The organism is Sorangium sp. So ce131 (assembly GCF_051519095.1).
In the GTDB taxonomy this organism is placed as follows: Bacteria; Myxococcota_A; Polyangia; order Polyangiales; family Polyangiaceae; genus Sorangium.
Window position 1 is genome coordinate 173,014 of record NZ_CP150455.1, and the last position, 55,943, is coordinate 228,956.

Sequence of the window (55,943 nt, forward strand, 5' to 3'; positions counted from 1 at the left end):
AGGTGGCGGGTACGTGCGCGGCGCGCGGGCACGCCGTGCAGGCGTCAGCGTTTCCGATCAGGGTCGGGCAAGATCGAGGCCCCACCGCTGCCGGATCGCCGGCGGAAAGTGGTGGTCGAGGACGTCATAGGAGAGCGCTTGGAACACCTGACGCGGACGGAACAGCGTCTTCAGGGCGGATCGCCAGGCCTTCGCGACGGTGCGGCCGTCTCCCGCGCCTATCGCTTTGCGGATCTTCTCCACGTGAGGGCCCACGACGTCGGACACATGATCTCGGTAGTCGTCCACGAGCTCGGGACGAGCGAGCTTGAGGATCTTGATCGTCCTCTTGCCCCTGCGACTCCCGCGGCGAGCCACCGGGAGCCACTTTCTTCTTTTTCCTGCCCCGAGTGGAACAAACTGGATGTGACAGATCGGGTCTTCCTTGCTGGAAGGATCGATGAGGAGGGCTCGCTCGGGTCCAGGTGGGTTCTGGCGCGCGGGCAGGACAAGGCTCTTCCGGGCGAGGGGGAACCTGTTCTTCTTGTGCCTTCGATTGCAGCGGGGGCAGGCGAACAGGAGGTTTTCCCACGTCCACGCGAGCCACCAGTAGCCGTGCGTCGGTCGGCCCGGACCGCGGTAGGCGCGGGTCTTGGGCCGGAAGTGCTCGACGTCGTTGTAGAGGCGGTCGACACGTCGCTCGCAGTAGCAGCACTTCCGCCCCTGCGCTTTCCAGAGGGCGCCGCGGACGACGTTGTACTCGTGGCCGAAGTCCTTGGCCTTCGGCGGCGCGCGCCGGACGATCGCCGCGAGCCGCTTCACCTCGGCTTTTCGGATGGCCTCCAGCCCGAGGGGCGTCGGGCCTCGGTCCACACGGATCATCGACCGCGCGCCTTCTTCACCGGCCGCACCTCGCGCCTCTTGGTTCGGGGCACCGGCTCCCACTCCGGCTCGACCTCCGCGTCGCGGAGCTTCTTCCGCAGCGCGAGCATCTCTTGCTCCTCCGCGTCCGAGCGATCGGGGTCGTTCGCGATGAGGCCGTAACGCTGCGCCGCCTCGCCGAGGTCGGTCGGGTAGAGGCGATCGATCCCGAAGAACTCCTCGTAGAGCTCGCTGCCGGTCATAAGCGCGGGCGACTCGTCGGCCTTGCGGGCGATCACGTCGCCGCCCCGGTTCCGGCCGAGCCGGATGATCTCGTCCTTTGCGAAGCCGGGGAGGACCAGGGGCGAGTGGGTGGTCACCACGAACTGCATCCGCGGGAAGACCTTCTTCAGCTTCGGCACGAGCTCGGCCTGCCAGCTTGGATGCAGGTGGAGGTCGATCTCGTCGATGAGCACGAGCCCGCTCATCTCCAAGGGGTCCACGATGAGGTCGGACATCGAGGTATCGGCCAGGATCTGGCCAATGAGGTCCGCGATCCAGGAGATGAGCCCTTGATAACCATGGGAGAGCCACGTCGCGGGCAGCTTGACCGTGGAGGATCCGGACCGCAGCTCGAAGCGATGCGCTTCGACAAGGTCGGCGGCGCTCTTCACGCCGCCGCGGCCGCGGAGCTCCACGCCCCGCACGCGCGGGAGGAGGCGGGAGCGGCGAAATAGGGCGTCGGACAGCATCTCGGCGTAACGGCGCGGGTCGATGCCGATGTCCTGGAGGATGTCAGCGAAGCCGGTGCCGAGGATCGGGGCGCGGTCGAACAGGGAGTCGAGCCGGCTGAGCGTCGGGTCGTCGGGGCGCGCCGCGCCGTGCGGCTTGGGCAAGCGCCGGTTGACACCGTACCCGGCCACGAACCACCACGGCGTACCGACGGCGCGGGCCTCCCGGAGGGGGCCCGGATCGGTGCTGCGCTCCAGATCGAGGTTTTGCAGGAGATGTGCCCAAGCATCTCCGTAATCGGAGGAGCCCACGAAGACCTTCCATCCCGGATCGAGGACCAGCCGGCTCCGCAAGAATCTCGGCGGCTGATCCAGCTTGCCGATCCAGCGCGGATACGAGCGCGAGCGCCCTTTGGCCAGGGGACCGAACTCGAAGCTGGCCGCGATGTCGAGGGGTTCGTCCGGGTGCCGCCGGTCCGGCAGCGAGGGGATGTCGGCGAGCTGGTTCGCTCGGTCGGGACCGCTGGCCGCGAGGGCGATGGCCTGGAGGATCGACGTCTTGCAGAGGCCGTTCTCGCCGACGATGACGGTCCACATCCGCGGCTCACCGGAGGCGGTCGTGAACGACAGCCGGTGATCGCGGAGGAGCTTGAGGTTCCGGATGTGGATCTCGCGGATGTACACGGCGGCATCCTAGCGCATCGCGCGCGGGCGTGGGCACGGGTTGCGTCCGTCTGGACGCGAAGGCTACGCCAGGACCTCCGCCACGGTGAAAGCCGTGCCAGGCGGGATCGTGCTTGACCGGCAAGGATTCCGGCTGGAGGTGTTGCTCATGGGGGAGCACATGAGGCGGCTGCTGTGTGCTCTGGGCCTTGTGGGAGTTACGGGAACGGCGACGGCAACCGGATCTGATGCATCGCCAGGGGTGGACGAACCTGAAGAGCGGCTCGGAGACATCCAGCTGGCTGTCTCTTACAACGAGTGCGTCCAGGCATGCAGAAATGGACAGTTGGCCATGGAGCAGTTTTGCCGCCAGCTGCCGGATCCTCGCATGAAGGCGACATGCTGGCTGGCTGCGAAAGGGGGCACGATCGTCTGTATCAACTGGTGCAATTGGCACTTTGGAGACCAGTGGAGAGCAACGGCTTGACGGACCCTGGGCGCCAGCGGCAAGCTGCGATCCATGGTCCCGATACAGAATCCCATCGCGGAGCGTCGCCTCACGGTCCTCGATGATCCCGGTCGCTGGGTGACGGTAACGATCGGCCAACCTCTAAAGGTTCAACCGGGAGAATGGGCGTGTCCGTTCTATGTCGACGGCATCCCCGATCCTCGGTCTGATCGAGGTCTCGGGATCGACGGCATCTCGGCCTTGCTCAACGCCGTCCATGCTATCCGGTATGTGCTCGAAGCTTCCGGGGTTCGTGTTTCTTGGGAGGGGGGGGAACCGGGCGACACGGGTTTCCCAAAAATGCTGCACTATGCGTTCGGGTTCGCCTTCTCTCAGAAGATGGAGCAAGTGATCGAGCAGGAGATTCAGAAGTTCGTGAACGAGAAGGCGCGCGCTGGAAACGAAGCGGCGGGCTGAGGTAACGGACCATCGGCTGCCGAGCTCGCCAAGGCTTCCAGCACCCGCTTCACCGTGAGGCGAAGGTCCCTGATACACGACTGGCCGTTCATGCGGCCGGGGTGCGAGGTGATCCGGTCAAAGGTTCGCATAGCTCGGGGCTCTCCCCACGGGGAGCATACCGCAAAAGCCGTCCGCCTCTTCGAGAGCGCTGCCCCCGCCCCCGCCGGTCCTACACGAACGCTCTCCCGTAGCGCTCCAGCCACTCATCGTACGTCCGCGCCTTGCGCCCGAGGAGCTGCTCGACCGTCGACGTGATCAGCTCGTCCTGCCCCGCCTTGACCAGCGCGTGGATCTCGAGGACGGCCTGGATCAACACCTCGGGGAGCCCCGCCTTCTCCATCCCCTCGCGGGCGGCGGACTCGGGCACGTCGACGAACCGGAGCGGCCTGCCGATCGCGGCGCCGATCCTCGCCACCTGCTCCGCCGCGCTCAGCGCCTCCGGCCCGGTGAGCACGTACGACTTGCCCTCGTGCCCCGGCGACGTCAGCGCCTTCACGGCCACCGCGGCGATGTCGCGCTGGTCGATCGGCGCCCTCTTGCCGTCGCCCGTGGGCTGGTACACGGCGCCCTGCGCCTTGATCGAGCCGACCCACTGGAGCGAGTTCGACGCGAAGGCCCCCGGCTGCAGCATCGTCCAGGCGAGCCCCGACGCCTTGACCTCCGCCTCGGCCGCGCGGTGCCAGCGAGCGATGGCGTAATCGCGCGTGTCGTTGGCGGTCGCCGACGACAGCAGCACGATGTGCCTGACGCCCCCCCGCTTCGCCGCGTCGGCCGCGTTGCCGGCGAGCTCCCGCAGGTCGCCGCTCGCGCAGACCACGAACGCCCGGTCCACGCCCGCGAACGCGGCGTCGAGCGTCTCGGGCTTCGCGAGATCGCCCCTCACGACCTCGACCAGGCTGCCGCGATCGCCCAGCCTGGCCGGGTCGCGCACGAGCACGCGGACCTTGTGGCCCGCCTCGACCAGCTGCTCGAGCACCGCGCCGCCAACCTTTCCTGTCGCTCCGGTCACGAGGATCATCTGCTGCTCCCTTCCATCGGTCATGTTGCCCCGCCTCCGCCGCGCGGTCGAAGGCGCGGGAGGAGCACGCTACACGAGCGACCATCCTCTGGATTCAGTTCCAATGTATTGGAATCGACCGCCCCGTCGGCGTCCCGGCTGTCCAGCGTGTCAACCCCTGGTTGACAGCCGATCGCGCTCAGCGCTTCCGTGCCGCTGCACCCCGGGCAAGGAAAGGCGGCGTTTCCGCGGAAGGTGCGGTGAACGCCGGCGGCCGGCCGCGGCGTTGCGCCGCGTGGCGTGCGCGTTGCAACCGGCGCGCATCGCTCACGCGTCATCCAGCGACCCGGCAGAGCAAGGTAGAACGATGGGCATGACCACCGATTCCAGTCGAACCCTCTCGTTTCCACTCGCGCTCCTCGTGTTCACCCTCTGCGGATGCGACGGCAACGGCTCGAGCGACGCGCCCTCTTCGGGGGGTGGCTCGGCCACCGGGAGCGCTTCCAGCAACAACACGTCTTCCGGGGGAACCTCCGGCAGCGGCTCCGGCGCTTCCTCGTCGGGCGGCGGCGGCGCCGAGAGCAGCTCCACGGGCGGCATCTCGGGCTCGGGCGGCGCCGGCGGCGCCGGTCCGGGCGGCACCGGCGGCGCTGGCTGGGGCGGCGCCGGCGGCGACGGTTCGGGCGGCTTCGCGGAGGGAACCGACACGCGCCCGCAGCTCACGCGCGCGGAGGCGGCCGCCCATACGGTCCTGAAGCACCTGGAGAAGGCCGGCGACCTCGCGTCCGGTCTGGTGGCGGACGGCTGGGATCCCACCGCGGGAGCGGGCGACGTCGGCGGCTTCACGCCCACGTACACGGTCGCCGCGAGCGGGGGCACCCACACCAAGGTGCAGTCCGCGATCGACGCCGCGGTGGCCGTCGGCGGGAGGAGCCGCGTCTATATCCAGGTCTCGTCGGGTGTTTACCGCGAGGTCATCTGCGTGCCGTCGTCGGCCCCGCCGATCACGCTCTACAGCACCAGCGCCGACGCCAGCCGGACGGTCATCGTTTACAACAACCACAATGGCAAGGCGAAGGCGGCGGGCGAGCCCGCCAACCCCTGCAACCCGAGCCTCAGCGCGACGACCTATGGGACCAGCGGCAGCGCGACCTTCGCCGCGTACGCCGGCGATTTCCGCGCCAAGAACCTCACGATCGCGAACGATACCGACGAGCGCGCCGTGTCCAGCGGAAAGCAGGCCGTCGCGCTGATGACGCAGGCCGACAGGCTGATCTTCGAGAACGTGCGCCTGCTCGGCAACCAGGACACGCTCTACGTGAAGACGCCGAACGCGGGCACGGTGTCGCGCGCGTACTTCAAGGGGTGTTACGTGGAGGGCGACGTGGACTTCATCTTCGGCCGCGGCACCTTCGCGCTCGACGGCTGCACGATCAAGTACCTGACCGCGCGGCAGGGCGCGACGGGCGGGTACATCGTCGCCCCCAGCACCGACGCGCGCAACGACCACGGCATCCTGATCATCAACAGCGAGCTGACCGCCGAGGCCGGCACGCCGGACGGGCTCGTCTACCTCGGCCGGGCCTGGGACGAGGGGCAGAGCGACCTCGCGACGTACGCCGCGAACGTCGCGAGCGGCGTCTACCCGAACGGCCATGTGATCATCCGGAACTCGACGCTCGGCGCTCACATCCGAGCGGCGGATCCCTGGCACGCCTCGACCGTCAGCCGCCCCTACAGCGCCACGGCGGGCATGTACCCCGCGAACCGCTTCTACGAGCACGCGAACACCGGCCCCGGCAGCGCGGCGCCGTGAGGGGGCGCGCGAGCGCGGGCCCGGGCGCGCCGTGAGCACGGCGCGCGGGGTGGGCCTGGCAGATCAGTAACGTACCCTGGCCAGGAAGGGCTGCGATCCACCGGTCGTGCTCACCAGCTCGTGGGATCCGATGGTGAGCGTGCCGCTGAAGGATCCCAGGAGCGCCGTGCTGCCGTCGGCGCCGACGGCAAGGCGATAAACCGATTGCCACGCTGCGTCGCCGAGGCGCGTGCGGAAGAGGACCTCGCCGTCCGGGGCCAGCCTGGCGAGGAAGATGTCCGTGGCGCCGGCGCTCACGAGCGGGTCGCCGCCGAGATCGAGGGGATCGCTCATCTCGCCGGCGAGGACGATCTCGCGCGCGCCGTTGACGCCGAACGCGGGGTCATAACGGAGCGGGAGCGCCCTGTGCCAGGCGTAGCCGCCGGCCTCGTCGAACCTCGCCAGCGTCCTCACGTATCCTGTGTCGGAGCCGACCGGCCCGCCGCCGAAGTCGGTGATCCCGAGGACGCTCCCCTGGAGGACCACGCCGCCGAGCTCGTCGAGCGCGTTCCCGACGGCGAAGACGCCGCCGTTTTCCCAGTGGGACTCGAACCGCCACACCTCCTCTCCTGCCGGCGTCAGCCTCATGGCGAGCAGGCAGTTCGGGTTGAAGGCAACGGTGTCCATCGGGTCGATCGACACCGCGCCCGAGACGGCGATCTCGCCGGCCGCGTTCGCGTCGACGCTGCCCATGATGTCGAACCAGGTGCTCCCGATCTGCTTGGTCCAGAGCGGGGCTCCGGTCGCGCCCGCGTATTTGACCACGAAGCCGTCCCTCGTGTTGCCCTCGTCGGCCATGTCCTCTGAGAGGAGCGGCCCCGTGCCTAAGTCCACTTCCCCATCGAACTCGCCGAGCAGGATCACGTCGCCTGCGCCGTCCACCGCGATGTCCGTCATCGTCATGGACCAGTCGACCCCGAAGAGGTAGGCGTGCTGGCTGTAGTAGAACTGCTGCCACAGGGGTTCGCCTTCCGGGTCGAGCTTCGCAAGGAAGCTGTAGCTACGGTCTTCGGGGCCCGAGAGGACCACGTCGTCCCCGAAGGCGATGGTGCCGGCCCAGTCGCCGTGGATGAAGATGTTCCCCGCGGCGTCCGTCTCGATGCCCCTCACCCATGCGTCCGTGCCGAGCGCCTTGAAGAAGAGGAGCTCGCCGTCGGGATCGTACTTGACCAGAAAGCTCTGCTCGTTCAGAGGGGGCGTGATCGGCCCTGCGTCGATCCCAACGGGTCCGGCGCCGAAGTCGACTTCACCTCGGAAGCGGCCTGCCGCCAGCGTGTTCGAGGCCGGATCCATGGCGATTGCCAGGGTGGAGGCGCCGGGGAGAGGCCGGGCCCAGTACGCGACGAGACCTTCGGGGCCGCCGCCTGCGCCGCCTGCGCCGCCTGCGCCGCCTGAGCCGCCGGAGCCGCCGGCGCCATCGGAACTCCCTGAGCCGCCGGCGCCCCCTGAGCCGCCGGCGCTATCGGAACCCCCAGAGTTGCCAGAGCCGCCGGCGCCATCGGAACCCCCAGAGCCGCCAGAACCGCCTGCGCCCCCTGAGCCCCCTGAGCCTCCGATGCCCCCTGAGCCTCCGATGCCCCCTGAGCCGCCTGCGCCCCCTGAGCCTCCGATGCCCCCTGAGCCGCCTGCGCCCCCTGAGCCCCCGGAGCCTCCGACGCCCCCTGCGCCGTCGGAACCCCCAGAGCCGCCAGAGCCGCCTGCGCCCCCTGAGCCGCCGGGGCCGCCGGCGCCATCGGAACCCCCTGAGCCGCCGGTGCCTCCTGCGCCCCCTGAGCCGCCGGAGCCGCCGGAGCCGGCAGTCCCGCCCCCCTCGCCGCCTGCGCCACCGGAGGCTGAGGCTTCACCGCCTGTGCCGCCCGCGCCGCCGGAGCCCGCGATCTCGCCGCCCGCGCCACCGCCTCCGTCGCCACCGCCGCCGCTCTGGACTGAACACGCCGTCAGGACCGCCGGCAGCACGGCTGCCCAGACCCGCCGTCTCAAGGAGTAACCAAGTTCATCAAGCCAGAGTCGTTGCCCAGTCCTCAGGTCCATGCGCCGTTGGATGCGTGGCGGCGCCGCTTCGTTCAGGGCTGTACCGCGCCCGGCGACGCGTCGACACGCATCGAACGGCCGCTCTCGCTGCGCCGCGCCCGCTGGACGGGGGCCGTGGTGCTCCTCGGCCTCACGGACGACCTGTGGACCGGCTCGGCCGGGAGCGCGCCCCTCGCGGATCGGATGAGCCCGCGGACCACGCGGGGCGCGCGCGTGCTCCGCGGGTCAATAACGTACCCGGGCCAGGAAGGCGTCCTCCGCTCCGGTCGGGTTGACCAGCACGCTCGACCCGAGGGCCAGCGTGCCATCAAAAGAGCCCGCGATGACCGAGCTGCCGTCCGCCGCGACCGCGAGGCTCCCGAGGCGCTGCCGTCCCGCGTCGCCGAAGAGCCCGCGGAAAAGGACATCGCCGTCCGGGGCCAGCCTGGCCAGGAAAATGCCCGGACCGCCGGCGTTCTCGAGCGCGTCGCCGTCGAACTCGATGGAGCTGTACATCGTGCCGCCGAGGAGGACGTCCCGCGCGTCGCTGACACCGAACTGGAGAAGCTCGGTCCCGGGGAGGAGCTTGTGCCAGGCGTAGCTCCCGGATGTGTCGAACGCCGCCGCGACACGAACGCGGAAGTCGGTGCCGAGAGAGACCGGCCCGCCGCCTAGGTCGGTGCTCGGGGGGACGTTCGCCAAGAGCACGACGCCTCCGAGCGCGTCGACCGCGTTGAGCGCGGAGCCGGCGCCGCTGATCTCCCGGTGGGACTGCACCCTCCAGAGCTCTTCGCCGGTCGGGTCGAGCTTCACTGCGAACATGCAATTCGGCTTGAACTCGAGAGAGTCTATCGGAGCGACCGATATCTCACCGGAGACGACGATCTCGCCTGCGTCGTTCGCGTCGACGCTGGCGATGGCGTCGTACCAAGGGCCTCCGATCCGCTCGCTCCAGAGCGGGGTTCCGGTCGCGCCGTCGTACTTCACCACGAAGCCGGCCATCGCATCGCCCTCGTTGATGTACGCGCCGCCGGAGAGCACCCCCGTGTCGCCGAACTCCACGTCGCCCTCGAATTCGCCGGTCAGAATCACGTCGCCGGCGCCGTCCACCGCGAAGTCCGCGATGGTCAGCAACCAGTGCGTGTCAAGCCAGGTGGGGAATCCGCTGAGGAACGTATCGTACCACAGGAGGTTGCCTCCCGGGTCGAGCTTCGCAAGGTAGAGGAGGTCATTGCCCTCCCCGGCCGTCTCGAGCACGCCGCCCCCGAGGTCGAGTGTCTCATGCCAGGACCCCCAAAGGAAGATGTTTCCCTCCGCGTCCATCTCGATGCTTCCCGGCCCTGTACTCGCGCCGAACGTTTTGAGGAAGATGAGCTCGCCGCTCGGATCGTATTTGAGCAGGAAGCGCTGGCTCCCGTCGAGGGGTGTGACGGGCCCGGCGCCGAAATCGACTTCAGCATTGAAGTAGCCGGACGCCAGGGTGTTCGACGCCGCATCCACACCGACGGACGCGATGGAGACGCCGGGCAGCTGCTTGACCCAGTACGCAACGAGACCGCCTGAGCCCCCTGCGCCGCCGGAGCCCCCTGCGCCGCCGGAGCCTGCGGCGTCGCCGCCTGAGCCGCCAGCGCCGCCTGAGCCGCCAGCGCCGCCGGAGCCTGCGGCCTCACCACCAGCGCCGCCGGAGCTGCCGGAGCTGCCGGAGCCGGCAGTCTCGCCACCAGCGCCGCCAGAGCCGCCGGAACTGCCGGAGCCAGCAGTCTCGCCACCAGCGCCGCCGGGGCCGCCCGCGCCACCCCCGCCGCCGTCGGCCGAACACGCCGTCAGGACCGTCGGTAGCACGGCTGCCCATATCCGCCATTTCAAGCGATAACAATGCTCATCAAGGCAGCGTCGTTGTCCAGTACCCAGGTTCATGCGCCGTTCGATGCACGGCGGGGCGGCTTCGTTCAGGGCTATGACGCGCCCCGCGGAGCCTCGACACACGTCGAACAGCTGAATTCGCTGCGCCGCGCCCGCTGGACGGCAGCGTGTTGCTGCTCGACCTCGCGGACGACGCGGCGCGCGCCTCGACCGCTCCGCGGTGCCCTGCGCGGCTACTGGCGGCCGGGTCTGAGCGCCTTGCGCAGCAGGTCGAGCTCGGCGAGCGGAACGCGCTCGATGCGGACGAAGGCGCCGCCGCCGTGCCGGGCGACGGCGGCGACGCGCGCCTCGGCGAGGCCGATATCGCGGAGCGCGCGCTGCAAGGCGAGGGCGGCGGCGCGCTCCGCGGCCGTGGTGGTGAGCCCCCGGCGGGGCTTGTCGGGCGCGGCGTGGGCCTGCCGGATCTCCTTGGCCGCCTCGCGGAGCGCGCGTGTGGGCGCCGTCGCGATGTCGACGCGCTTGCCGGACGGGAGCTTCAGGACCGAGCTCGCGAGCGTGACCGTGCTGTCGTCCTCGGGCGTCGCCTCGGCGAGGGCGAGGAGGGCGGCGGCGCGCTCCTGGCCGAGCGTGCGCGCCTGCTCGCGCGGCACGGAGCGCACGATCGCGAGCAGCTGCGCGGCCTTCGAGGCCGACAGGCCGAGCTCGGCCTGGCACAGGTCCCCGAAGCTCTTGTGGCCGAGCGACTCGGGAACGCCGGGGCGCTTGAGGCGGACGAGCGCCTCCCCGATATCATAGAAGTCCTCGGCGATCCGCTCGCGGCGGCGCTTGATGAGCTCGATGTCCGCGCGCGCCTGCTCGGCGAGGCGCGCGCGCTTCATCGCGGCGCTCCGGGCGGCGTTCTTCGCCAGCGCGGGCGGCAGCGGCCGCTTCCCAGGCGCGGGCGCCGCGCCCGCCGCGCCCGCCGCGCCCGCCGCTCGGGCGCCTCGGCGCGCGCCCGGCCGGGGCGCAGCGGCTTGCTCGGACACGGACTCCACGGTTTTCCGGGGCATGGACGAGAGACTACGGCGCGAGCGGGGCGGAAGGGAAGCGTTCACATGCGCATGTGAATGCGTTGGTAATGCTCAATTTTGAGCAAAGGGTCCCGGTCGGTCTTGACGGTCGATCCGGTCCATGAGCCACGCCCAAAGCGCTCGCTCGCTCCACACGCCGCCCGTCGACTTTCATCCGGTCGAGGGGACTGATCAATGCCGACCCAACAGCCTCGGCGACCCTGAACCTGGCGAGGTGAGGAGGGCGCCTCTTGTGTTCCTCCTGACAGCCAGGAGCCGGCATGCTACAAGGCCGGCCATGATTACTCTCAGCGTCACGATCAACAAGGGGCCGATCGGCCCCAACAACCCGGCGCAGGGGTACATCGCCAGCGTGCTCCCAATCAGCGGACCGCCAGGCGTCTCGGTCGATACCACCCTCGCGTACCCCACCCAGCAGCAGGCAATCGACGAGCTCACGAAGAAGCTTCGTATCAACTTCCAGGAAGGCGACACGATCATGTTCGCCGGCTACGAGTACGCCACCGTCGACGACGCCATGAATGCGATCGTCGCGGCAGCGCCGACCTGGAAGTAATAAGGGGCGGTCGCCCCAATAGACCCTATCACGGGCGCTACGCCGTTCGTCGGCGGCATCCAGTCATCCCCGCGAAAACGCCGTCATACAGGCTGCAACCACGCGCTGTGGCTATGACGGCGCGTGTCCTAGCCGCACCGAAAATGCCGAGAAGACAAGGCGTTTCGCGCTATATTGCAGGGTACTTAGCAAAGCGCCCCGCCTCGGCTGGTACCCGAGACGGGGCTGCGACACATCCGGCGGTGGCCCGCCGAACGCGCATCGCATCGCGAGCATGGGCCTACGTCCGGGGGAAGGCAAGGCCCTGCATGGCGCACGTGCTGCCGCTGGCGAAGCGCGCCGAAGTCGTCGCTCATCTGGTCGAGGGGGCGGGCATCCGCCCGACGTCGCGGCTCACCGGGGTGAGCCAGCCGGCGATCCTGTCCTTGCTGCTGCGCGTCGGCGACGGCTGCGCGGCGCTCCACAACCGGCTCGTGCGCGACGTCGACTGCCGGGCGGTCCAGGTCGACGAGATCTGGAGCTACGTCCAGAAGAAGCAGGCGCGCGTGAAGCCTGGCGACTCGCCGGAGGTGGGCGAGGCGTACGTCTTCGTCGGCATGGCGAGCACGTCCAAGCTCGTCATCAGCTACCGCGTCGGCAAGCGAGACGAGGAGAACACGCGCGCCTTCATCGCCGACCTGCGCGCCCGTCTGGTGACGGTGCCGCAGCTCTACAGCGACGGCTGGCAGCCCTACATCGCCGCGGTCGGCGACTCGTTCGCGGGCGCCGTCGACTACGCCCAAGTCGTCAAGAACTACAGCCGGAAGGCTCGGCGGGACGACGATCACCGCTACGAGCCCCCGCGCGACCCGTTCATCACGCGCACGCCCGTCTTCGGCGTGCCCGACGTGAAGCGCGCCAGCACGAGCCACGTCGAGCGGCAGAACCTCACGATCCGGATGCACATCCGCAGGTTCACCCGGCTGTGCAACGGGTTCAGCAAGCGCCTGCCGCACCACAAGGCGGCCGTCGCGCTGCACATGGCGTTCTACAACTTCTGCCGCCCCCACGAGGCGCTGCGCGTCACGCCCGCCATGGAGGCCGGTCTGACCGACCACGTCTGGAGCATCGAGGAACTCGTGACCTTGGCGCTTGCCGAGGTGCCCGCCGAGCCCCCGAAGCCGAAGGCGCTACGCCTGCCGGAGGCGCCCGCCGGAGCGCCTACCGCGCCCGCGCGAGCGCTGCCGAACGGGAGGGGGTTCCTGCGGCTGGTCGGCGCCGCGCCGGCTACCCCGGTCGCTCCCTCCGCCCCGCAGCCGCCGCCCGTTGCGCCCGCAGCGGCACCCGCGCCGGCTCAGCCGGATCCGGAACCCCCGCCGTCAGAACCGCCGCATGCGCCGGGCCCGAGGCGGATGGTGCAGTTGAGCCTGTTCGGCGACCAGGGATGAGCGCGCCGCGCGCCTCACGGCTTCGGTGGCGTCTTTGTCGCACATTGCTGGCACCGACGGAACCGCCGTGAGTGCATCCGGCTCGTCGTGTTGCCGGACAGATCGTGCCTGTAAGAATCGCACGGCACGCTATGGCCGCATTCGAGTCCGTCCCAAAATCCGTCGCGGTACTGTGAGTGACTCAGTATACGACGAAGCGGGAAGGTATGTTGCGCGGCCATGGTCTACCCTTAGTCTTCTTCGGGGTCAGGGGTGTAGCCTGGATCCTCTTCCGCCGACTCTTCGTCGATCAGATCGCGCTCTTCAACGACCTTGAACAGAAGCTCATCGCGCTCCTTGGTGGCGTTGAGTTTCTTCATTTTCTTGCGAGCCGACTTGAGCTTTTTCTTGGCTTCGTCGATGTGTTCTGTGATTGGCAAGCTCTCTGGCGCAGTGCCACCAAGCTGGAGCATGGCATTGCGAACGACTGAGCCAACTTCACTCGCCGTATTCTCAAGAGCGGCTTGGCCGTGAACGTTCTCCTTTTCGATTTTCTTATCAGTCTGAGTGATCCTGAATAGATTTGCCGCTAATTCGGTTTGATCCATGCGGTCGAGCAAATGCTCGCCTGGCCGGATGCCCTTGATGTGCTCAAGTTCGGCCAAGCTACTGTTGTACATACCTCTGTAACCGGCGTCCATGAACCGCGCGTAATCTACTACGCCGTGGCTCTGTGCGGTCGCAGAGAGCGACTTCATCCCGTCCGCTACCTTTTCGCGAATGATTGTGCGGTCGACGCGCGCAGCCTGTACGCGCGGATCTGGGATCGTGTTGGCCAGGGCCGCAAACTGCAATTGCACCTGCGCGACACGAGGCTTCTTCGTGTCGCAGCTCATGACGATCAGATAACAGGCGAACCTGGTAAACCTATACCCGTCGTCATCTTTGATGAAGTCGTTGTGCGGTTCTATGTTCATTGTAAGGCATGCTTGCATGGCCTTGCGCACTGCCTTACGGAACGGCTCTCGCGTCTCATATCCCAGGGTCGACATGAGCACGTCTTCAGACCATGTGTACACACCACTTTTGGTGGCCGTCATCTCGAATGCGTACATACTGAATCTCTTGGTGATGTCCATGGTCGCAGCCCGCGGCGGGGCGTCGAGCGTAGCATGCGCGGAGCCAAGGCGCGCCGTTGGCGTACGGGTTGACATAGAGCCTCGGCACGGCGGACGCGGCCGCTGGCCGTAGCTTCGGTGCCCGAAGCGCCCTGCCAGCGTCAGCCGTGACAGACGCAGGTGCGCACCATGTCCTACCTTATGCAAGACAATTGTCTTGCAACGTCTTGCGCGTGCAAGGCGATGTGGTCATGTTCTGGGCATGACGACGACGGCGAACGAGACGATCATCCCGGCCCTCGCGACGGCCTTCCGCACCTCGTTCGCGTTCAAGGGCGGGCAGTTCACCGCGCCGGGCAGCGAGGGGACGATCGTCGTTCGCCGGGCGCACGGCACCACGGCCGAGGTGACCATCCTCAACGCCGCGAGCCGCTGCGCCGAGATCAAGATGCTGGTCGAGATCGCGGAGGCGCTCACCGCGGCGGGCTTCGCGCCGGTGCGCCACCCCTACGACGTCACGGTGTGCTGGGACGTGGTCAGCGCGGCGCGGAGGGTGGCGTGACCGCCCGCGCGGCGCGGAGCCGCACGACGTCTGCCGCGCAACGTCGTGCGCCGGTCGTGCATCCGCCGTCGGGCGGCGCTATGACGGCCCGCATGGAACTGGATGACGGCGAGGTCAGGCTGACGGAGAACGTGACGATCCGGCTCAGCAAGGAAGAGCGGGCCGGCCTGAAGTGGCTCGCGAAGCAGCGGGCCATCGCCCTGCGGGCGCAGGGCATCGAAGCGCGGGCGACCGAGGGGACTGCTTTCAGGGAGCTGCTGAACCGGGAGCTACGCGCGAAGGGGTGGGATCCGGAGCGGCACATGCCGCCGGAGCCGCCCGCCAATGCGCCCAAGGGCGCGGCGAAACGGGGCTCGTAGCCCACGTTACTATTGGCTGAGGTGGTGGACGCGTGACGCTCACTGCGACACCGAGCCGGCGCGGCCAGCCCGGCGCGCTAGCCACACGCGGGGGGGGGGACGCCTAGCACGCCCGCCGCCCCCCGGCGTGTGGTCGCTTGCTACTCGTTCTGCCGCCGGATCCTCCGCGGCGTGGGCGGCGGCTTCGGGCGGAACTGCTTCCGGTTGGGCTCCCGACGCACTAGCGGCGCGGGCGGGATGGGGTTGGCGTCTTGCGAGTCAGGAGCATCGTCCTGACCAGCGGCCCACGGGAAAATCCGAAGAATCGGGGTACGCATGTGCGCACATCCTCCATCAGGGACCCAGCCAGGACCGGTCCGGCCGGGTCGGCTCGCTTGCGTGCTGCGCGGCGAGGGCGTATCTTCCCGTGTGGAAAGGGTGTCCCATGCCCTCCAGCGCGACGCCCGCAAGCATGGGCATCGCGCCGCGCCTCGGAGACCGCCACAGTCTCCGGGGCGTTCCGCTTTCTTGAACCTAGTACTTCGTGCTCACCTCCTAGTTGCCGTCCTCCCCGCGACGCGTCACGAGCCACTTCATCGCGGAAGTGGTAGCCGTCATCACGCCGCCCTCCACTTGCCGGAGTGGCCGGCCATGCGCTTGGCGAGTCCAAGCTCATCCAGCGCCTCCAGGTCCGCCTTGACGAGGTCCTTGTTGACCGGCGCTTTGATCCATTGGCAGCTCTCCGCGAGCGTGTTGGCGATCTGCATCATCTGCATCCCGTCCGGCTGAACCTTGAGGAGATGCACGATCCCCATCCTCCGATGGGAGGCCAGTTCCTGCGCCTCAAAGACGTCGGGCGGGCCCCATGCGTAGCCCCCGAACAGGACGGGGGCAGCGGCTCCTTCGGCGAGAACCCACCCCTCGTCCCCTCTCTCGATGAGCGATCCTGACAGCCGGGTGCCTACATTGGCGATCGTGCCCCTGCTCACGTCAACCCCCATCCGCCCTAACGCCTCGGAGATCGCCGCGGGCGCCATGGGCTTCCGCGCGCCACGGAGCACGCCCAGCGTTAGGTTCGTGGCCTTCATGGCTTCGATCTCGATCCAGATCCAGTCATCGCCCGCCTCGGCCGGAGCCGGCGGTCTGGACGGAGCGGGGACAACCATGCGCGGGCGCCCGTCGTCTCCACTGCGCGCTGCGTCCTCTTCACCGTAGAAGCGCAGGAGCGGCTCCGGGAGCTTCATCCCGGCCGCCTCGTAAGCGCGGCGGCAGTCATCCGCCGACTTGAAGAGGTCGATCAGACGCTGCGCAGCTGTCATCTCCAGCGAGACCTTGCTCACGAGGACGTCCATAGCTCACGGAGCCTCCACGGCGCAAGCGATCCGTGCAGCAATCGTCCGCTTTCGTGACTGTTTAAACAGTCATCGAGGCCCCACCTGCGCCGGGCGTCGATCTCGCGCAGGACGAAGCTCTGGGCGAGCCCTACCTGAGGTCGCGCCAGCGAGCCCGCGAGCGAAGCAAGCGCAGCATGCCCCGGGTCGCGGCGACGGCGGCTCGCCGGGCCCTCAAGCGTCGCGCCGGTCTACCCGCCGTCCTCGGCCATCTGCGCCATGGCGGCGACCTCGCGCAGGACATCGCCCGGGAAGCAGCCTTCGTGGAGGGCGATGGCTTCGATGACCCGCGCCAGCGTGGAGTACGTGTCCCTGGGGGACGGGATGTACTCCTGGGCCCGCCGTCGGTAGTTGGTCGGCACGCTGGCCGGCCAACCGCGGCGCTTCTTGTACTCGGGGCGGTACCCACGAGCGACGAGGTAGCGCTCGATGTCCGCGGGCGAGACCTTGCAGGTCACCGGGCGCGCGGTGACGGTGACGCGGTAGAGTCGGCTCGGACTGCGCGGTTTTACCGGCATCGTCGCCTCCGGAGGCTGCGCCGCTGGATGAAGCGCCAGCGTGCGATCTCGAACGCGGCATCGTTGAACCAGGGCGCGCCGGGCGCCTTGGCAATCGGCCGGCCGAAGACGTCCGTCCAGAGCTCGAACCCGGCGCGGCGGAGCTCGCGAAGGTGCCGCTCGGTCACCCGGTCCGGGATGCGGAGCAGGTTCCGGGTCCACGTCTCCTCGAAGACCACGACGACGGTGCGGCCGTTCATGAGCCGCACCTTGCGCCTGTGGGTCTTGTAGCGCGTGACGATCGCGCCCTTGGGCAGGCCGAGTTTGTGCTCGCGCTTCATCGGCATCTCCTCCACCGACGGAGCGAGAGGGAAAGCGCCTCCCTGGCGATCTTGAGCCGGGTGGCGGCGCTGTTCGGGTTCATGCCGCGGCACCGGGCGTACTCGACCATGCTCTCCGGGCTGTCGACGGCCAGCAGGATCGCCTGATGCTCTGGCTTGAGCCTGCCGATCGCCCTGAGCAGGTCGCGCGCCTCCAACTGCGCGTCGACGTTCACGCCAACGATGCCTCGGAGCCGGCCGAGAGGTTGCGGGTCAAGGACGATCCTCCTCGTGTACGCGGCCGCGAAGTACTTGGACGCCTGCCTCCAGGCGATGCCGTGCAGCCACTTGCGCATCGCGTCCCGGGGCTTGTCCTTAGGGTCCGGCCGGTACTTGCCGCGCCGGACGGCCTTCCACGCGGCGATGAACACCTCGGCCTCTACGTCGTCGCGGTCGCGTCGCGGGATGCCGGCGAGCGTCGCGCGAACGATGCCGCGCTCGGCGAGGAGCGCCTGCATCGTCGGCTTCTTCCTGGGGTGTCGTGCGGCAGGCGGGCTCGACGCCCCCTTCCGCGGCCTCGTCACCCGCTCCTCCCGCAGGTCGGGCAGATGGACGGGCCGGTAGGCCCTGGCGTGAGGATGCGCTCAAGGCTGAGCCCAGCCAGCCGCGCCACGCGCAAGGCGAGGCCTGGCGACCCGGGCGTGTGCCCGTTCGCGCAGAAGCGGAGCGTGTCGGCGGTGACGCCGATCTCGCGTGCCATCTCGGCCCACGTGCGGCTCCGGTTCAGGTTCTTGAGCGCGGCGCGCAGGGCGGCGCTCTCGTCTCGGGTGAGGCAGACGGAGCCGCGGCGGCCCTTGGGCGCACGACTCCCTTTGCCCAAATTCGGGCGTAGCTGTACAACGGACATGTCGGACCTCGTTGCTGCGGGGTTCGGCCACGCTGCCCGGTGCGCGCCAACGCACGCGGGCAGCACTTGCTTGCGGCCGAACTTACGAGGCGAGATCCCTAGTCGCCACGCCGATCAGGCAAAGTTGAGCACTGAGACTCAAAGTTGAGCATTACCAATGCGTTCACATGCGCATGTGAACGGATCCGAGCGCTCGGCGTCGAGCAACGGGCCGCCGCAGCCGCCGCGCCCGTGTGGCCCGACGACACGCCCCGCGAAGCCCGCGAGGCCCGCGAGCATATGGAGGAGGCCTTCGGGCAGGTGTGAACGAGCGGCGGGATCATCCGTGGTCAGGAGCGTCGAGATCGACGGATCTTGAGCTTGCACGTGCCGCGTGCGATGGTGCGATGGGGAGCGTGGTGTGGCCATGTCGAGTTCCGGTATCTTGCCGATCCAGGACCTTCGCCAGCTTGCTGCGTCAGGGGCGATCACGGCCGCCGCAGGCCTGTCGCCGGCGCAGTTTCAGCCGAACAGCGTCGACCTGCGGCTCGGTCCGAAGGCCTATCGCACCCGGTGCAGCTTCTTGCCCGTGCCCGGGGCGCGCAGCACGGCGACCTCGCTGCTCGACGAGTTTGCCATGTACGAGATCGACCTGAGGGACGGGTACGTCTTCGAGTGCAACAAGACCTACCTGATCCCGCTGTGTGAAGAGCTCGCGCTGCCCGAGCATGTCTGGGGCGCCGCCAACCCGAAGAGCTCGGCGGGGCGCCTCGACATGCTGGCCCGCGTGATCACGGAGGACGGGCACGTCTTCGACTCGATTCCTCATGGTTACCGCGGCAAGATGTACCTGGACCTGATGACCCGATCGTTCCCGATCAAGCTCCGGGAAGGCGACTCTCTGGTCCAGCTGCGCCTGCTGACCGGAAAGGACGCGGTCATCCCGGACGACGAGCTCCGCGCCCTCATCGATGAGCACCAGCTGGTTCGGACCGCCTCCGGCATCCCGGTCGCAGCCAAGGACCTGGAGATCGACGACGGCATCTTGCTGACCGTCAGGCTGCGTGGCCATGGCGACGAGACCGTCGGGTACGTCTCTCGGAAGTCGACTCCGGTCGTGGATTTCTCGAAGAAGGACCACCCGGTGCGCCCTTACTGGACGTACATCCCGGGTCGTCGCAGCGAGCCGCTCATCCTGCTTCCGGAGGAGTTCTACATCTTCTCGTCGAACGAGAAGGTCCGTATCCCGCCCCAGATGTGCGCCGAGATGGTGGCGTTCGACGTGAGGAGCGGGGAGGTCCGCACGCATTACGCAGGGTTCTTCGACAGCGGTTTTGGTATGTCCGGCGCCGGCGCCCATGTCGTCCTGGAGGTGCGCAACCGCGATATGCCGTTCCTGTTGCAGCATGGGCAGCACCTGTTCAGGCTGCGTTACTTCCGGAACACCGAGGCGCCGGCTGCGCTGTACGGCGTCGACCTCGACTCTCACTACCAGGGTCAAGGCCTGCGGCTCGCGAAGCAGTTCAGGGCGGTCTCCGATCCGTCGCGCCAGCTCGGCCTGTGGGCGGAGTAGGGCAGGCGTGCCTCTCTCGTCCGCGCCCACGCGAGAGCCGAGCACCACGGCGACGAGCACTGCCTCGGAGGAGCCGGAGTCCGCCGACAGCGGCGGCGAGATGAGCTGGAGCTTGAGCGTCGTCCACCACCCGGAGGAGGGCTTCCTCGGCGCGCGCAAGCCGCTGCCGTCGGGCGCCGCCCTGAGCCTCGGGCGCGACGACCCCTGCCTCGGCGAGGGCTGCTTGAGCAGCTCCCGCATCTCCCGCCACCACGCCGCGCTCGTCGCCCACGCCGATCACGTGCGGCTCGAAGACAAGGGCAGCCGCAACGGGACCTATGTGAACGGCGAGCGTGTGACGGATGGCCGCGACCTCGTCGGAGGAGAGGTCCTCTCCATCGGTCCCGTGCTCCTGCTCGTCCACCGCGCGCCGCTTCGCTTCGACGTCCCGAAGAGCACGCTGCTCGTGGGGCGGAGCCACGCGCTTGCGCGGGTGCTGCGCCAGATCGAGCTCTTCGCGCCCGGCGCCGGCCCGGTGCTGCTGCGGGGAGAGACCGGCACCGGGAAAGAGCTCGCCGCCCGGGAGATCCACGAGAAGAGCGGTCGAGCCGGCGCGTTCCAGCCGGTCAACTGCGGCGGGCTCGCCGGCGAGGTGCTCCACAGCGAGCTTTTCGGCCACGTCCGCGGCGCGTTCACCGGGGCTCTCCGGGATCGGCCAGGCCTGTTCGCGTCCGCCGATCGGGGGACAGCTTTTCTCGACGAGATCGGGGACGCCCCGGCGAACGTCCAGGTGAGCCTGCTGCGGTTCCTCGACGATCACCGGGTGACGCCGCTCGGCGGCGACAGCGCGCGGAAGGTCGACGCGCGTGTGGTCGCGGCGTCGAACGTGGACTTCGAGGGCATGATCGCGGGGGGCCGCTTTCGTGAGGACCTCTACGCGCGGCTCTCGGGGTGCACGATCCGGTTGCCTCCTCTGCGGGAGCGGGTGGAAGACATCCCGTTGCTCGTGCGGCACTTCGTGCGCGCCTTCGCCGGCAGGGATCGCCCGGTGCAGCAGGAGCTCATGCTCGCGATGCTGCTCTACCGCTGGCCGCGGAACATCCGGGAGCTCGCGGCGGTCATCCGGCGGGCTGTCCTGGAGGCGCCGGCGGAAGACCCGATCCGCGGTTCGCCCGAGCTCATGGCGGAGCTGCGGCGGAGCGCCCGCGCGGCGGCCGATCCCGCGCCGCCTGGCCCCCGCGCGCGGGCGCGGGCGGGCGCCGCGCCGGAGGCGGAGGGCAGCCCCAGGCCGGATGCGGCGGGTCTGAGGGAGCTGCTCGAGCGGTATCAAGGGAACGTGGCGTCCACGGCCGCGCACCTCCGCGTCTCCCGCAACACGCTGTACCGTTGGCTGAAGGAGCTCGACGTCTCGGTCGACGACTACAGGCCACAGAAGCCGTGAGGGCGCGGTCGCCGATCGGGTCACGGGCATGTCCCTGACCGGGGCGCCGCGGACGGGGCCGTTCCCCCGATCTGCACCTGCCGCGCGTTGAAGCCCAGGCCGACGGAGATGCCATCGCAGACCTTGTCGTGATCCTGGGTGCCGTCCTTCATGATGTCCGAGGCCGCCCGGATCTGCTTGACGAGCGCCTCGATCGCCACGTCTCCACAGTACCTCGGCGCGACACGACTGATCAGAAACCTGACCTCCTCGACGAGAGCCTCCGTCTCGATGACGCCGCCGATGACTCCTTTGCGGGCGGACTTGTGGTCCGCGTCGAGCTCCGCCGTCATCCTGGCGGCCCGGATCGTGAGCGCGAGGTTCTCGCCGAAGACGTTCAGGTGCAGCTGGATCGTGCCCCCGGCGCCGTCCATGTCGCCGGAGAACCACGTGTTGTCGTCGACGTAGCTCTCGGGAAACCTCGTGACGGAGCGGTCGCCCTCGTCGCGGTCGGCGCGCGGCTGAGGGACGACGGGCCACTCGTCGCGGCCGTCCCAGCGGGGCGCGGGCGTGATCTGCGCGCCGGCGTAGAGCTTCGTCACGAGAGGGCGATAGGACGCCTCCGGGCCGAGCCCCTCGATGCTCATGAGCAGGGTAGCGTGGCCCCTCTTCTGGATGCCGTCCGTCACGTCTTTCGACGGGGTGGCGGAGAAAAATTTTATGAGCGGGAGCAGGTGCTTGCCGAACGAGTTGTCGATCCCGTTGTCCCCATCAGGGAAGACAAGGTTCGGTTGGCCGCCGTCAACTGGCTTGCACAGGTCCTCCGATGCGGCGGTCGAGATCTTCCCGTCCAGGTTGAAGCCGAGGGAGCGCCACGGCGGAGCATCGGTCTCGCCGACGAATAACTCGTTGATCGCCACCACCACCGCCGCACCGGGGACGGGCGGGTTGAAGGATGAGGAGGGGGGGGCCGCTTCGACATCGCTGCACGAAAGGAGCAGCAAGGAGGCCGCGGAGCTGAGCGCAGCGAGGAGGCGGTGAGCAACCAGGTTCATATGGGATCTCTTTCTCGAGGTTCGCTGTACGGTCCTGGTGCGCGCGGGGGCCCCGGCGCAGCGTGGGATCATGGATCCGTCGAACGGTGTGCTCCCTTGTCCATCGCCTGCCGCGAAGCTCGCGCGAGCTGCGCGCGCATCACGGCGCGGGAGAATCCTCCGCGGGCACCGCTGAAGTCCAGCTCACTCGAGCCGGACCATGCCGCTGGTCTGCAAGACCCGAGCCGAGCTGGCCGAACTCATTGCTCCCCCAGCAGACCATGGCACCGTCGCTTGTCAGGATGCACGTGTGATAGCCACCGGCGCTAACCTGGAGTGCTCCCAGCTGATTTGTCTGCGTCACATCGAACACCGGGTTCGTGTCGGACTGCTTCACCTGGAACCTGTTGTTCCTGCCCCAGCACCGGACGGAGTTCGACGCGTAGCTGATGGTACAGGTGTGGTACGCTCCAAGAGCCAGCTCGGACACGGCGAAGGAGCGCTCGCCGGCCGTGGCCTGCGTGGGCTCAGCTTGCGAGCATTCATCCCAGAGGACCGGACATCCCTCGTTGCACGTTATGCCTGCTCCGAGCTGCCCGCAGCTTTCAGCCCCCCAGCACAGCACCACTTCTTCGCCGGACGGACCGCTGGTGGCGCAGGTGTGATGGCTCCCTGCCGCGATCCTCTTCGCGCCGTCCAGGCCAGGAACCTCCCGCGGCGGCAAGATGGGGCCGCCTGGGTTGATCGGCAGGACGCCGCATTGCCCGGATTCGTTCGAACCCCAGCACTTGACCGCGCCCTGCTTCGTACGAGCGCACGTGTGTATTGCGCCCGCCGCGAGCTCCTCGACGTCGTCGAGGCCGTCCACGAGCGTCGGCGTGGCCACCGTCTGGTGCACCAAGGGGTCCTGGCCGGCCTGACCGAACTGGTTTGCTCCCCAGCACGTAACCCGCCCTCCCGCGACCACTGCACAGGCGTGGTGCGATCCAAGCGAGAGCGCCGATGCGCCTTCGATCCCCGGCACCACGACCGGCGTGGACCGGTCGTCGGTGCTCTCCTCCCCGGTGCCGAGCTGGTGCGCGTCGTTGGCGCCCCAGCAGCTCACTTGGCCGCTTTCCAGCAGCGCGCAGCTATGCCCGATCTCGTCCGAGCCGCCGAGCTGAATCCGAAGGACGTCGGAGATGCCCTGCAACGGGGCGGGAGTACGGACCTGCGCGCTCTGGGAGGGTGGGGTCCCGACTTGCCCTGATGCGTTCAATCCCCAGCACCACACCGTGCCGTCGGACAGCACCGCGCACGTATGGGCGCCGCCCGCCGCCACCTGGGTTATCGATTCGCAACGACCGCTCGACGCGGAGCAAACGGGAGTTGCATCGGTGCACGTGGCCTCGTCCCTCCACTCCAGGTCGTCCCCGCACCGCTGCGAAACGTTGCCGTTGCAGCGGTAGCGGTCCTGCTCGTCTGTCGAGCAGCGTGGAGAACGATCTTCGTCGACGTCGAGGATGACATCGCAGCCGCAGAGCGCGAGGATCAGCAACGGACTCGAGGCGATTCGCCAGCACTGGACCATGAGCTCACCAGAAGTGCCCCAGCGTGAAGAACGCACCGTTCCGCCCGGCGACCGCCGTCAGGTGCGTCCCGGAACGTTGGCCAGCTGAACGCGTGGGGTCATCACCCGCGAGCAGCAGCATGCCGCTGCCAGCAAGGACCAGGCCAGGGAAGAACGTCGCGGTGGCGATGTTCGCCGAGGTCTTGCTCTTGTGATCGGCGTCGAGTCCATCCCGATTACACCCGCTTTTGCACAGCTGGTTCGCCTCGTTCTTCAGCACCAGCGTGCGTGCTCCGAAGATGGTCCCGGTGATCAGCCCCAGCGCCCCGAGGCTCGCCAAGGACACCCCAGCGTAGACGCGATTCCGGTCTCGTTCAGGTCGCGGCGCAGGTGTCAGCGTCAGCGCGAGGGCCCCGCTCGCCCCCTCCGCGGCGGACCAGGATACCCGACGGCCGATGTAGCCCGGTCGCGAGAGCTCGATCTCGTGGCGGCCCGCGTCGAGCAGCACCTCGAAGCGCGCCGCCGGGGCCTGCCGGCCAGGCCCCTCGGGCAGGGTGCCGGCGACGAGTGTTCCCTGCGCTCCGCCGAGGAGGTCGCCCTCCAGCGGGCGGCCGTCGACGCGGATCGCGGCGTCGGCCGGCTCGATCGTCAGCGTGAGTCGTGCGATCTCGCGCTCGATCGCGCGGACGTGCGTCCACGCATCGGCTTCCTTGCCCCGCATGTCGGCTCCGCCGCGCGACTCCGTGAGCGCCCGCAGGAAGGCGCGCCGAGCCCGGGTATTCCGGCGGAGCGCCCGCTCGCATAGCGCGATGTTGTAGGTCGTGAGCGGGTGCGGGCGGAGCCGCTCGGAGCGCTCGTACGCCGCGAGCGCCTCGGCCCACCGTCCCTCCTGGGCCAGGCTGAAGGCGCGCCTGAACTCGTCGCGCGCGACGGCGACGCGGCTTTGCACGTGGGTGGTTTGCGCCGCCGCGGAAGGGAGCGCGCCCGGCGTCACGGCGAGGAGGGCGCCGCAGCACAGCCCGCGCAGGCGCCTCTGGCCGCGGGATGTCACGGCGCGGCGCGGCGGGATGCACGAGGGCCGAACCGCGCCGGACAGAGCCCGCAGGAGAAGCGCGAGCACGTCCCGCCGCGCGGAGCGCGCGGGCGCAGGCACGCCGGCTCGCGCTGGATCCCGGGCCAGGAGGCCAGGCGACACCGCGATGCCGCTCGATGCCGGAAGAAATCGAAAGACGCGTTTAGTAGGGGGGCTCGTCTTGGAGTTCGCGTACAAGGCTCTCTGACCTTCCGTCCTGCGTCGGAGTATTTCCGTGATGCGGTTCGCGAGCGCCCTCCTCGGGAGGGCTGATCGCCGTCGGCCGCGCGCTCGCCACAGGGGTCCCGGTGCCCGCCGCGACGGGCATGTCGGGGCTCGCGGTCGCCGGCGGAGCAGGCAGGCTCGCGCCGCTGGCGTCACCCTCGCGCGCAACCTCCGGCTGCTGCCGCGGCGGTGAGGCCCGCACCGGCGGCGGCGATCTCCGCGGCCGACGCACCGCGGGTGTTGCCGCCGGCGCCGGTACGGCCGACAGGGCCGGTTCCGACGGCGGCCGGCTCTCCTGCGCCGGCGAAAGGGGCATACGGAAAGCAACGTTTGGCGCGAACGCTTCCACTTTCGGCACGGCCGGCGCCCGGAGGGACAACGTCGCGAGCGTCGCCAACGCGCACCCCGCGAGCAAGCTGCCCCAGGCAGCCCTGCGCCGCCAGGCCGACGCCGGGCCGCCCTCTCGCGCGGCCGGCGCACCCCCCGCTCGGGGTGTAGCGCCCTCCTCGGTCACCGTCGTTGCGCGGGTGCTCGCGACGGAGCCGGTGCTCTCGGGATCCGGCTCGGTGGTGCCGCCCGACGCGCCGGCCCGCGTGCGCGCCGGGAGCGGCGTGACCGCCGGCAGTGCGAAGGGCGCGTCCGGATCGCTCGAATACACGCGCAGCCGCTCGAACACCTCGCGCACCGTCGGACGCTCCTCGCGCCGCGGCGCCAGCATCCGGTCGATCAGCGCCCCTACCTCGGGCGGCACCGCCGCGCCGAGCTCCTCGGCGTCGACGGCGCCCCGGCGGAGGCTCGCCTCGAGGTAAACGGCCCAGGTGTCGCCGGGCACCGGCCGCGCGCCCGTCAGGCACTCGTGCAACACGACGCCGAGCGACCAGACATCCGCCTGCCCGTCGACCTCCTTGCCCCCGAGCCCCTGCTCGGGCGCGGCATAACCCACCGTTCCGATGGCCGTCCCCTCCGTCGTGAGGCTCGCGCCCACGTCGTCGGGATCGCCCGCGAGGCACTTCACGACGCCGAAGTCGATCACCTTGACCCCGGGGCGCTCGCCGGGGCCGGCGAGGACGAAGATGTTCTCGGGCTTCAGGTCGCGGTGCACGAAGCCGAGGGCGTGCACGTGGCCCACCGCCGCCATCACCGGACAGAGCAGGTCCGCCGTTCTCTGGAGCGACAGGCTCCCTCGCTCGCGCAGCTCGGACCGCAACGTTCGCCCGTGGAGCAGCTCCATGACCAGCACGGGCGTCGACGCATCGATCTCCAGCAGGTCGATCACGCCCACGACGTGCGGGTGCTCCACGTGCGCCCGCGCCTCACGGGCGAGCCGCCGCCATCCCCGCGACCCCCGGGGCGCCGCGCGCTTCAAGAACTTGAGCGCCACGCGCCGGCGCGTCGCCAGGTTCGTCGCGCTCCAGACCACGCTCATGCCGCCGCGCCCGAGCACCGCGTCGAGCCGGTAGCGGCCAAGGACGACGATCCCTTGCGAAAGCCCGTACACGAAGGACATACCAGCGCCCGTGGGGTGACCGCGTTACGGCGCAACATGTTGCGCGGAGCCGACTCGGCCACAAGGGGTTTTCGCGGCTGATCCCGGCGGAGCATCGCTGCTGCCGACCCCGTCTGCCGCGATGTGCCTGCCGGTGCGCCGGGAGATGCCGGGCGCCGCCCCGCGTCGCGCTGCTCCCGGTCTGCTCGCGTTACATGTCACATGACATGTCACCCGAGCTTCGGAGCTCCACGCTCGCCGGCGCGATGTTCGAGCAGCTCGTCGCCGGGCGCCGCCGGCGTGAGGCACACATCTTGAAAATCTGAGTCTCCGTGCACGGCGGCGCGGTGGGCAGGCTTCACCATGCCGTCACCACGTGAACCCATGGAGAAGAGGTTACCTATGAAATCGAGTGTTCGTCATATCCTCGCCATTGTGGCGGCCGGCGCTGCCGTCGCGGCGCTGTCGGCCTGTCTCGGGGGGACGTTCTCCGTCAAGGCGACCCGCCTGACCGTGGTCGAACGGAGCGATACCCTCCGCGGCGACGAGCCCTATCTGGGAATGATCCGCTTCAAATCGCAGTTCGGAGAGGCGAGCTCCACGGAGGTCGTGGTGCACGACGAGCTCCGGACGTTCGGAGATCAGGTCCGCCCGGGGACCTCTGTGGCGATCCCGGATCTCGTCGGAGATATCAGCTTCGGCGCCGCCTTCTCGATGAGCCGCGACGATGTGTTCGACGACGGCCAGCAGCCCGGGGTGGCGGGCGTCATCTACGTAGCGATGGACGAGGATCACGGCGGAAAGGCGCAGGTCCGCGACGACCTGCGCGAGACGGCCGGGCGGCTGCGCAGCGTGCTCGTGCGGCATGTCGAGCAGGTGCCATGGATCGACTCGGCGCTCCCGTCGGCGCTCAAGCACGTGAACGACGAGCTCGCGGGCAGCCCGGCGTACAGCGCATCAAGCCGCCGCGGCGACGACTACATCGGTCGAGCGGCGGCCGTCTACGTCGGCATCGAGGACGGCTACTTCCACGAGCTGCTCCCCATCTGGCAGGATGTGGCGAGAGGCCTCGGGTCGCAGTGGCACGGCTGCGACGACGCCTCGAATCCCGTGTGTCCCATCGGGACCCGCCCGCAGGTGCTCACCCTCGACGGCCCCGGCGACGGCAGCTACCGCCTCAGCCTGGAAGCCACGTTCGACACCGGCTCCGGGGGGTGAGCGCCGCAGGATCGACGGGGTCGACTTCGGGATGGGGATCCTCCAGCACGCCGGCGCGGGCCGCGATCCCGCCATCGAAGCGGCCGAGAGGCCGGGCATGCACGTCGCGCACCGCTCCGGTTCCACGATTCACGTGCGCATGTGAACGGATTCACGTGCGCATGTGAACGGGAGCCCTCGGGTGGATCGAAGAGGGACGGAGCCGCGCGGCGGCCGGGCAAGCCTGGGCCCTGAAGCAGTCTGGACACTCGGGACGGGAGCGCGGTGGATGGGGCAGCGACGGGGCCAGAAGCCTGATGAACCAGCACCGCGTTACAGCGACCCGGTGCGCATCATCACTCTAGAGGCAGTTACACAAGGGATCACCTGGAGCGCAGTTGCACGGACGAGCGACGCTTTCGAAGTTTCCTTTAATCTCATCCAGTCGCTGCCTCGAGCGCACTACGTTCAACTTCAGTTGTTCAATTTTTGCGTCGGCACGATCGCCTGCCGCTTTGGCCAGCTCATTCTGATAGGCAATTTCTAGTCCTTCCGTGATCTCGGCCTGCTTCTTGATTTTCTCCTGCCGCTCCGGTTCAGGTTCTTGAGCGTGGCGCTCGGGGTTCGGCCACGCAGATCGCCGCCCAGATCGCGCGTGTCGAGCGTGCGCTGGTCCCACGTCGGCGCCGTGCCCATCCCCGGTTCGTCCGCGGCGGACGCACCGTTCGGCTCTGTGGCGGGGAGGGGTGCTCGGGGGGGGTCGAGGCACGCGAGATCGTCGGAGGTGAGCGGCGGTAAGATTGCCACCGCTACCACTGCAACATGTCAGAATCAGCCACTGGTCAACCCCTGTGGTCTATAGAACAAACTGATGCGCGAACGAGTCGCGAGTACATTCGCACCAGCTGGCGGAACCTCTAGTACATTGAGCCAGAACACCGACTCGCGGTCCTGTGGAAGGTGCTCGCCCGAAGGCGCATAGGTTATGCGCAAGGTCTGTCTATGGCCTGGGTCGATCCGAAAGATCGGCGGAGTCAGCAAGAACGGCACATTGATCGTATCCGGGGCCTGGTCGGCATCGCCCCTGTCCAGCCAGGCTTGCACGAGAGTCGGTTTATCGCCGTTGTTTCTAACTTCTACGGCGACCTCTCGGTGGTCTGCCGGATAGATTATTGGACTTTGGTAGAGGGTAATAGACATTACTTGCCGTTAGATCTGAGCTTGGCGCGCGTCAAGGTTCTCGGTCTCACGAGGCTCTGTCTCATCCGCGCCGTCGTGGCCGTCCGGATACGCCGTCCGGGAGGGCAGGTACCGACCGGAGCCGGGGCTGCACCCGTGGCGCGTCCTCCAGTGCTGGCTCGTGGGGATCGCGGTCTACACCGCGGCACACTACCACGAGAAGGCGTACCGCCGCCGGGAGGTGGCCGTGCCCGACCCGCTGGCCCACGTTGCCCGCCGGGAGCGGGTTCCGTCGCCCCACGGCGAGGTCGAACCGCGCGCCCTCCTGGAGCTGCTCTGGCTGGTGGAGTTCCGGGAACGCTGGGTGCTGATCCTCGTCGGGGAGGGGGAGCAGGTCAGCGAGGTCGCCCGGAGCCTCGGGATGCCCGTCGGGACCGCGTTCGCGCGGCCCTTGTCGAGTTCCTCGGCGCGGCTGCTCGCCGCGGCGGTCGTGCAGGTCGAGGCGCAGCAGCGGCGTCTGGCGCGGGCGGCGGGAGTGGGGTGCTGCTCCGGTACCCCATCCCCCGCTCGAACAGGCTGTCGACGTGCTCCACGGGCGAGGTGAGGGCGTCGGCGCTGCGCGAAGGGATCGTCTATGGGACCAAGGTCCCATGGCGAAGCTCGGCTGGCCGTGACAGTAGTCGTCGCCTCGTCCAGAAGCAGACCGGTGCCATGACCAATCCAGCGCGCTTCGCGCTCGAGCATCCGTCCGCCTCTGGCCGATTCACGTCGCTCTAATCGCTTGTGGAGTGCTGGAATGAAGAAAGCAGTAGGCATGTTGTTTGCTAGTGTGGCGCTCATCGTGGCAGGCGTGGTCGGAGCGCCTCCGGCCGCCCGCGCCGGCACCCTCGTGGCGACCTGCACCACGAGCAGCGCGGAGATCACGATCGATCCGGCCAGCGGTGAGGTCACCGGCACCGCTACCCTGTCAGGCTGCACCGCGCCGGGGCGGCCCGACATCCATTCGGGGACCGTGTCGATCAGCGGCCATGCCCCCGTGCGCACCGCCTTGCTGATCGAGACGATCACCACGGACACGATCACCTGGAACACCGGCGAGATCACCTCCGACACCACGACACGCACGTTCGCCGGCGTCTCCGCCGTCGTCGAGGTCGGCGCCGGCGCGTCGGTGGCCGGCCTGTTCCATCCCTCTGCGTCCGCCGAGACCGGGACCGGCACCCGAACCAACCCCAGCGTTTCCCCCCTCGCCGCGGCCGATCCATACAACATCAATGTCATCACCATGGTCCTCCACATGGAGCTCACGCTCGCCGTCACCGATCTGGAGTAAGGGCCGCAGTTCGCCCGGAGCGGGCCTCCGCGTTCCATGACCGGCGCGACGTCGGCCACCACGCGGACAGGCACGAACCGCGGCGGCTCGGTCGACGATGGCGGCGAGGGCCCGTCAGCCCGCAGCTTCCAGCGCCACCAGTATCCCTCGCGCCGCGCGAACTTCTCGGCGCTCAACCCGCTCCGCTCCCATCGCTCCACCCGCTCGGCCCACTCCGCCCTCGTCGCCATCGCTTCCTCCTTCGCGATGGGGACAGGTAACCGGCCCCGCTGGGGTGGTCACGATGGCGTTGGTCGGGCGCTTACGGCCACGCTGCCCGGTGCGCGCCAACGCATGCGGGCAGCACTGCTTCGGCCGAACTTAGCCCATCGCGCGAGGCCCAGAGTCAAAGTGCAGCACTCAGATCCAAAGTGCAGCACTACCAACGGATTCACGTGCGCATGTGAACGGATTGGTAATGGTCAACTTTGGCCCTGAATGGTCAAGATAGCCTGATTCGCGTGGCGACTGCGGATCTCGACGCGTAGGTTCGGCCGTAAGCAAGTGCTGCCCGCGTGCGCGCCAACGCACCGGGCAGCGTGGCCGAACCCCGAGCGACGAGGTCCGACATGTCTGTTGTACAACTACGCCCGAATTTGGGCAAAGGGAGCGGTGCGCCCCGAGGCCGCCGCGGCTCCGTCTGCCTCACCCGAGACGAGAGCGCCGCCCTGCGCGTCGCGCTCAAGAACCTGAACCGCACGCGCACGTGGGCCGAGATGGCGCGCGAGATCGGCGTCACCGTCGACACGCTGCGCTTCTGCGCGAACGGGCACACGCCAGGGTCCGCTGGCCTCGCCCTGCGCGTCGCCCGGCTGGCTGGTCTCAGCCTTGAGCGCGTCCTCACCCCGGGGCCTACCGGCCCGTCCGTCTGCCCAACCTGCGGGAGGAGCGGGTGACGAAACCGCGGAAGGGGGCCAAGCGCCTGCCTGCCGCACGACATCCCCGACGGCGACCGACGATGCAGGCGATCCTCGCCGAGCGCGGCATCGTCCGGTCCACGCTCGCCGGCACCCCGAAGCGCGACCGCGCCGACGTGGAGCAAGAGGTCTTCCTTGGCGCGTGGCGATCGGTGCGACGCGGCAAGTACCGACCGGATCCGAAGGACAAGCCGCGCGATGCGCTCCGGAAGTGGCTGCACGGCATCGCATGGCGCCAAGCGTCGAAGTACTTAGAGAGCGCCTACGTGCGCCGCGCCATCCTCCACGCGGAGCCGCTCGGGTTGCTTCGCGGGTCCGTTGGTCCAAGCCTCGACGCGCAGGTAGAGGCGCGAGACCTGCTCCGGGCGATCGAACGGCTCAGGCCGGAGCATCAGGAGATCCTCTTGGCCGTCGACGCCCCGGAGACGCTCTCCGCGTACGCCGCGCAGCGCGGCATGAGTCCGTTCACCGCGGCGAGCCGCTTGCGCATCGCCCGCGCCATGCTGGCCCTGAAGCTTCGGAGGTGGCGCCGATGAAGCGGGGCAAGCGCACGAGGCGCGCGCGTGACGTCCGCGCGAAGCTCCACGCCGAGGCGACGCGACTCGCCGAGGAGGCACACCGCCTGGCGTACGCAGCGGTGAGGTTTCAGCGCGACCACCTGCCGCTACGAGCGCGAAACCATTGAGGAAGCCCACGGCTTGCTGAACAAGGCGAGGCGCGCGCTGGAAGCGCTCGCGTCGTCGCTCGGCAAGGTGGCCAGCGGGCGCCGCTGAGCACGCACGCCAGGCGAGTCGCTGCGCGAGATCGTCGTCATGGCGCAGACGACCGACGAGAGCGTGGGGCGCGCCGCCTGACGCGCCGTCACAACCACCTCGCCAGGAGACCGGACGACATGCGCGCCACCCCTCGAGCAATGGCGCGACGCACGTCGGTACCCACATGTAGTAGGCGCAGCGGCTACGACCACCACATCTGGTGCTTCGGACGTCTGTGGAGAACTTCTGGACAAGCCCTGGTAAACTTGTGCGATCGATGGTAGCGTAGTGCCACGCACAGTCAGTTAGGCCCAAGCGCCGCCGGCGTGACGCTTCGCATCAAGACGCGCCCGCCTAGCGGTCCCTATAGATTTCCAGTATGGACGGATGTCCAGCTGTGGTGCCCAACAAATCTCTAGCCTTAGCTGTGCGCTATCACTAATCGAGACGACATGGGATACCCTCACCTGCCCGGCGCGCCCATCACAGAGGCAATCGTCGACCTGCGTGCCGACCTGCCAGCCGGGACCGCCGTGGAGAGACTCTCCTCGCTCCAGGATTTGCTGGGACCGTTGTATCCAGAAAAGAAGAACATTATTGTATGGCGCGGACAAATTGACACAGGGGCCGCGCAGGCGCTCTCAGCCGAATCGAGAGTTGTCAACGGGTACCAATTTTGGTCGGCTGATAAACTGTATGTAGTACAGGCTCGCCTTGATGGTTTTGCGTGTAGCCGACTGAAGCCGTATCAAGATTGGGTGCGGCTGCGCGACGAGGCAAAAGTCAGATGGTCGCAGTACGTGCAGATAGCTAACCCAACAAGAATCACACGGGCTTCAATACGGACCGTGAATCGCATCGAGTTGCCGAGACCTGTCGGTAATTTTGACGATTACTTCAAGACGTTCGTTAGGATTGCGGACGACCTTCCTCAGGCCCTGAAAGGGGCCTTCATGCACATTGGTTTTCAGTCCGGAAAGACCTCTGCGATTGTCACCATGGCCATAGATGAGGAAGGTGTAACACCCGAAAAGGTCCCTGTGATACTCGACATCGAGACATCAACTCCGGTTCAGCTACAACCAGAGAGCGATGAACTGTGGTCTGAGTTGGAGACGTTACGCAACGTAAAGAACGACATCTTCTTCAAGAGCGTAACCCCTGCCACGCTGGAGTTGTTCAAATGAGCTATTTCGCTACAGACAGCGCCATGCCAACGACGATCTCGTATGAGGTTGCTGATGGCGGAGCTGGGCACGAAAGTCGAAAACTCTCCAGCAAATGGAGAGAGGCTGTCGTTCACTTCTGTACGCCGGTTAGCATGCAAGAGCGCGCCATTGCTGCGATGCTGGTCCAGCTTGGGTGGGAAGAGACGACACCAGGGCCCATTCCGGTGGCTCATCATGACGCGCTAGAGTTCGATTGGCATCTCGAACCAGACGAGCTGAAGTTTTAGCATGTACGTTCCCGCTGAGCAGTGGTCCGTTCCTGAGGAAGGGGATCCTGGGCCTTGCTTTCGCCAAGGAGATCTAGTCCTCCTTACCTATGCAAAGCCGGACGTATCTGTCTCATCTGGCAATAATAGTACTACGGTTCGTGTTACTGGCATAGAATTGCGAACCGAGATTGTTGCGCTAATCAGCGCATGCTGTGATCTTGTAATTCGCACTCCTCCAAAGAGAAAGGGCGTGGTTGTTGCGCCAGTTCGTGAGGTGCCTAGGTATATCGCAAAGAATCAAGATGCTCTACGTGCGCTCAAATCGAATCGTGCCATCGAGCTGAATGGAAAAGTGTATAGCAATCCCGGGCTATTCTACTATGAGTCGGCCGCGGAAGATAGACTCCGCGGTCATCCTCGCATAGACGAAGGTGTAATTCACCTAGAAGCCCTAACGATGGTCGAGTACGTTGCGCTGGGACAGTCTCGCAAGCTTGCAGAACTGTCTGATGCCGCGCGAGCTGATTTGCAGGAACGAATAAAACTAACATTCACGCGTTCTGGGCCGGTAAATCATCGCCATCAATAAATTGATGCGACCAGTCTGCGCTGACGGTTACTACTGGTCGTCGGCTGGAAATAGCGAGAGCTGCACCATGCGCCTCGACGCTGTTGGCGGCTCTGACGGCGGCGGGGGCTCCGGCTCCGGTCTGCCCGCCGCTGGCGGCGTAGGCGCCACAGGCGCAGCCGAGGCGGTGCCGACCAAGCGCAGGAACCCGCGCCCGTTCGGCAGGGCCCTGGCGGGCGCCGTGGGCGCGCCCGCGGGCGCCTCGGGCAGGCGGAGCGCCTTCGGCTTCGGCGGGTCCGCAGGCGACTCGGCGAGCGCCAAGGTCACGAGCTCCTCGATGCTCCAGACGCGATCGGCGATGCCGGCCTCCATCGCGGGCGTGACGCGCAGAGCCTCGTGCGGGCGGCAGAAGTTGTAGAACGCCATGTGCAGCGCCACGGCGGCCTTGTGGTGCGGGAAGCGCTTGCTGAACCCGTTGCACAGCCGGGTGAAGCAGCGGATGTGCATGCGGATGGTGAGGTTCTGCCGCTCAACGTGGCTCGTGCTGGCGCGCTTCACGTCGGGCACGCCGAAGACGGGCGTGCGGGTGATGAACGGGTCGCGAGGGGGCTCGTAGCGGTGATCGTCGTCTCGGCGACCGCGGCTGCCGGCGCGGTAGTTCTTGACCACCTGCGCGTAGTCCACGGCGCCCGCGAACGAGTCGCCGACCGCGGCGATGTAGGGCTGCCATCCGTCGCTGTAGAGCTGTGGCATAGTCACCAGCCGGCTGCGGAGGTCCGCGATGAAGGCGCGGGTGTTCTCCTCGTCACGCTTGCCGATGCGGTAGGAGATCACGATCTTGGACGTGCTCGCCATGCCGACGAAGACGTAGGCCTCGCCGACCTCCGGCGAGTCGCCCAGCTGGACGCGCGCCTGCTTCTTCTGGACGTAGCTCCAGATTTCGTCGACCTGGACCGTCCGGCAGTCGACGTCGCGCACGAGCCGGTTGTGGAGCGCCGCGCAGCCGTCGCCGACGCGGAGCAGCAGCGACAGGATCGCGGGCTTGCTCACATCGGTGAGCCGCGACGTGGGCCGGATGCCCGCCCCCTCGACAAGATGAGCCACGACCTCGACGCGCTTCGCCAGTGGCAGCACGTGCGCCATGCAGGGCCTTGCCTCTCTCCGAGCGACGGCCCATGATGCGCGTGCGAAGTGCGCTGGACGGGCCACCGTCCGGTGTTCCGCAGCCCTGCTTCCGGGGACCAGCCGGGGGCAGGGCGCTTTGCTAAGCACCCTGCAATATAGCGCGAAACGCCTTGTTTTCCTGGGGTTTCGGCGCAGCTAGGACACGGGTTGTCCTAGCGCGCATGCGCGATAGCAGCCTGTTTGAAGGGTCTTTCGCGTCGTCGGTCGCGAGCGCCAGCGGGCGGCACGGCTCCGGTGTAGGATCGGACATGCCCAACGCCTGGGACGAACTCCTCCGCGACCCCCTCGACCCCGAGTTGTCGACGCTGCCCACATTCGACCCGATGCCTTTCTGTGTGCAGGCCAATGACGGCGCGTGGCACGCGACACGCGGATGGCCACACCTTGGCATCCCGCACGGGCACACGAGGAGCATCGGCGCTCCAGTGCCAGCGATCGCCTGCTCAAGGGAACTGATCCGCACAATGGGACCTCCAGAACGCAGGCAGCCCACGTGCGAAAAATGCCGTGAAAACGTGGCGGTTTCGCGGGCGGAAGCGGATCTTCTCGGGTGATGGCCGAAGGCGTCGCCCGAGGACAGTCGAGGCGATGGCGATCTGATTGGTCAAAATTGACCACTACCAACGGATTCACATGCGCATGTGAACCGCTCGCGCGCTGCCCGCTGCCGCTCTGGTCTGTATCATCGTAGAGGCTGCCGCAGTCATCGAGCCCGCGACGTCGCGCGAGAGCGCCTCGATGTTCCCCCTGATGACGTCCTCGGGCGCGTCCGGCGACCACGGCGCGCCGCCCGCCGCACGCGTCGCGGCGCCTTGAACCGTCAAGCTTATTCGAGCGGCGGCGCCACCGGTTGCGCCGGCGAGCGCGCGTCGACAAGCAGGCGTCACACACGGAGCGCCGCAAGGCGGGATCGGGCTCGTCGGCGGAGGCGAACACGCGCCGAGGAGCGGGCGGCCTCCCGGACCGCCGCCACCTGACCAGGAGCGACGCGCGGCCCGCGCCGCCGCGGATCCCCGCCCCGATCCGGCGCCCGCCGCTCCGGCCCGCGCGAACCGCTGGTCGCTCGGACGAACTCGGCGTATGGACAGGGCCGCCATGCATCGGGTGTTCATCGACGGGCAGGAAGGGACGACGGGGCTCCAGATCCGGGAGCGGCTTTCGGGGCGTAGCGACCTCCAGCTGCTCGAGATCGACCCGGAGCGACGCAAGGATCCGGCGGCTCGCCGCGCGCTGATCAACGAGGCGGACCTGCTCATCACGTGCCTGCCCGACGACGCCGCGCGCGAGTCCATCGGGATGATCGACAACCCGCGGACGCGCGTGATCGATCCGAGCACGGCGCACCGCACCGCCGACGGCTGGGTGTACGGCTTCCCGGAGCTCCGCCGCGGGCAGCGCGAGGCGATCCGGAGCGCGCGGCGCGTCGCCAACCCCGGCTGCCACGCGACGGGGTTCCTGGCCATCGTCTACCCGCTCGTCGAGCAGGGCATCGTCCCCAGGGACGCCCGCCTCGTCGCGCAATCGCTCACCGGCTACAGCGGCGCCGGGCGCAAGCTGATCCAGACCTACGAGCAGGCCCAGGGCGCCCGACGCGAGGAGCTCCGCGGGCCACGCCCCTACGCGCTCACCCTGAAGCACAAGCACCTGCCGGAGATGCGCAGCCTCGCCGGGCTCGACAGGGCGCCCCACTTCGAGCCGGTGGTGGCCGATTTCTACAAGGGCATGCTCGTCTCCGTGCCCCTGTTCGTCGACGCCCTGAGCCGGCCCGTGACGCCGCAGGCGGTGCACGAGCTCTACACGTCCCATTACGCCGGCGAGACGTTCATCCGGGTGATGCCGCTCGGCGGCGAGGGCGCGCTGGAGGACGGGTACCTGAGCTCCGTCGCGTGCAACGACACGAACCGGCTCGATCTGTTCGTGTTCGGCAATGCGGACCAGCTCCTGCTCGTGGCGCGCCTCGACAACCTCGGCAAAGGCGCCTCGGGCGCCGCGGTGCAGAACCTGAACCTGATGCTGGGGGCGCCGGAGAACACCGGGCTCGACTGAGCACGCGCGCCGCGCCGCTCAGCGGGAGAGCTCGACCTCGTATGAACGCGCGCGCGCCGCTCAGCGGGAGAGCTCGACCTCGTAGCGGGCAAACGTCTGCCGGAAGGCGCCCGGGAGGTCGAGGTCCCACGCCGCGTCCTCGAGGCACCGGCGGACGGGCGCCGCGGCCGCGTCGTCGCTGCCCGCGAGCGTGACCGAGGGGACGTCGACCACCTCGTCGACGGTGGTCTCGAGGGTGACACGCGCGCTCGCCGGGCCCGCAGGGCAGCGCGCGAACGCCTGGCCCAGCGCGGCGCGGAGGAAGCCGGGGCGGTCGAAGCCGTCGCTGGCTCCTCGGCCGATGGCGCTGCCGTAGAGGCGCCCGCTGCCGCTGCCGAAGCCCATGCCGGAGCCGCTCCAGTCGAGGCCCTCGGTCGAGGGGCGCACGCCCGGCTCGATCGCGAGGTAACTCGTCACGGGGGAGACGGCCCCGCCGCGGAAGGCGAGCACGGTCATCTCCGGCTCGGTGAGCGAATCGAGCAGCTCCGTGCCGAACACGAGCGCGGACCAGAGCCGGCCGTGGCTTTGGTCCGGCGTGAACACGCGCCGGACAGGGCGCGCCCAGAGCTCGCCCGTCAGCACCACTTCCGCGACTGGCGCCTCGTGGAGGCCGCGGAACTCGAGGCCTTCGCCCTCGGGCAGCTGCTCGTCGAAGCCGAGCTCCGAGGGGTCGAGCCCGGGCAGCCGCACGTCCAGGTGATCGATGCGGAGAGGGCGAACCCATTCCTCGTAGACGCGGCGCATGTCGGCTGCCTCTTCGGGCCTCTCACTCGCGTTGGCGGTCCAGACGAGCCCTCCGGTCGCGCGCACCGGGACGGCGAAGGGGTGCTCGTCGTCGCGCGCGAGGTCGGGCGAGCCAGGGGAGGGGAGGCCCACGTGCACGACGGCGCCGCTCTTGAGGACGGCGCCGAGGCGCGCCGGGGTGAGCGCGGAGCGGGTGTGGAGATCGGTGAGGGCGAGGATGCGGCGCGGGAGGCCGGCGGGGGTTGCGGCGAGCAGGGCGTCGGCGCGGGCGAGGGCGTCGTCGATGCGGCTGCCGTTCTTGCGGTGGAGGACGAGCTTGTCGAGGTCGGCGAGCGCGCGCGCGGCGGGCACGAAGCGGCCGTGGCGCGCGTGGACCTCGCGGTCGAAGGTGAGGACCTCGACGAGGGAGCCGTCGAGATGGGCGAGGTAGGCCCTGGCCGCGGCGAGGGCGGCGGCGCCCTCGCTCTCGTGGAGCGAGCGCGAGGCGTCGAGCAGGACGACGACCCGCGCGTTGCGCGGCGGCTCGGCGAGGCGCGCCGGGGCGTCGATGCGGAGGGCGACGAGCTCGCGCCCGCTGCCGAGGGGCGACGAGGAGAAGGCGCCGTCGAGGGCCAGTGAAGGTCGAGGGGCGAGGGCGAGATCGGTCTCGTCCTGCGCGAGCTGGAAGGTGGTGCCGGGCGAGATGGATTTGCCGTCGAGGAAGAGGCGATCCCCCGGCCGCGCCGCCGAGACCACGACGGTGGCGGCGAGGGTCTCGGTCCCGACGCGCGGAAGGGTGAGGTGATGGCGGCCCTCGCGGTAGGCCGTGGGCATGCGGAGGGTGTACTCGACGGTCTTCGGCTGGCCGGGCGCGCACGGGAAGACCTGGAGGGCGAGGGTGTCCTGCGAGCGCCATGAGAGGAGCGCGGGATCTTTGGGGTAGAAGCCTCCGATTCCGGTCAGCTCGCGGTACTTCTCGGCGGCGGCCTCGGCCTCCATGAGGTCTCCGCGGAACCAGAACGGCTGTCCGTTCTTGAGGCCGAGCGAGGCGAGGCCGGTCGCGACCGCGCCTTGCGGGAGATCCAGCATGAAGACGGCCTGATCGTGGCGGGGACCGCCGTTGTGGACCGTGCGCTGGACGACGAGCTCGGCGTGCCCGCGGTCGAGGCGCAGCGCGATGCGGTGTTCCTTTTCGACGAGGGCTTCGGAGCGGGTGCCCTCGACCGTGTCGGCGAGGGCGATTGCGGGGCCGAGGTGGAGCGCAGCGCTGGCGAGAACCCCGGCGAGGAAGGAGCGCGCGCGGAGGGAAGGGAGAGATGGAGGGGGAGATGGCGTTCGGGGGGGCATTCAAGGTGGAGTGACAGCATTGCGATGCGTGGGTTCCCATCGCGAGCGCGAGCCGACGGCGCGCATCCATGAGCCCAGCTCAGCGCGAGACCTCGATCTCATACCGAGCGAATCGTTCCCTGAAATCGAGCGGCAACGCGAGCCCCCACGCCGCCTCGGCCAGGCATTCGCGCACCGCCACCACCTCTTTGCCAACGACCTTGACCGACGGAACATCGATCACCTCATCGATCGTGGTCTCGATCGTGACGCGCGCGCTCGCCGGTCCCGCAGGGCATTCACCAAACGCCTTCTCCAGCGCCGCGCGCAGGAACGCTCGGTGGTCGAACGGGTTCCCGCTCCCCGTCGGCCCTCCATGACCGATCCCGGTCATCCGGCAGCTGCTGGACCCGTACCCCATCCCTCCTCCCCCAAGACCCACGTCCATGGGGCGCTCCCCGGGCGCGCTCGCGACATAACTCGTCACGGGCGACACCGCCCCTCCGCGGAAGGCGAGGACGGTCATCTCCGGCTCGGTGAGCGAATCGAACAGCTCCGTGCCGAACACGAGCGCGGACCAGAGCCGGCCGTGGGCCTGGTCCGCCGTGAACACGCGCCGCACGGGCCGCGCCCAGAGCTCCCCCGTCAGCACTGCTCGCGCAACGTGGTCGCCGTGCAGGCGAAGGAGCTCCAGGCCCTTTCCTTCGGGCAGCTGCTCGCCGAAATCTAGCTCTGAACCGTCGAGTCCGGGCAGCTGCACGTCCAGGTGATCGATGCGGAGCGGGCGAACCCACTCCTCGTAAACGCGGCGCATCTCGCTGGCGTCTCCGGGCCTGTCGCTCGCGCGCGCCGTCCAGACGAGGCCTCCGGTCGCGCGCACCGGGGCGACGAAGGGACTCCCCTCGTCGCGCGTGAGGCCCGGCGAGCCCGCGGCGGGGAGGCCGACGTGCACGACGGCGCCGCTCCTGAGGATGGCGCCGAGGCGCGCCGGGGTGAGCGCGGAGCGGGTGTGCAAATCCGTAAGGGCGAGGATGCGGCGAGGTAGCCCCGCGGGCGTCGCGGCGAGCAGGGCGTCGGCGCGGGCGAGGGCGCCGTCGATGCGGCTGCCGTTCTTGCGGTGGAGGACGAGCTTGTCGAGGTCGGCGAGCGCGCGCGCGGCGGGCACGAAGCGGCCGTGGCGCGCGTGGACCTCGCGGTCGAAGGTGAGGACCTCGACGAGGGAGCCGTCGAGATGGGCGAGGTAGGCCCTGGCCGCGGCGAGGGCGGCGGCACCCTCGCTCTCGCGGAGCGAGCGCGAGGCGTCGAGCAGGACGACGACCCGCGCGTTGCGCGGCGGCTCGGAGAGGCGCGCCGGGGCGTCGATGCGGAGGGCGACGAGCTCGCGCCCGCTGCCGAGGAGCGACGAGGAGAAGGCGCCGTCGAGGGCGAGTGACGGTCGAGGGGCGAGGGCGAGATCGGTCTCGTCCTGCGCGAGCTGGAAGGTGGTTCCGGGCGAGATGGGTTTGCCGTCGAGGAAGAGGTGATCCCCCGGCCGCGCCGCCGAGACCACGACGGTGGCGGCGAGGGTCTCGGTCCCGACGCGCGGAAGGGTGAGGTGATGGCGGCCCTCGCGGTAGGTCGTGGGCATGCGGAGGGTGTACTCGACGGTCTTCGGCTGGCCGGGCGCGCACGGGAAGACCTGAAGCGCAAGGAACCCCTGCGACCGCCACGAGAGGAGCGCCGAATCGCCGGAGGGTTGCGCCCCCGTGCTGCCGGCGAGCCCTTGGTACCTCGCGGCCGCGGCGTCGGCCGCCATGAGGTCTCCGCGGAACCAGAACGGCTGTCCGCTCTTGATGCCCAGCGACGCGAGCCCGGTACCGACCGCACCTTGCGGTAGATTCAGGAGGAAAACGGCCTGATCACCGCGAGCGCCGCCGTTGTGGACGGTGCGCTGCACGACGAGCTCGGCGTGCCCGCGGTCGAGGCGGAGCGCGATGTGATGTGCCTTTTCGACGAGGGCAGTCGTGTGGGTGCCCTCGACGGCGTCGAGGCCGTCGGCCCGGGCGCCCGCGGCGCCGAGCAGCAGCGCCGCGCCGGCGAGGCTGCCCACGAGGACGGCGCCGGCGAGGCGAGGGGAGGGCGCCAGGGCGGCCGTGGGCGCCGGCCGAACGGCTGGACGGCGCGGGCGTGATGGAGTGCGGCCGGTGACCATGCAACGGGAGCGACACCACGACGCTGCGAGGGTTCCCGCACCGAGGACGAACACGGCGGTGCTCGGGAAGGCTCACTGTCGCCGCTGGGAAGGCTCACCCTCGCAGGTCCACCCTCGCCGGCGTGAGGTGGAAAGTTATCTCTGGTGTTCCCCCCGAGGCCAGCGCAGGCGCGAGATCGCGAGACACGATCGCGCCGCAGGGTACCTTGACGCGGCCGTGCGCCTCGCCAAGGTACCCGCCAGGGCGCGCGCCGCCGCTCGGGTCGACGTTGCTCCGTGGTTTCCGGCTGCTCGCGCGCATGGAACGGAACGAGCGAAGGAGGTCACCCATGAGCGCGATCCTGGTGGGAACAGAGGACGGCATCCACGTCATCGCCGCACCACCGTCCGGGTCGAGCGGAGCAGGCCGGGCACCGGCGGACGCCTTCCAGGGACGTTCCATCCACGCGCTCGCGCGAGGCGGCGCGCTCGCCGACGGCGACGGGGCGATCTGGGCCCTGGTCGACGGCCGCGAGATCTGGCGCGTCGAGCGCGACGAGGAGGGGCTCGCCACGGCGCTGGTCGCGGCGTCGCAGGCGCCGGATCTCCGCTGCCTGCATCCCTGGAGCGACGTGCTCCTCGCGGGCGCGGCCGGGGCGCACCTGCTCCGGCTCCAGGAGGGGGAGCTGCACCTGGTCCAGCCGTTCGAGTCCGTCGAGGGGCGGGAGACCTGGGGCACACCCTGGGGAGGCCCGCCGGACGTCCGTTCGATCGCGTCGAGCGCCGACGGGACGCTGTACGTCAACGTGCACGTGGGCGGCGTCGTGCGCTCCGACGACGAGGGCCAGAGCTTCCTCCCCACGCTGCCCGTCGACGTGGACGTCCACCAGGTGGTCGTCCCGCCGTCGTCCCGCGCGCGCGTCGTCGCGGCCACAGGGATGCAGGGGCTGGCCGCGAGCGCGGACCACGGCCGCACCTGGGAGTACTTCACCGAGGGAATGCACGCCAGCTACTGCCGCGCCGTGACGGTCGCGGACGGCACGGTGCTGGTGTCCTGCTCGCACGGCCCGAGCGGCAAGGAGGCCGCCCTCTACCGCCGTCCGCTCGGCGCGCCGCGCGCCGTCGTGTTCGAGCGCGTCCGCGAGGGCGTGCCCGAGTGGCACGACGACAACATCGACACCGGCTGCCTGGACTCGATCTACACGAGGGTGGCGTACGGGACCACGAGCGGCGAGGTGTTCTGGTCCGAGGACGCCGGCAGGAGCTTCCGCCGCGCCGCGAGCGGGCTTTCGGGGATCCGCGCGGTCCTGATCCTCTGAGCCGCCGCACGGAAAGACGCTGGCTTCAGCGTGCCAGGAATCCCGCCACGCGCGAGTCGACCACGCACCGCTGACCGAGCAGCGCGAAGCTCGACGAGAGGGGCATCGTGCCCTTGCCCAGCCCGTCGATCATGATGTGGCTCGCGATCCGCTGCGCGCCGGCGCGTGGGCAAAGCGCGTGCTCGCCGCCGTTCCGTGAATGGCCGCAAAACCGCGATCGATCAACGCGATGAACGCAGCGTTCGCCTTCTTCGCCGAGCCTCCGCGCTCGAACACGCGGATGGCTTCGCCGTACGCCGTGCGCCACGTCAGCACGACCATGCCGGCGACGAGCCGCGCGATGCCATCGGGCTCCGGACCAGCGAGCTCGATCGCGAGCGCCTCGACCGTCTCATCCCCGATCTCGCGGAGGCGCGCCTTGAGCGACGGGCTCGCCGCGACGACGTGCCACCAGCCGACCGTCTGGCTGTCGATGCGAGCGAACGGATGTTTCTGCTCGCACAGCCTGTCGACGAGGCGGCGGAGCGCGTCGATCGGCGACTGCCCTTGCGGCCTCTCGCCGATCGCCTCGCGTAAGAGCCGCTTCACCTCGTCCTCGCGATCGAAGAGGAGGTCCTCCTTGCGCGCGAAGTAGTTGAACACCGTCATCTTGGAGACATGGGCGGCGGCGGCGATCTCCTCGACCGTCACCGCGTCGAAGCCGCGCGCGAAGAACATCGCCGTCGCGACGTCGGAGATCCGCTGCCTGGTCTCGCGCTTCTTGCTTTCCCGGAGCTCGCCCATGGATCGAATCTTAGACTAAGACAAATATTTGACTTGCGCAAATGTTTACCGAGTCTAATATTTGGGTCATGGCTCACGACGTGGTCATCGTAGGCGCCGGCCCGGTCGGGCTTTTCCTCTCGATCGAGCTCGCGATCGCGGGCGTGAAGCCGCTCGTGCTGGAGCGGCTCGTGGAGCCCGACCGCACGATCAAGGCCGCCGGGGTCGGCGCAGTGGCAGCCGAGGCGCTGGAACGACGCGGGCTCGCGCGTGCGCTCGACGACGAGCGCCGTGCCGCCATGGCGCGGATGATGCCGGCGCTGAAGGCGCGCTTCGGACCTGGAACGATAAAGAGGCCAGGAGGCCATTTTTCTGGAATGTTCTTGATTGACCAAGACCTCCAGCGCGACCCGGAGCGCCACATGCGTCTCGTGCCGCAAGAGGCGCTCGAGAGGATCCTGAGCGCGCGCGCGACCGCGCTCGGGATCGAAATCCGTCGCGGCATCACGGTGGAAGGCTTCGAGCAGGACGACGACGGCGTGACCGCGCAGACGAGCGCGGGCCCGCGGAGCGCGAAGTACCTCGTCGGCTGCGACGGCGGCCGGAGCCGCGTCCGCAAGCTCGCCGGCTTCGAGTTCCCCGGCACGGATCCGACAATCACCGGCTATCAGGCTGTCGTCGAGCTCGATGCGCCCGAGAAGCTCGCGATGGGTTGGCATCGAACGCCGCGCGGCCTCGTCGCGTCCGGACCGACGCCGGGGCGCGTCTTCACGGCGGAGTTCAACGGGCCGCCGCCCCATCGGGATGCGCCGATCACGCAAGCCGAGGTCGAAGCGGCGATTCAGCGCGTGAGCGGCACCGACGTCAAGATCCTGTCGATGACGATGGCGACGCGCTGGACCGATCACGCGCGGCAAGCGACGAGCTACCGAGCTGGCCGCGTCTTTCTCGCCGGCGACGCCGCGCACGTCCACTCGCCCTTTGGCGGCCAAGGCTTGAACCTCGGCCTCGTCGACGCCGCGAACCTCGGTTGGAAGCTCGCCGTGGCGGTGAAGGGGCGCGAGCATCTCCTCGACTCGTACACCGCCGAGCGCCATCCCGTCGCCGCGCGCGTCCTCGAAAATACCCGCGCGCAAGTCGCGCTCATGCGACCTGACCCGCTGACGAGCGCGCTCCGCACCATCGTGAGCGACCTGATGAAGCTGCCCGAAGGCAACCGCTACTTCGGCGAGATGCTCTCGGGCGTCGGCGTTCGTTACGACCTCGGGGACGACGACCCGCTCGTCGGCACGCTCGCGAAGGACCAGCTCCTCACGCTCGAAGGCGGCAGCGAAGAGCGGCTCTACGTGCTGATGGAGAAGGGCGGCGGCCTCTTCATCTCGCCTTCGGAACGGTCACTCCCGCGCAACGTGCACGTCGCACGCACCAACGACGGCCCGTCGATGCTCGTCCGCCCCGACGGCTGCATCGCGTGGACAGACGCGTCGTCGAAGTCGCTCGACGACGCGCTCGCGCGCTGGTTCTGAATCAGAGCGACGTGCCGTCGCCGCGCCGCCGCCACCATCGTTCGGCGGATCGCCGGCGGACATCGGGCAGGTGTACTCGCACACATCTGATCCCGACGTCCTGTTCCACGTTGACGGCAAGGACCTCATCCGCTACCACGTCGGCGCCGGGACGAAGGACGTCGTGACGACGTTTGACTTCTGCTCGGGCGGCGCCTGGAGCCGTACGGCCACGCGTCCCTGAGCATGGTGAACGGTCACGACACCTGGAGCGGGGCTGTCTACGATCCCGGTCCCGGCGGCAACGCCGCCATCGGGCTCCTCGTGACATGAAATATTGCGGAGGGCACCTCGAAGGGGCCGAGCCGCACACCGTGCCCAGCCCTAGCGGCACGCGCGCCGTGTTCGGGAGCGACTGGGGCAACGGTGATACCGTCGACACCTAGGGATGGAAGCATGCACAATCCAGGCGATGTGATCGGCACCTACGGCAAGAGCCGTTCGCTTCTTTTTACCGGATGGTTTCTGGCAGCGCTGCTCGCCGGTGCGGGCGCCTTGGTGCTGTCCCTGGTACCAGGGCCGGGCAGCACGGTGCGGTTCGATGGGGATGTGTCGGTGCTGTATCGCGCCGGCTACGGGGCGATCGCGCTGGGCGTCGTGATCGCGCTGGGCACGTGGTGGGTCGTGGGCTCGCAGCCCGTGTTCGTGCTGCACCAGAACGCGATCCAGGCTCGGGAGCGCAAAGGCACCCGGACCGACTTCTACGCCGACATCGAGGATCTCTACACGTTTTACTTCGGCGGTATCGGCTACCGAGCGACACCACAGGCGCCGTGGGTCTTCATTGGAGCACGCACCTCGCGCTACGCCGAGCTGAGCCGTACGTTGCGGATGCGCCATGTAGAGCAGCGCGGGGAGCGGCTCTACCGCGAGCTTCAGGCCGGTGGATCGGTCGGCTTCCGGGCGCTGCCCGACAGCGTGGCGTTGTCCAAAACCCTGTTCGCCTCCCGTAACATGGACCATCCGATGCAGAGGATCGAACTCACCCGCGGCCACCTCACGATCGAGGGGAAGACCATCGCGATCGAACGCATTGCTGACGTCGCATCCAACCTCTGGGCAGAGCGGTCGCAGATTCTGGATGTGGATGGCGGGGTGTTCCACACCATGCACTCGAATGCCGTGATGTCGTTCGATGTGCTGGTGACGCTGATCGCTCGCTTGCAGCAGGACGCCGCCTCTGCAGCCCGCGTCTGAGAGCGGGCATCACCCTTCCGGTGCCCACCCGCAGCCCGAGCAGCCGACCGAGCGCCTCGTGAGCAGGCTCGTCGTCGCCGCCGCCGCAGCCGACGGCCAGGATTTCGAATGCGGCGGGAATGGTCGCGGACCAACTCTTCGCTCAATCCTCCTTGCGGCTGGGACCCTGCCCGCCGGCCGGGCGCGGACGGGCCCGCAAGTTCACCGCTGCCCGGAGGTGGACGCCTCTCTCGCCGCGACGATCCGGTAGGACAGGCGGCCGAGCGCATACTCGAGCCCGCGCTCGAGGCTGCCGCGCGTCGTGATGCGACCGAGGTCGACGTCTAGCCCGACCAGGGTCTGCGCCGCGGCGGGGCCCATGCCGACGAGCACGCTCTCGCAGCCGAGCAATGCCGCGGCTTGCACGGTGCGCAACAGGGCCTCGGCGGCCATGGTGTCGACGAGCGGGACGCCCGTCACGTCGATGATCACGAAACGCGCGGAGGCGTCGCTTATCGCGGCGAGGACGCTCTCGGTGACCTGCGCCGCCCGCTCCTGGCTCAGCGCGCCGACGAGCGGCAGGAGCAAGACGCCCTGCCAGATGCGCACGACCGGCACCGCGAGCTTCTCGAGCAGCGTCCGCTGCGCCTCGATGATCCCGAGCTGCGCGCGATTCTCAGCCTCGAGCCGCTCGGCCGCGACGAGCTTGCCCTTCATGTTCGTGATGTCGGTGATGATGCCGCAGAGCCCGACCACCTGCCCGGCGTCGTCGCGCATGGGGTACTTGCGTGTCCACATCGTCCGCTCGACGCGGTCGGCGCCGGTGACCACCTCCTGGTTCTCGTCGGGCTCGCCCGTGTTCACGACGAGATCGTCGTGCTCCCAGAAGACTTCGACCTGCTCGGCGGGCCAGAACCCCTTGTCGTCCTTGCCGATGAGCTCCTCCCGAGAGTACCCGATGAGCTTACAATACCCCTCGTTGACGGCGACCCAGCGATGCGCCCGGTTCTTGACGAAAATGGGATCGGGCAGGCTGTCGATGATGCGCTGGAGCAGCTCGGCGCGGCGCCAGGTGAAGGGATCGACGGAGAGGCTGGTCATTGCAACTCGGCGCACCCCGCCGAAAACATACGCTCCGATCCTACCAAGGAACGCCCTCAGGCTCAAGGGCTGCTCCGGCCGCCCCGCAACGCCGGCTTCGCGCTCACCGGGTCGAGGGGGCGCTCACGCCGAAATCCGCGAGCGCGCCGGAGGCTCTCGTGTGTGTCAGCGCACGAGGGGCTCCGAGGTGGACTTCAGGCCGGTCAGCACCCTGTACTGGGCGGCGATGGCCTCCAGCTCGCCGGGGGCGAAGACGTCCTCGATGCGGTCGAAGCCGTCGGGCGCGCTCATAGGCGATCTGCAGGCACTGCTCCGGACCGTTGCGGCGATTGGCCGCGACGATGGCGGTCGCAGGCTCCTGGCGAACGCGAGATCGGCGGCCCAGTTGATCCTCTGGAGGCCGTCCGGCCCCGGCGGGGGGTCAGGGCCCAGCCGTTGGGTGGCGGCGTCGAGCAGCACGCCCTGCAGGGCGCCGCGGTGCAGGGAGATCTGCGGCGTGGCATGCCCGGCGAAGCGGCCGCGCGGCTCGCCCCACATGCGCTGGCCGAAGCGGTTGAAATAGACAAGCTCCCGGGTCGCCACCCCCTCGGCCAGCAAGGCCTCGATCAGGCCCAGCTCGCCCAGCACCTCGGCGGCGTGGGGCGCGCCAGGCGCCGGTGTTCCGGCGCTGTCGGATGTGCTGCTCGATCTTCTGTGACGCGGCGCCGCGGCGCAAGGGCGAAGCGAGCCGGGAGCGGCGCTCGGCGGGCCTCGACGCCCGGCGCGCCCGGCGGATCAGACGAGGCCGGAGAGCGGGCCGGAATCGCGCTTGCGGTTTCCGATGCTGTTGGTCTCGAGGCCCATGAGCTGGGCGATCGAGACCAGGAGCTTGGCGTGGTCCTGCCGGTCGTAATCGAGGTAACGCCCGGTCTTCAGGGCCCCGCGCGCGCCTCCCGCCAGCACGAAAGGAACACGCTCCATGCGGTGCGCCGTGCTGCCGAGCTCCCTGCCCACCACGACGAGCGTGTTGTCGAGCAGCGTGCCGTCGCCCTCGCTCACGGAGTCGAGCCTCCCGAGCAGGTACGCGATCTGCTCCGAGTACCAGGCGTCGATCTCCTGGAGCTCCCGGCGTCGATCCTGCCCGTCGTGGGACATGGTGTGGTGATCGCTGGTGTGCCCGAGCCACGAGTGCAGGATATGGCTGAAGGCGTAGCTGAGCTGGAGGCTCATGACGCGCGTGATGTCGCAGGAGAACGCGGCCACCGCGATATCCATCATGTTCCTGACCTCCGTCGGATACTCCGAGCCGCGGCCGCTGGTCTCCTCCGGCGCCTCCGGGACCGCGCAGCTCAGCGCCGGGTCGGCAGGCTGCGCCGCCTGGTTCAGCCTGCGCTCCATGGCCAGCAGCCCCTCGAGGTGCGCGTCGAGCTTGTGGTAGTCCTCCTTGCCCACGCGCCGGCGGATCCTGGTGAGATCGTTCTTGAGCAGGTCGACGAGCGCCTTGCGCTCCGCCCGCTCCTGCTCCGCCCCCTGATCGCTCGCGGGCGCCTCGCCGGTCGGCGTCACCCCGGCGAGCAGCCGATTGAACGCGGCCCTGGCGTTCGTCTCGGGGTGAATCGGAGAGTTCTCGCCGGCGTAGATCATCCGGTTCAGGCTGTTCGGATTCAGGCACTGGACACCGAGCTCGACGGTGCGGTACGGCGTCTCCTGCAGGGGGTCGTCCGGAGCGCGCTCGTACGGCATGCCGCTGCCGTGGGCGCGGGCGATGATCTGGTCGATGGACGCGCCGCTCCCCCAGCCCGTGCGGTTTCCGTTGCCGCCGTCGAAGTTCGCGCCGGAGGACGGGCCGTTCAGCGTCGATGCCGTCCAGAGCCCCGCCATGCCGAAGGCGTGGGCCTCGCCGGCCCCGCCGGCCGTCATCGTGAGCCCCCACGGGATCACCAGCTTCGACTTCCAGGGCTCGAGCGGCGCGTGAATGGCGTGCAGCGAGAAGCTGCTCTCCGAGCCCTGCGGCCTCCAGTCGATCACGTTGTTCCAGTCCCGCGCCGGCGCGCCGTCGGGCTGGAAGATGAGCAGGAGTCGCTTCGGGCGCACCTTCTCCTGCCCGGAGGCGTTCATCAGCGGAAGCAGCGATCCCATCGCCGCCGCCCCGGCGCCGAGGCCGAGGGCCTGAAGCATGCGGCGGCGTGAAGTTCCGAGTTGCGTTCGACGGTTCATCACGGTCACTCCTCGCTGGCGGTGAGCCGCACGTGGCGGAAGGCGTCGCTCAGCGCCACCTGAGACAACAGGGTCCGAATGTTCCCGCCCGACGCCTTGAACTCGTCGTGGACGGTCTGGATCGAGCAAGCGTCGTCCGTGCTCTCGATGCGGCCCAGGGCGAAGCGAAACCACTGGTTCGCGACGCAATCGGCCACCTCCGAGCTCCCCGCGAGCTTCTTCGCGAGCTCCACGCCGCCGTAGTACGGACCCGCGAGGTCCTCGCGTGCGTTCGTGACCTCGCCCGCCGCGTTCACCTCGCCGAGGCCGTCCGTCGTGCGGTACTTGCCGATGGCGTCGTAATGCTCGAAGCCGAGGCCGATCGGATCGATGCGCAGGTGGCAGCCCGCGCAGCCGGGGTCCGCCACGTGCTGGGCGAACCGCTCGCGCGTGGAGGTCACGTCGTCCACCGGCGGGGGGACGTTGTTGACGTTCGCCGGCGGGGGGCTGAGCGGCTGGCACATGAGGTTCTCACGGACGACGATCCCGCGGTGGATGGGGGAGGTCTGGTTGTGGTGAGACCAGCGCGCGAGGAACGCCGCCTGCGTCAGGATCCCGGCGCGGCGGCTCGGATCGAGCGACACCTGGTCTCCCGGCGTGAACCCGTCCGGCGGCTCGATATCGTAAAGGTCGAACAGGGGGCCCTCCGGGAACGTGTAGTCCGCGCTGAGCAGCGTGCTGAGCAGGCCGTCGCCCTGCCGCACGACGTGATCCGTGAAGCGGGCGTTCTCGTTCAGCATGGCGTCCGCCATCTCCTCGTCGAACGCCGGGAACATCGCGTGATCCTTCTGCGCCTTGGGCAGCTCCGAGAGCCCGAGCCACTGGCGGTGGAACAGCGCGATCGTGGCGCCCGCCCTCGGGTCCTGCAGCATGCGGTCGACCTGCCCTTCGAGCACGTCGCGCTCGAGCAGGCTGCTGTCGGCGGCGAGATCGACGAGCTCGGCGTCGGGGATCGAGTTCCACAAGAAGAACGAGAGCCGCGCGGCGAGGCCGTAGCCGTCCACCGGCTCGGGGGTCGCGGAGGGGACGCCGGACTCGCCGACATCGGCGTGGTACAGGAACGACGGCGACTGCAGCAGTCCCTCGATCATCAGGCGAAAGCCGCGCGACGCTCCGCCCGATCGCCGGCCGAGCTCGTACAGCGAAACGAGCCCCTGGATCTCGTCCGCTTCCAGCGGGCGGCGGTACGCGCGCTGCCCGAGCCGCTCGACGAGCTCGGTCGCGCACGAGGTCCCCTCGTCGTCCGCGAGGCTGCACGGCGCGATCTGGGCCATGCGCCCCTCGGCCTCCGAGGCCACCCGCGCCGCGAGCTCCGCCGCCTGCTGGACCAGGAGATCCGTGACCGGAGCGATGGCGTTGCTGTGAAACGGCCCCATGCGCTCGTCCGGCGTGAGCGCGTCGGCGGGGCGCCCCTCGACGCCGAGCAGATCGCGAATGGCGTTGTTCAGCTGTTCGCGCGTGAGGCGGCGGAGCCTGGTCAGGCCCACGTGAAGGACACCGCTCTTCGCCTCGCAGGCGGCGGCGATCGCGGAGGGGTCGTTCGGGAGCGGCGGGACCTCGGACTCCTGGTCGCCGTCCCCGCCACCAATCTGTCCCATACACCCAGGAAGCAGCATTGCACCGCATAGGCCCACGATCCCGGCCCATGGCTTCTGTCTCGGTCGGCTTACCCCCAAGTTCATGTCGACTCCTTGTACGGCATAAGACATTGACGCTAAGCGCAAGACCGCGCTGTCCATCACGACGTGCGGTGGGAGGCGACGTCGGGATGGTTGCAGTTCGCCGCGTGGTCGTTGCGAAAAAGAAATTAACTGAACCGGTTAACATGAGCAAATAAATTTGAACACCAGGCCAGTGGTAGAAATACAGGAACAGCATCTCCGCGCGGCAGCTCGCGCGGGACGAGCCGCTCGACGTGGGCGCCTCGGCGCTGACGCCGGGCCTCATCCACCGTTGCCTCGAGATCGCGGCGCGCCACCTGCGGTGAAGCGGCGGCCGGCGCCGGTTCGGGTCTTCCGGTCCTGGATCGCAGCGCCGGCCTCCGGCGCTGCGTCGATTCCGGGAAAATGGTCCGACGTTCCCGGATCCGATGCTTTCGGGCGCACGGGCTGCATCCTTACGCTGCTTCGCATGTACATGAAGGCGGCGGTCTACGAACGGTACGGCTCTCCCGAGGTGCTCGAGGTGCGCGCGATCCCCGCGCCCGAGCCGAGGGAACACGACGTGCGCATCGCGATTCGGGCGACCACGGCGACGGCGGCGTGCCAGATGATGCGGCGCGGCGACACGCTCACGGCGCGGATCGTGCTCGGCCTCTTCCGGCCGCGGCGGCGCTTCCGGGTCCTCGGGATCGAGATCGCCGGCACGGTGGAGCGCGTCGGCCGGCGCGTCACGCGGTTCCGCCCGGGCGACCGTGTGTTCGGCTTCACCGGCTTCGCGGCCGGTGGATACGCGGAGTACGTCTGCCTCCCCGAGCACGGGTCGATCGCGCACGCACCCGAAGGCCTGAGCCACGAAGAGGCGTGCTCGCTCGTCGACGGCCCCACCACCGCGCTCTACTTCCTCCGGGACCGGGCGCGGCTCCGCCCTGGCGAGCGCATCGCCGTCGTCGGCGCGTCGGGGAGCATCGGCACGGCCGCGGTGCAGCTGGCGCGGCACGTCGGCGCGGAGGTGACGGCGGTCTGCAGCGGAAAGAACGCCGACCTCGTGCGCTCGCTCGGCGCGCACCATGTCGTCGACTACACACGCGAGGACTACGCGGCGCGCGCGGACACGTACGACGTCGTCTTCGACACCGTCGGCGCGAGCTCGTTCTCGCGCGCGCTGCGCTGCCTCTCGCGTGGGGGCCGATTCCTCGTCACGGTCGGGGGCCCCGAGCTCTACCTGCGCGACGCGTGGAGCCGGGCGTTCGGGAGCAGGAAGCTCGTGTTCGGCCTGTCGGTCGACAAGAAGGCGGCGCTCCCCGTGGTCTCGGAGCTCGTCGCCCGGGGCGCGCTCCGGCCCGTCATCGACCGCCGCTACCCGCTCGAGGCCATCGCGGACGCGCATCGGTATGTCGAGACGGGCCGCAAGCGGGGCAACGTTGTGATCGACGTGGGCGCGTGATACCTCATTCGCGTGAGCACGCTCGGAGCGCTCCGACTCGCGTCGATCGCGCAGATCCACGGGCTCATAGGTCGTCCGCCGCCCGCGCACCCGCTGCTCTCCGTCATCGCGGCGTCCTGGCAGGAGCCGCTGCGCATTGCGGTGCCGATCCTCGGGCGCGCGATCGAGTCGGGGCTCTACGTCCTGAGCCTCAAGCGCGGCGACGAATGCCACGCCGAGTTCGGGCGCCAGGTCCACGACGGACAGGCGGGCATCATCGTCTTTGCGTCGCCGGGCCAGACCATCACGCCGATCGGCGGACAGAGCGAGCCGACGCACGAGGGCGAGGGCTGGACGGTGGTCTTCCACCCCGACCTGCTGCGGGACGGCCCGCTCGCGGCCGCCATGCACCAGTACCGGTTCTTCGGCTACGCGACGCGCGAGGCGCTGCACCTCACGGACGCAGAGCGGACGGCGTTCACGGGCCTCGTGCGGCAGATCGAGCTCGAGTCCTCCGTTCCGCCCGACCCGTTCGCGCCGGTCGTGCTCACGGCGCAGCTCCAGCTCCTCCTCACGTACTGCCAGCGCGCGTACGCACGCCAGTTCGAGGTCCGCGCGAAGGCCGGCGGGGTCGTGGCGGAGCGGCTCGATCGCCACCTCGACGAGCACCTCGCGTCGGCGGCGCAGCCGGGCCGGGGGCTCCCCACCGTTGGATCGTGCGCGCGCGCGCTCGGCTACTCGCCGGACTACCTGAGCGATCTGCTCCGCGCGGAGACGGGCACGAGCGCGCGCGCTCACATCCATCGCGCCGTGATCGAAGCGGCGAAAGCGCGGCTCCTCGCGTCCGACGCGAGCGCGAGCGAGGTCGCCTATGCGCTCGGCTTCGAGCACCCGCAGCACTTCGCGAGGCTCTTCCGCGAGAAGACCGGGAAGTCGCCGGGCGAGTGGCGGCGCGCCGCCGGTACGTCGGGCGCGGTGAAGGGAACCTCCCGCACCAGAAAGGGCGGTCGAAGTCCGCGGTAGCAGCCGTGTCCTTCATGGCGAACATCACCCCGCCCCCCGCTGGAGGCCGGCCCCTCCACCCACCAGCAACTTCAATCTGTTCTGGCTGACTCGCCGCCCGGTGACCCGCCGGGGGTCCTCATCGCCTGACTTCGATCCCTCTGTCTCTCAGGCGCTGGATGATATCCTGACCGTTCATCTCCCAGAGGTCACCAGGGTCAATCTGCCGCGCTTCGCCGCTCCTCGTCTTCACAATCCACACCTCGTACTCGCGGTTCTTTCTATCCCTGGCGGAGCCGATCGTGACGGATGCGACGTCGGCGAGACGAAATCCCTTCACGGTCGGCGCGAACCAGAGGCCTGTACGCTGCTCCAGCTTCTGATCGTCGAGGACAACTCGATCCCTCGCCAGCGTCGGCGCGACGATGCCGCCCGCTAGCGCGGAGACCCCGAATGCGATCAGGGCGACGATCGGCGGCTTGCGCCTCCACAGCAGGAGCGCGCCGATCGACGCTGCGAGGACCGCGATAGCCGCCGCAATGCCGGGAACATAGGTTGGGAATGTGTAGATCATGATGTCTTTCCTGACGTAGCTGGCTGCACGTCCGCGGCATCCGGCGTCATCGGCGCGACGCGGTCGGGTTACATGTCCTGGACCACCGAGGACGTCTGCTTCAGCGCGCGGGTATCGCGCAGCGGCGAGTTGCCGAACATGCGCGAGTACTCGCGGCTGAACTGCGACGCGCTCCTGTAGCCGACGCGGAACGCCGAGACCTCGGCGCCCACGCCCTCTTCGACCATCAGGCGGCGCGCCTCGAGCAGGCGCAGGCGCTTCTGGTACTGCAGCGGGCTCATCGCGGTGGCCTCCTTGAACCGCTTGAAGAACGCCGCCCGGCTCATCCCTGCGGCGCGCGCGAGCGCGGCGATGTCGACGTCCTCGTCGAGTGATGCCTGCAGCTGATAGACCGCCTCGGCGATGCGGTGCGCCTGGCTGCCCGCGCGCACGAGCTGGCGGATCGCCGGGCCGTCAGGGCCTTTCAGCAGGTGAAAGATCAGCTCCTTCCTCACGAGCGGCGCGAGCACCGTCGCATCGTCGGGCGCGTCGAGCAGCGCGCCCAGCCGGATCGCGGCGTCGAGCATACGGTCGCTCGCCTTGCCGATGAAGAGCGCGCGCCCCGGGGGCTCGACGTCGTCCGGCCGCGCGTGGTCGAGCTGCGCCGCGACCTCGCGCAACGCGACCGCATCGAAGTCCATCTTCAGGCACAAAAGCGGCTGCGTCGGCGATACGCCCACGACCCGGCTCGTCACCGGCAGGTCGATCGGGCTGACGATGTAGTGCGGCTCGCGCTCGCGATAGACCTGCCCCTCGAGCAGGATCTCCTTCGTGCCCTGCACGACGACGCAGAACGACGCGCGCCAGTGCTGCTTCGCGCGTTGCTGCGTGCGCGAGATTTTGATGCAAGAAATTCCGGGCACCGGCGAGGCGTGCACGCCGTCGCCGGGGCACCAACGCGCGATGAGGTCCTTCAGCTGGTCGCGCCCGGGGATCACGGCGGCAGACTAGCCCCGCGTGGACGATCGGGCAAGAACTGGAGACGGCCGTGTATTTCGCGCGCGCCGCGCCGGTGCCATGGTGGATCGCGAACCAAGGAGGTTTCTATGCGTGTCTTCCTCACGGGAGCCAGCGGCTTCATCGGCTCCGCCGTCGTCCCCGAGCTCGTCCGCGCCGGGCACCGCGTGATCGGCCTCGCGCGCTCGGATTCGTCCGCCGAGAAGCTCGCCGCCGCCGGCGTCGACGTGCACCGCGGCGAGCTCACGGATCTCGATACCCTGCGCCGCGGCGCCGCCGCCTGCGACGGGGTGATCCACTGCGCCTTCTCCCACGACGACTTCAACGACTACGCCGGCAACTGCGCGAAGGACCGCGGCGCGATCGAGGCGCTCGGCAGCGCGCTCGCGGGCTCCGGGCGCCCGCTCGTCATCGCCTCCGGCATCGCGCGTTTCGGGCTGGGCCGCGTCGTCACGGAGGACGAGGCGCCCGACGCGTCGACCGGCGGCCTGCGGGCCGCCTCCGAGCAGCTCGCCCTCTCGTTCGCGAGCCGCGGCGTGCGCGTGTCCTCGCTGCGGCTGCCGCCGTCCGTCCACGGCGATGGCGACCACGGGTTCGTCCCGATGCTGATCGAGATCGCGCGCAAGACCGGGCGCGCCGGGTACATCGGTGACGGCGAGAACCGGTGGCCCGCGGTGCATCGGCTCGACGCCGCGCGGCTGTTCGTCCTCGCGCTCGAGAAGGCGCCGGCCGGCGCGCGGCTCCACGCGATCGGCGACGAGGGGATCCCGACCCGCGACATCGCCGGCGTGATCGGCCGCAAGCTC

48 protein-coding genes and 2 pseudogenes (1 of these 50 running past the window's edge) are annotated in these 55,943 nt (G+C 69.1%); 22 read left to right on the forward strand and 28 right to left on the reverse strand.

Annotated elements, in window-relative coordinates:
* Positions 1–57: 57 nt before the first annotated feature.
* Both WMF43_RS00635 and WMF43_RS00640 read right to left on the reverse strand, forming a co-directional pair.
* Positions 58–861, reverse strand: coding sequence for an HNH endonuclease (locus WMF43_RS00635; RefSeq protein WP_437676633.1), 804 nt, complete (start codon positions 859–861; stop codon positions 58–60).
* Positions 858–2,255 carry an AAA family ATPase gene (locus WMF43_RS00640; protein WP_437676634.1) on the reverse strand — a complete coding sequence of 466 codons (1,398 nt, stop codon included), beginning with the start codon at positions 2,253–2,255 and terminating at the stop codon, positions 858–860. Before WMF43_RS00640 ends, WMF43_RS00635 begins: the two co-directional genes overlap by 4 nt.
* Positions 2,256–2,754: 499 nt before the next feature.
* Between WMF43_RS00640 and WMF43_RS00645 the strand changes: the two genes are divergently transcribed.
* Complete coding sequence (locus WMF43_RS00645) at positions 2,755–3,159, forward strand: DUF6968 family protein (RefSeq protein ID WP_437676635.1); 405 nt, start codon at positions 2,755–2,757, stop codon at positions 3,157–3,159.
* Between the two features lie 23 nt (positions 3,160–3,182).
* Here the strand turns inward: WMF43_RS00645 and WMF43_RS00650 are convergent.
* Positions 3,183–3,290 (reverse strand): annotated as a pseudogene (locus WMF43_RS00650) (DUF433 domain-containing protein); the annotation flags it as partial.
* A gap of 80 nt (positions 3,291–3,370) precedes the next feature.
* Entirely contained in the window at positions 3,371–4,243 is an 873-nt protein-coding gene (locus WMF43_RS00655; RefSeq protein WP_437676636.1) for an SDR family oxidoreductase, read from the reverse strand.
* A 328-nt stretch (positions 4,244–4,571) separates the two neighbouring features.
* Between WMF43_RS00655 and WMF43_RS00660 the strand changes: the two genes are divergently transcribed.
* Positions 4,572–6,014 (forward strand): pectinesterase family protein, encoded by a 1,443-nt coding sequence (locus WMF43_RS00660; RefSeq protein ID WP_437676638.1) that lies wholly within the window; start codon positions 4,572–4,574, stop codon positions 6,012–6,014.
* Positions 6,015–6,077: 63 nt separating this feature from the next.
* On the opposite strand, the gene WMF43_RS00665 is transcribed toward WMF43_RS00660, so the two are convergent.
* From WMF43_RS00665 to WMF43_RS00675, 3 genes are all read right to left on the reverse strand, one after another.
* Positions 6,078–7,346, reverse strand: coding sequence for a hypothetical protein (locus tag WMF43_RS00665; RefSeq protein ID WP_437676640.1), 1,269 nt, complete (start codon positions 7,344–7,346; stop codon positions 6,078–6,080).
* A gap of 963 nt (positions 7,347–8,309) precedes the next feature.
* On the reverse strand, positions 8,310–9,905 hold the full coding sequence (locus WMF43_RS00670) for a hypothetical protein (RefSeq protein ID WP_437676641.1): 1,596 nt from the start codon (positions 9,903–9,905) through the stop codon (positions 8,310–8,312).
* 254 nt (positions 9,906–10,159) lie between these two features.
* Positions 10,160–10,975 (reverse strand): hypothetical protein, encoded by an 816-nt coding sequence (locus tag WMF43_RS00675; protein ID WP_437676643.1) that lies wholly within the window; start codon positions 10,973–10,975, stop codon positions 10,160–10,162.
* Positions 10,976–11,273: 298 nt separating this feature from the next.
* Here WMF43_RS00675 and WMF43_RS00680 point away from each other — a divergent pair, with 298 nt between their 5' ends.
* Both WMF43_RS00680 and WMF43_RS00685 read left to right on the forward strand, forming a co-directional pair.
* On the forward strand, positions 11,274–11,552 hold the full coding sequence (locus tag WMF43_RS00680) for a hypothetical protein (protein WP_437676645.1): 279 nt from the start codon (positions 11,274–11,276) through the stop codon (positions 11,550–11,552).
* A 308-nt stretch (positions 11,553–11,860) separates the two neighbouring features.
* Entirely contained in the window at positions 11,861–12,979 is a 1,119-nt protein-coding gene (locus tag WMF43_RS00685; protein WP_437676646.1) for an IS1 family transposase, read from the forward strand.
* A 230-nt stretch (positions 12,980–13,209) separates the two neighbouring features.
* On the opposite strand, the gene WMF43_RS00690 is transcribed toward WMF43_RS00685, so the two are convergent.
* Positions 13,210–14,097 (reverse strand): hypothetical protein, encoded by an 888-nt coding sequence (locus WMF43_RS00690; RefSeq protein WP_437676648.1) that lies wholly within the window; start codon positions 14,095–14,097, stop codon positions 13,210–13,212.
* 241 nt (positions 14,098–14,338) lie between these two features.
* On the opposite strand from WMF43_RS00690, the gene WMF43_RS00695 reads away from it, so the two are divergent.
* Positions 14,339–14,638: a hypothetical protein gene (locus tag WMF43_RS00695; RefSeq protein ID WP_437676649.1), complete on the forward strand. Its 300-nt coding sequence runs from the start codon at positions 14,339–14,341 to the stop codon at positions 14,636–14,638.
* On the forward strand, positions 14,635–14,997 hold the full coding sequence (locus WMF43_RS00700) for a hypothetical protein (protein WP_437676651.1): 363 nt from the start codon (positions 14,635–14,637) through the stop codon (positions 14,995–14,997). The genes WMF43_RS00695 and WMF43_RS00700 overlap by 4 nt, the downstream gene beginning before the upstream one ends.
* A 596-nt stretch (positions 14,998–15,593) precedes the next feature.
* On the opposite strand, the gene WMF43_RS00705 is transcribed toward WMF43_RS00700, so the two are convergent.
* The 4 genes from WMF43_RS00705 to WMF43_RS00720 form a co-directional block, all read right to left on the reverse strand.
* On the reverse strand, positions 15,594–16,328 hold the full coding sequence (locus WMF43_RS00705; RefSeq protein WP_437676653.1) for a hypothetical protein: 735 nt from the start codon (positions 16,326–16,328) through the stop codon (positions 15,594–15,596).
* A gap of 230 nt (positions 16,329–16,558) precedes the next feature.
* Entirely contained in the window at positions 16,559–16,885 is a 327-nt protein-coding gene (locus WMF43_RS00710; protein WP_437676655.1) for a hypothetical protein, read from the reverse strand.
* Positions 16,876–17,205 (reverse strand): hypothetical protein, encoded by a 330-nt coding sequence (locus WMF43_RS00715; protein ID WP_437676656.1) that lies wholly within the window; start codon positions 17,203–17,205, stop codon positions 16,876–16,878. The genes WMF43_RS00710 and WMF43_RS00715 overlap by 10 nt, the downstream gene beginning before the upstream one ends.
* Positions 17,202–17,702 carry an RNA polymerase sigma factor gene (locus WMF43_RS00720; protein ID WP_437676657.1) on the reverse strand — a complete coding sequence of 167 codons (501 nt, stop codon included), beginning with the start codon at positions 17,700–17,702 and terminating at the stop codon, positions 17,202–17,204. Before WMF43_RS00720 ends, WMF43_RS00715 begins: the two co-directional genes overlap by 4 nt.
* A gap of 795 nt (positions 17,703–18,497) precedes the next feature.
* Between WMF43_RS00720 and WMF43_RS00725 the strand changes: the two genes are divergently transcribed.
* Together WMF43_RS00725 and WMF43_RS00730 are read left to right on the forward strand one after the other, a co-directional pair.
* A complete protein-coding gene (locus WMF43_RS00725) occupies positions 18,498–19,643 on the forward strand; it encodes a 2'-deoxycytidine 5'-triphosphate deaminase (protein ID WP_437676659.1) in 1,146 nt (381 codons plus the stop codon).
* 7 nt (positions 19,644–19,650) lie between these two features.
* Positions 19,651–21,063 carry a sigma 54-interacting transcriptional regulator gene (locus WMF43_RS00730; RefSeq protein WP_437676661.1) on the forward strand — a complete coding sequence of 471 codons (1,413 nt, stop codon included), beginning with the start codon at positions 19,651–19,653 and terminating at the stop codon, positions 21,061–21,063.
* 20 nt (positions 21,064–21,083) lie between these two features.
* On the opposite strand, the gene WMF43_RS00735 is transcribed toward WMF43_RS00730, so the two are convergent.
* The 4 genes from WMF43_RS00735 to WMF43_RS00750 form a co-directional block, all read right to left on the reverse strand.
* Entirely contained in the window at positions 21,084–22,097 is a 1,014-nt protein-coding gene (locus tag WMF43_RS00735; protein ID WP_437676662.1) for a hypothetical protein, read from the reverse strand.
* A 139-nt stretch (positions 22,098–22,236) separates the two neighbouring features.
* Positions 22,237–23,646 (reverse strand): RCC1 domain-containing protein, encoded by a 1,410-nt coding sequence (locus WMF43_RS00740; RefSeq protein ID WP_437676664.1) that lies wholly within the window; start codon positions 23,644–23,646, stop codon positions 22,237–22,239.
* A gap of 4 nt (positions 23,647–23,650) precedes the next feature.
* The gene (locus tag WMF43_RS00745; RefSeq protein WP_437676666.1) at positions 23,651–24,895 is read right to left on the reverse strand and encodes a hypothetical protein; all 1,245 of its coding nucleotides are present in this window, start codon (positions 24,893–24,895) and stop codon (positions 23,651–23,653) included.
* A complete protein-coding gene (locus tag WMF43_RS00750) occupies positions 24,861–26,429 on the reverse strand; it encodes a protein kinase domain-containing protein (RefSeq protein WP_437676668.1) in 1,569 nt (522 codons plus the stop codon). The genes WMF43_RS00745 and WMF43_RS00750 overlap by 35 nt, the downstream gene beginning before the upstream one ends.
* 381 nt (positions 26,430–26,810) lie before the next feature.
* Here WMF43_RS00750 and WMF43_RS00755 point away from each other — a divergent pair, with 381 nt between their 5' ends.
* Complete coding sequence (locus WMF43_RS00755) at positions 26,811–27,626, forward strand: hypothetical protein (protein WP_437676669.1); 816 nt, start codon at positions 26,811–26,813, stop codon at positions 27,624–27,626.
* 810 nt (positions 27,627–28,436) lie between these two features.
* Here the strand turns inward: WMF43_RS00755 and WMF43_RS00760 are convergent.
* Positions 28,437–28,805 carry a fimbrial biogenesis chaperone gene (locus WMF43_RS00760; RefSeq protein ID WP_437676671.1) on the reverse strand — a complete coding sequence of 123 codons (369 nt, stop codon included), beginning with the start codon at positions 28,803–28,805 and terminating at the stop codon, positions 28,437–28,439.
* Positions 28,806–28,965: 160 nt separating this feature from the next.
* Here WMF43_RS00760 and WMF43_RS00765 point away from each other — a divergent pair, with 160 nt between their 5' ends.
* Positions 28,966–29,388, forward strand: a complete 423-nt coding sequence (locus tag WMF43_RS00765) for a hypothetical protein (protein ID WP_437684279.1) — start codon at positions 28,966–28,968, stop codon at positions 29,386–29,388.
* Between the two features lie 192 nt (positions 29,389–29,580).
* On the forward strand, positions 29,581–30,117 hold the full coding sequence (locus WMF43_RS00770; RefSeq protein WP_437684280.1) for a hypothetical protein: 537 nt from the start codon (positions 29,581–29,583) through the stop codon (positions 30,115–30,117).
* A 59-nt stretch (positions 30,118–30,176) separates the two neighbouring features.
* On the opposite strand, the pseudogene tnpA reads toward WMF43_RS00770, so the two are convergent.
* Positions 30,177–30,347: pseudogene (gene tnpA, locus WMF43_RS00775) on the reverse strand (IS66 family insertion sequence element accessory protein TnpA); the annotation flags it as partial.
* Between the two features lie 767 nt (positions 30,348–31,114).
* On the opposite strand from tnpA, the gene WMF43_RS00780 reads away from it, so the two are divergent.
* The 3 genes from WMF43_RS00780 (at position 31,115) to WMF43_RS00790 (ending at position 33,284) form a co-directional block, all read left to right on the forward strand.
* A complete protein-coding gene (locus WMF43_RS00780) occupies positions 31,115–31,609 on the forward strand; it encodes an RNA polymerase sigma factor (protein ID WP_437676672.1) in 495 nt (164 codons plus the stop codon).
* A 671-nt stretch (positions 31,610–32,280) separates the two neighbouring features.
* Complete coding sequence (locus WMF43_RS00785; RefSeq protein ID WP_437676674.1) at positions 32,281–33,015, forward strand: TIGR04255 family protein; 735 nt, start codon at positions 32,281–32,283, stop codon at positions 33,013–33,015.
* Entirely contained in the window at positions 33,012–33,284 is a 273-nt protein-coding gene (locus WMF43_RS00790) for a hypothetical protein (protein WP_437676676.1), read from the forward strand. The genes WMF43_RS00785 and WMF43_RS00790 overlap by 4 nt, the downstream gene beginning before the upstream one ends.
* A gap of 601 nt (positions 33,285–33,885) precedes the next feature.
* On the opposite strand, the gene WMF43_RS00795 is transcribed toward WMF43_RS00790, so the two are convergent.
* Positions 33,886–34,977 carry an IS1 family transposase gene (locus WMF43_RS00795; protein WP_437676678.1) on the reverse strand — a complete coding sequence of 364 codons (1,092 nt, stop codon included), beginning with the start codon at positions 34,975–34,977 and terminating at the stop codon, positions 33,886–33,888.
* 1,122 nt (positions 34,978–36,099) lie between these two features.
* On the opposite strand from WMF43_RS00795, the gene argC reads away from it, so the two are divergent.
* Positions 36,100–37,065, forward strand: a complete 966-nt coding sequence (gene argC / locus WMF43_RS00800) for an N-acetyl-gamma-glutamyl-phosphate reductase (protein ID WP_437676680.1) — start codon at positions 36,100–36,102, stop codon at positions 37,063–37,065.
* 60 nt (positions 37,066–37,125) lie between these two features.
* Here the strand turns inward: argC and WMF43_RS00805 are convergent, their stop codons facing one another.
* Together WMF43_RS00805 and WMF43_RS00810 are read right to left on the reverse strand one after the other, a co-directional pair.
* Positions 37,126–39,174, reverse strand: coding sequence for a hypothetical protein (locus WMF43_RS00805; RefSeq protein WP_437676681.1), 2,049 nt, complete (start codon positions 39,172–39,174; stop codon positions 37,126–37,128).
* 79 nt (positions 39,175–39,253) lie between these two features.
* Complete coding sequence (locus tag WMF43_RS00810) at positions 39,254–41,242, reverse strand: hypothetical protein (RefSeq protein WP_437676683.1); 1,989 nt, start codon at positions 41,240–41,242, stop codon at positions 39,254–39,256.
* A 431-nt stretch (positions 41,243–41,673) separates the two neighbouring features.
* Between WMF43_RS00810 and WMF43_RS00815 the strand changes: the two genes are divergently transcribed.
* A complete protein-coding gene (locus WMF43_RS00815; RefSeq protein ID WP_437676685.1) occupies positions 41,674–42,642 on the forward strand; it encodes a WD40/YVTN/BNR-like repeat-containing protein in 969 nt (322 codons plus the stop codon).
* A 129-nt stretch (positions 42,643–42,771) separates the two neighbouring features.
* Here WMF43_RS00815 and WMF43_RS00820 read toward each other — a convergent pair whose 3' ends face one another.
* Entirely contained in the window at positions 42,772–43,425 is a 654-nt protein-coding gene (locus WMF43_RS00820; RefSeq protein ID WP_437676687.1) for a TetR/AcrR family transcriptional regulator, read from the reverse strand.
* A 68-nt stretch (positions 43,426–43,493) separates the two neighbouring features.
* Between WMF43_RS00820 and WMF43_RS00825 the strand changes: the two genes are divergently transcribed.
* From WMF43_RS00825 to WMF43_RS00835, 3 genes are all read left to right on the forward strand, one after another.
* Positions 43,494–44,930, forward strand: coding sequence for an FAD-dependent monooxygenase (locus WMF43_RS00825; protein WP_437676688.1), 1,437 nt, complete (start codon positions 43,494–43,496; stop codon positions 44,928–44,930).
* 70 nt (positions 44,931–45,000) lie between these two features.
* Positions 45,001–45,153 (forward strand): hypothetical protein, encoded by a 153-nt coding sequence (locus WMF43_RS00830; protein ID WP_437676689.1) that lies wholly within the window; start codon positions 45,001–45,003, stop codon positions 45,151–45,153.
* A 212-nt stretch (positions 45,154–45,365) separates the two neighbouring features.
* Positions 45,366–46,166, forward strand: a complete 801-nt coding sequence (locus tag WMF43_RS00835) for a hypothetical protein (RefSeq protein ID WP_437676691.1) — start codon at positions 45,366–45,368, stop codon at positions 46,164–46,166.
* Positions 46,167–46,367: 201 nt separating this feature from the next.
* Here the strand turns inward: WMF43_RS00835 and WMF43_RS00840 are convergent, their stop codons facing one another.
* The 4 genes from WMF43_RS00840 to WMF43_RS00855 all read right to left on the reverse strand — a co-directional run bounded on the left by WMF43_RS00840 (position 46,368) and on the right by WMF43_RS00855 (position 51,079).
* On the reverse strand, positions 46,368–47,246 hold the full coding sequence (locus tag WMF43_RS00840) for a PAS domain-containing protein (protein WP_437676692.1): 879 nt from the start codon (positions 47,244–47,246) through the stop codon (positions 46,368–46,370).
* Positions 47,247–47,411: 165 nt separating this feature from the next.
* On the reverse strand, positions 47,412–47,873 hold the full coding sequence (locus tag WMF43_RS00845; protein WP_437676694.1) for a hypothetical protein: 462 nt from the start codon (positions 47,871–47,873) through the stop codon (positions 47,412–47,414).
* Positions 47,874–48,020: 147 nt separating this feature from the next.
* Positions 48,021–49,403, reverse strand: a complete 1,383-nt coding sequence (locus WMF43_RS00850; RefSeq protein WP_437676696.1) for a DUF1552 domain-containing protein — start codon at positions 49,401–49,403, stop codon at positions 48,021–48,023.
* 44 nt (positions 49,404–49,447) lie between these two features.
* On the reverse strand, positions 49,448–51,079 hold the full coding sequence (locus tag WMF43_RS00855) for a DUF1592 domain-containing protein (protein ID WP_437676698.1): 1,632 nt from the start codon (positions 51,077–51,079) through the stop codon (positions 49,448–49,450).
* Between the two features lie 532 nt (positions 51,080–51,611).
* Here WMF43_RS00855 and WMF43_RS00860 point away from each other — a divergent pair.
* Positions 51,612–52,586, forward strand: coding sequence for an NAD(P)-dependent alcohol dehydrogenase (locus tag WMF43_RS00860; RefSeq protein WP_437676700.1), 975 nt, complete (start codon positions 51,612–51,614; stop codon positions 52,584–52,586).
* A gap of 12 nt (positions 52,587–52,598) precedes the next feature.
* Complete coding sequence (locus WMF43_RS00865) at positions 52,599–53,588, forward strand: helix-turn-helix domain-containing protein (RefSeq protein WP_437676702.1); 990 nt, start codon at positions 52,599–52,601, stop codon at positions 53,586–53,588.
* A gap of 118 nt (positions 53,589–53,706) precedes the next feature.
* Here WMF43_RS00865 and WMF43_RS00870 read toward each other — a convergent pair whose 3' ends face one another.
* Entirely contained in the window at positions 53,707–54,141 is a 435-nt protein-coding gene (locus WMF43_RS00870; RefSeq protein ID WP_437676704.1) for a hypothetical protein, read from the reverse strand.
* A 68-nt stretch (positions 54,142–54,209) separates the two neighbouring features.
* Positions 54,210–55,118: an AraC family transcriptional regulator N-terminal domain-containing protein gene (locus WMF43_RS00875; protein ID WP_437676706.1), complete on the reverse strand. Its 909-nt coding sequence runs from the start codon at positions 55,116–55,118 to the stop codon at positions 54,210–54,212.
* Between the two features lie 108 nt (positions 55,119–55,226).
* On the opposite strand from WMF43_RS00875, the gene WMF43_RS00880 reads away from it, so the two are divergent.
* Positions 55,227–55,943, forward strand: the 5' portion of a protein-coding gene (locus tag WMF43_RS00880) for an SDR family oxidoreductase (RefSeq protein ID WP_437676708.1). 171 nt of this gene lie beyond the right edge of the window; 717 of the gene's 888 nt are visible here — the first part of the coding sequence; it begins with the start codon at positions 55,227–55,229; its stop codon lies beyond the right edge, outside the window.

What these genes read in the sequence shown, in the direction of transcription:
- WMF43_RS00635 (WP_437676633.1), bottom strand. Translation starts at nt 861, where the DNA reads ATGATCCGTGTGGACCGAGGCCCGACGCCCCTCGGGCTGGAGGCCATC.
- WMF43_RS00645 (WP_437676635.1), top strand. Translation starts at nt 2,755, where the DNA reads ATGGTCCCGATACAGAATCCCATCGCGGAGCGTCGCCTCACGGTCCTC.
- WMF43_RS00655 (WP_437676636.1), bottom strand. Translation starts at nt 4,243, where the DNA reads ATGACCGATGGAAGGGAGCAGCAGATGATCCTCGTGACCGGAGCGACA.
- WMF43_RS00660 (WP_437676638.1), top strand. Translation starts at nt 4,572, where the DNA reads ATGACCACCGATTCCAGTCGAACCCTCTCGTTTCCACTCGCGCTCCTC.
- WMF43_RS00665 (WP_437676640.1), bottom strand. Translation starts at nt 7,346, where the DNA reads ATGGATCCGGCCTCGAACACGCTGGCGGCAGGCCGCTTCCGAGGTGAA.
- WMF43_RS00675 (WP_437676643.1), bottom strand. Translation starts at nt 10,975, where the DNA reads ATGCCCCGGAAAACCGTGGAGTCCGTGTCCGAGCAAGCCGCTGCGCCC.
- WMF43_RS00680 (WP_437676645.1), top strand. Translation starts at nt 11,274, where the DNA reads ATGATTACTCTCAGCGTCACGATCAACAAGGGGCCGATCGGCCCCAAC.
- WMF43_RS00685 (WP_437676646.1), top strand. Translation starts at nt 11,861, where the DNA reads ATGGCGCACGTGCTGCCGCTGGCGAAGCGCGCCGAAGTCGTCGCTCAT.
- WMF43_RS00690 (WP_437676648.1), bottom strand. Translation starts at nt 14,097, where the DNA reads ATGGACATCACCAAGAGATTCAGTATGTACGCATTCGAGATGACGGCC.
- WMF43_RS00695 (WP_437676649.1), top strand. Translation starts at nt 14,339, where the DNA reads ATGACGACGACGGCGAACGAGACGATCATCCCGGCCCTCGCGACGGCC.
- WMF43_RS00705 (WP_437676653.1), bottom strand. Translation starts at nt 16,328, where the DNA reads ATGGACGTCCTCGTGAGCAAGGTCTCGCTGGAGATGACAGCTGCGCAG.
- WMF43_RS00710 (WP_437676655.1), bottom strand. Translation starts at nt 16,885, where the DNA reads ATGCCGGTAAAACCGCGCAGTCCGAGCCGACTCTACCGCGTCACCGTC.
- WMF43_RS00715 (WP_437676656.1), bottom strand. Translation starts at nt 17,205, where the DNA reads ATGAAGCGCGAGCACAAACTCGGCCTGCCCAAGGGCGCGATCGTCACG.
- WMF43_RS00720 (WP_437676657.1), bottom strand. Translation starts at nt 17,702, where the DNA reads ATGCAGGCGCTCCTCGCCGAGCGCGGCATCGTTCGCGCGACGCTCGCC.
- WMF43_RS00725 (WP_437676659.1), top strand. Translation starts at nt 18,498, where the DNA reads ATGTCGAGTTCCGGTATCTTGCCGATCCAGGACCTTCGCCAGCTTGCT.
- WMF43_RS00735 (WP_437676662.1), bottom strand. Translation starts at nt 22,097, where the DNA reads ATGAACCTGGTTGCTCACCGCCTCCTCGCTGCGCTCAGCTCCGCGGCC.
- WMF43_RS00740 (WP_437676664.1), bottom strand. Translation starts at nt 23,646, where the DNA reads ATGGTCCAGTGCTGGCGAATCGCCTCGAGTCCGTTGCTGATCCTCGCG.
- WMF43_RS00750 (WP_437676668.1), bottom strand. Translation starts at nt 26,429, where the DNA reads ATGTCCTTCGTGTACGGGCTTTCGCAAGGGATCGTCGTCCTTGGCCGC.
- WMF43_RS00755 (WP_437676669.1), top strand. Translation starts at nt 26,811, where the DNA reads ATGAAATCGAGTGTTCGTCATATCCTCGCCATTGTGGCGGCCGGCGCT.
- WMF43_RS00760 (WP_437676671.1), bottom strand. Translation starts at nt 28,805, where the DNA reads ATGTCTATTACCCTCTACCAAAGTCCAATAATCTATCCGGCAGACCAC.
- WMF43_RS00770 (WP_437684280.1), top strand. Translation starts at nt 29,581, where the DNA reads ATGAAGAAAGCAGTAGGCATGTTGTTTGCTAGTGTGGCGCTCATCGTG.
- WMF43_RS00780 (WP_437676672.1), top strand. Translation starts at nt 31,115, where the DNA reads ATGCAGGCGATCCTCGCCGAGCGCGGCATCGTCCGGTCCACGCTCGCC.
- WMF43_RS00785 (WP_437676674.1), top strand. Translation starts at nt 32,281, where the DNA reads ATGGGATACCCTCACCTGCCCGGCGCGCCCATCACAGAGGCAATCGTC.
- WMF43_RS00790 (WP_437676676.1), top strand. Translation starts at nt 33,012, where the DNA reads ATGAGCTATTTCGCTACAGACAGCGCCATGCCAACGACGATCTCGTAT.
- WMF43_RS00795 (WP_437676678.1), bottom strand. Translation starts at nt 34,977, where the DNA reads ATGGCGCACGTGCTGCCACTGGCGAAGCGCGTCGAGGTCGTGGCTCAT.
- argC (WP_437676680.1), top strand. Translation starts at nt 36,100, where the DNA reads ATGGACAGGGCCGCCATGCATCGGGTGTTCATCGACGGGCAGGAAGGG.
- WMF43_RS00805 (WP_437676681.1), bottom strand. Translation starts at nt 39,174, where the DNA reads ATGCCCCCCCGAACGCCATCTCCCCCTCCATCTCTCCCTTCCCTCCGC.
- WMF43_RS00815 (WP_437676685.1), top strand. Translation starts at nt 41,674, where the DNA reads ATGAGCGCGATCCTGGTGGGAACAGAGGACGGCATCCACGTCATCGCC.
- WMF43_RS00820 (WP_437676687.1), bottom strand. Translation starts at nt 43,425, where the DNA reads ATGGGCGAGCTCCGGGAAAGCAAGAAGCGCGAGACCAGGCAGCGGATC.
- WMF43_RS00825 (WP_437676688.1), top strand. Translation starts at nt 43,494, where the DNA reads ATGGCTCACGACGTGGTCATCGTAGGCGCCGGCCCGGTCGGGCTTTTC.
- WMF43_RS00835 (WP_437676691.1), top strand. Translation starts at nt 45,366, where the DNA reads ATGCACAATCCAGGCGATGTGATCGGCACCTACGGCAAGAGCCGTTCG.
- WMF43_RS00840 (WP_437676692.1), bottom strand. Translation starts at nt 47,246, where the DNA reads ATGACCAGCCTCTCCGTCGATCCCTTCACCTGGCGCCGCGCCGAGCTG.
- WMF43_RS00850 (WP_437676696.1), bottom strand. Translation starts at nt 49,403, where the DNA reads ATGCTTCAGGCCCTCGGCCTCGGCGCCGGGGCGGCGGCGATGGGATCG.
- WMF43_RS00855 (WP_437676698.1), bottom strand. Translation starts at nt 51,079, where the DNA reads ATGGGACAGATTGGTGGCGGGGACGGCGACCAGGAGTCCGAGGTCCCG.
- WMF43_RS00860 (WP_437676700.1), top strand. Translation starts at nt 51,612, where the DNA reads ATGTACATGAAGGCGGCGGTCTACGAACGGTACGGCTCTCCCGAGGTG.
- WMF43_RS00870 (WP_437676704.1), bottom strand. Translation starts at nt 54,141, where the DNA reads ATGATCTACACATTCCCAACCTATGTTCCCGGCATTGCGGCGGCTATC.